A 56,401-nucleotide genomic window follows, 5' to 3' on the forward strand; every position below is an offset into this window, starting at 1 on the left:
CGGTCCCATCCCGAACCCGGAAGCTAAGACCCACAGCGCCGATGGTACTGCACCCGGGAGGGTGTGGGAGAGTAGGTCACCGCCGGACATACATTAGGTCGAGAGCCTCCAACCACCAGGTTGGAGGCTCTCCCCCTTTAACCCCAAAACCACCCACCACGGCACCCGCCCACCGCGGTCGTGCACCGCCGCCGCTGCGTCGTCGGCCGACACCGGCCCGGGTAGCGTCCGCTGACGGCTGAAAAGGTACTCCAGGGCCATCGAAATCCGGAAATTTTCCCAAAAAAGGGCGAAAACACGCGGAATTTGCCACCTCGGCGGCGGCAAGCTGGTAAGTTTTCGAAGAGTGGCTTGCACGCATGCCGCGTGCAGGCTTCAGAAATTAGAACCGTCCAGGAGGACATAAATGGCTAAGAACCGTAGTGAACTTGTTGCAGAGGTAGCTGGCAAGGCCGGCACCAGCCAGGCAGCCGTCAACTCCGTGCTCGATGCACTGTTCGAGGTTTTCGAGACCTCTGTCGCCGCGGGCGAAAAGATCACCATCCCGGGCTGGCTCGCCGTCGAGCGCACCGACCGTGCAGCCCGCACCGGCCGCAACCCGCAGACCGGCGAGACCATCCAGATCGCCGCCGGCCACAGCGTCAAGCTGACCGCCGGTTCCAAGCTGAAGGCTGCAGTCGCCAAGAAGAAGTAGTCTTCTTCAAACGCTTGAAAGGAGCGGCAACCCCTCGGGTTGCCGCTCCTTTGCGTTAACCGCGGCGAGAGGATTCGGCGCGCGGGCAGGGGTAGCGGACAATGGAGTTGTGCCTTCCGCAGCGAAACCCCAGACTTCACCAGCGACCACCCCGACGGGCGGAGCGCGTGGCCGAGGTGCCGGAGCGCCGGGAATCTCCGGGCCCTGGCGGCTCGCCGGCCTGGCCGCGCTGTTCCTGGGCCTGGTGGCGGCACTGCTCTTCTCCGGGGCGGCCGGAGCCCGCGAAGTTTCGGATCCCGGCGCGCTGGTCCGCTGGGGGCTGCCCATCAGCAAGGCCATCCACAACGTCTCCCTCGCCACGGTAATCGGCGGCCTCATCTTCGCCGTCGGCATCCTGCCCAAGGATCTCTCCGGCCGCCAGTCCAAGGACAAAGCCGCCCCCGAGCATCCCGCCTTCACACGCGCCCTGGCCGTCGCCGCCGTCGCCGGCATCGCCTGGACCCTCTCAGCGGTTGCAGTGCTTGTCCTGAGCTACTCGGACATCGCGGGCCAGGCGATCTCAGGGGACCCGGAATTCACGAAGTCCCTCGTCTACTTCATGACCGACATCGAAACCGGCAGGGCCTGGCTGGCCGTCGTCATCATCGCTGCTGTGACCACCACTGCGCTGTTCGGCGTCCGTTCGAGGGGTGCACTGGCGTTCACGCTGATCCTTGCCGTCATAGGGCTGGTGCCGGCGGCGCTGATCGGCCACTCGTCCAGCTCAAGCGACCACGAAGGCGCGATCAACTCCCTGGGCCTTCACCTCTTGGGAGTCTCGGCCTGGGTGGGAGGCATCATTGTGCTGGCCCTCCTCTCCGGCGTTCTTGGTGCCGCTACGGCCGCCGGAGCCCCGGGCCGGGCCGACATCACGGAACCGACCCTCCGCCGCTTCTCGGCCCTGGCCGGCTTCGCCTTCGCACTGGTCTTCGCCTCCGGCGTGGTCAACGCCAGCATCAGGATCTCCAGCTGGGCAGACCTGTTCGGGTCGGCGTACGGACAGCTGATCCTGGCCAAGACGGTGGCCGCGCTCGTCCTGGGCGGCGTGGGATTCATGCACCGCCAATGGGTCATCCCTCAGTTGGGCGTCAAGGGGGCCGGCCTGACCGCCCGCCGTGTGCTCTGGCAGCTGGTGCTCGTGGAGCTGCTGATCATGGGTGCGACGTCGGGAATCGCCGTCGCGCTCGGCCGCTCGGCCCCGCCGCAGCCCAGCACCTTCGCCGCGGACGCGTCGCCGGCCTTCATCCTCTCCGGCTACGAACTGCCTCCCGAGCTGACCCCGCAACGCTGGCTCACGGAGTGGCGGCTCGACTGGCTTTGGGTCGCCGTCGCCGTCTTTGGCCTGGTGTCCTACTTCCTGGGCATCCGCAAAGTCCGCCAGCGCGGCGACGCCTGGTCCTGGTTCCGGACCGTCAACTGGGTCATCGGCCTGGTGGTCCTCACCTACGTGACCTCCGGCCCGCCCTCGGTCTACGGCCGGGTCCTGTTCTCGGCGCACATGGTCGACCACATGGCGCTGACCATGGTGGCCCCCATCTTCCTGGTCCTCGGTGCCCCCGTCACGCTGGCGCTGCGGGCACTGGCCGCGCGGCGGGACAGCTCCCGCGGGCCGAGGGAATGGCTGTTGATCTTCGTGCACTCGAAGTTCTCGCAGCTCGTCACTCACCCGCTCTTCGCCGCGGCGAACTTTGCCGGGTCGATTGTGCTGTTCTACTACTCGGATGCCTTCGGCTACGCCATGCGCGACCACGTGGGCCACGAACTGATGAACCTGCACTTCGCCCTGACCGGTTACATCTTCGTGCTGACCATGATCGGCACAGACCCGTTGCCCCGCCGGGCGGCGTACCCGATGCGGCTGCTCCTCCTGCTGGCCACCATGGGCTTCCACGCCTTCTTCGGCGTCGCCATCATGGGCGGCACCGGGCTGCTGGCCGCCGACTACTTCGGCAACCTGGGCCGCAGCTGGGGCCCCTCGGCCCTGCTGGACCAGCAGATGGGCGGCGCGGTGGCCTGGGGGATCGGCGAAGTGCCCACCCTGCTGGTGGCGATCGGCGTCGCCGTCATGTGGTCCCGCTCCGACGCACGGGAGTCCAAACGGACCGACCGTGCCGCGGACAGGAATAACGACGCCGATCTCACCGCTTACAACGATATGTTTGCCCAGCTCGCCGAACGCGACGCGAAGCTGGCAGAACGCAATTCAAAGCTGGAAGGACGCTGATGAGCGAAACCGTACGCACCCACCTCCGGGTCCGGGCCTCCGAACTCGTAGGCCGAGGCTGGTTGAACACCGGCGGCAAATCCCTGGACCTCGAATCCCTGCGTGGCAAGATCGTGCTGCTCGACTTCTGGACCTTCTGCTGCATCAACTGCCTCCATGTCCTGGACGAGCTCCGGCCGCTCGAGCAGCAGTACTCGGACGTCCTCGTGACCGTCGGCGTGCACTCGCCCAAGTTCGAGCACGAAGCAGATCCGGTGGCCCTGGCGGCCGCCGTGGAGCGCTACGAGATCCGCCACCCGGTCCTGGACGACCCGGAGCTGGACACGTGGAAGGCGTACACCGCCCGTGCGTGGCCCACCCTGGTGGTCATCGACCCCGAGGGCTACATCGTGGCGCACCTTTCCGGTGAGGGCCATGCGGACGGCCTGGCCGTGCTCATCCCCGAACTGATCGCCGAGCACGAAGCGAAGGGCACCCTGCACCGCGGCGACGGCCCGTACGTGGCCCCGGAGCCGACGTCGGGCACGCTGCGGTTCCCGGGCAAGGCCCTTTACCTTCCGGCCGGCCGCGGCGACTCGGCCGCAGCGGCCGACGCCGGCTCCTGGCTGGTGACCGACACCGGCCACCACCGCCTGGTGGAGCTGTCCACCGACTTTGAGACGGTGCTGGGCACCTATGGTTCGGGCGAGAAGGGCCACGCCGACGGCGGTGCCGCCGAGGCCCGCTTCAACGAACCGCAGGGCCTGGTCCTGCTTCCGGAGGACGTGGCCGCGAAGGCCGGCTACGACGTCGTGATTGCCGACACGGTCAACCACCGGCTCCGCGGGCTTTTCCTCGCGGACGGCAGCGCCACCACCCTTGCCGGCAACGGGGTACAGCGGCTGCTCGAGACCGGCCCGGCGCGCGTGGACGAAGAGGGCGCCGCCTACGGTGCCCGGCTTGAAGCGGATCCGCTGCAGGTCTCGCTGAGCTCGCCCTGGGACGTCGTCTGGTCCAGCAAGCTCAACGCCGTCGTGGTGGCGATGGCCGGCGTGCACCAGATCTTCAGCTTCGACCCGGTTACCGGTGCTGTGTCCATCATCGCCGGCAACGGCCTCGAAGGTCTGCTCGACGGCCCGGCCGCGGAGGCCTGGTTCGCCCAGTCCTCCGGCCTCGCCGAAGACGCCGACGGCAACATCTGGGTCGCCGACTCGGAGACCTCGGCACTGCGCAAACTCGTGATCGCCGACGACGGCGCCATCACGGTCGAGTCCGCCGTCGGCAAGGGATTGTTCGATTTCGGCTTCCGCGACGGACCGGCGGCCGAGGCCCGGCTCCAGCACCCGCTGGGTGTGACGGTCCTGCCCGATGGTTCGGTGGCGATCGCGGACACCTACAACGGTGCCGTCCGGCGCTACGACCCCGCTACCGGCACGGTGTCAACGCTCGCGCGGGGGCTGTCCGAGCCCTCCGACGTCATCGTGGACCACAACCAGGCGGCCGGCACCGAACCGCTGCTGGTGGTGGTCGAGGCGAACAAGCACCAGCTGGTCTATGTGCCCATCCCCAAGGAAGCGCAGCAGGTGGACGAAGGGGCGGCGCAGACCCACCGGCCCAAGAGCCCGGTGGCCCCAGGTCTGCTGTCCTTGACCGTGCGGTTCACGGCCCCGACCGGGCAGAAGCTGGATGACCGTTGGGGTGACCCGACGCAGCTGAAGATTTCCTCCACCCCGCCGGAGCTGCTGGTGGCCGGCGGCGGGACCTCCGTGGGCCTGCTCCGCGCCCTGGAGCTCGCCTCCGACGTCCCCGAGGGCGTGCTGCACATTACCGCACGGGCTGCGGCCTGCGACGGTCCGGAGACCGAGGACGGGGAGATCCCGGATCACGCGGCGTGCCACCTGTACCAGCAGGACTGGGGCATCCCGGTGCTGCTGCAGGCCGACGGGGACACCGAGCTGGTCCTGGACCTGCGCGGCATGGACTAAGCGCCCGGCTGGAGTCCTGAGGTACTTGGCGCTGTGAGGCTGCCGTCCGTGGCTTGAGTGTCACGGACGGCAGCCTTTTGCGTGTCCGGGGGAGCCGGCGGCCGCGGCCGGCGCACAGCAGGCTTAGTTGCTTAGCTGCGGGGTGAGCTTGACCGTGTCGCCGTCGATGTCCAGGCGCGTGGTGAAGCTGAAATCGTGGACTGCGTTGAGCTCCGTAACCGCGCCGGTGAACAGGTCCACCTGACGTGCCTTGATCCGTGCCTTGCCGTCCAGCGGCGCGACGACCCAGCGGCCGCCGAAGGGCTCGATGCTGACGGCCGGATAGTCGGCGATGCTCCAGTCGATCGTGCCGTCCACGACCCGGTTGTTGGTGGCGTGGTAGAACGGGCAGTCCGGCTGAAGCCGCTGCTGCTTGTCCGCCTGCTCCGCGCAGCTGTCCAGGAACTCCTTGACCTTCGCGGTGACGGCGTCCTTGAGCCCGTCCGTGGCCTGGGTGAGCAGGTTCAACGGCGCCGAGGGCATATCCCGACTGGTCACGGTTGTCCGGGTCGCGGGGGCGGCGAAGAACTGGCCGTTCAGGGCCGCCTCGTACTCGCCGGGGTAGAACACGGCAAAGGAGTTGCGACCGTTGGGCATGTTGACCGGGACCCCGTTGAGCAGGGCCTGGTTCGAATTCACGACGGTGACGTCGATCACCGGCAGCGCGGCCGGGACGAAGGACCAGTCATGGAAGAAGAGCCACTGGGTGCCGGACCGTTGCAGCAGGAACTCGGTGCGCAGCTGGCTGCCGTCGATGGTGTAATCGATCGGAACCATGACCTGGTTGCCGCCCTGGTCCTGCGCGTTGCCGATCTTCACGTCGGATATCCTCGCGGCGGCGGTCTTCAGCGCCTCTCCGTCCAGCATCGCCGGGTTGCTTTGCGGCACGGAGGCGTGAAGAAGGCCGAGCGCCTTCTCGCCTTCGCCCTTCTGCAGCGCGTCCAGATACTCGCGGACCGGCTGCTGGGGGCTGGCAATGGAATTGTTCACCAGATTGATCGCGACGACCGCGCCGGCTATGGCGAGCATCAGGCCCAACAGCCACACGGCTGCAATCCTGACCAACGCCTGACTCATCTGCACGTACCTTACGTTACCTGCACGCCCGCTGAACGCAGGTGTCACGGGCGCCCGTTGTGACGTGCGCCATGCCCGCCGGGCGGTCCCGGCCGCGGCGGCCCGGTTGCCGAGGACCGTCTAGCGCCTGCGCCGCCGGGATGAGGTGCCGAAGACGCCCCGGAGCAGCTCCCGGCCGATTTGCGTGCCCAGCGATCGTGCCATGCTCTTGAGCCCACCGCCGAGGGCGCCGCCCAGCGCGCCGGCGAGGTCGCCGGCCATTCCGCCGCTGGATTCCTGCGGCTGCGGGGCGCGACGCTGCGGGGTGCGTCCCCGATCGGGCGGCGGCGACTGTGTGGAGCGGCTGCTGGGTCGGCCGAGGATTTCTTCCTCGATCCGCCGGGCGTCGGCATCGACGGCGTTGGGGTCCAGGCCGGTGCCGGAACCCGAACCGGCGTCGGACCCGGCGGCGGGGCCGGTGGACGCTGCCGACTGGCTCGCGAGCTTCTCATAGGCGGAGACGTTGTCCACGGCGGTGCCGTATTTGGCGAGCAGGGCGGACCCGGCCACAGTGCTGGCTATTAGCGCATCATCGCTCGGTCCCATCACGGACTCCGGCGCCCGCAGCCGGGTCAGGGCCACCGGGGTGGGCGCGCCCTTCTCATTCATGACCGTGATCACGGCCTCGCCGATTCCGGCCGAGGTCAGCGTCTCCTCAAGGTCGTAGTCACTGATCGGGAACGTGGAAACCGTTGCCTTGAGTGCCTTGGCGTCCTCGGGGGTGAAGGCGCGCAGGGCATGTTGCACCCGGTTCGCCAGCTGGCCCAGGACGTCCGCGGGGACATCCTTCGGTGTCTGGGTCACGAAGAAGATGCCCACGCCCTTGGACCGGATCAGCCGGACCGTCGTGGTGATCGCGTCGAGGAAAGCCTTGGAGGCGCCGTTGAACAGCAGGTGCGCCTCGTCCAGGAAGAACACGAGTTTCGGTTTGTCCAGGTCGCCCGCCTCGGGCAGGTCCTCGAACAGGTCCGCCAGCAGCCACATCAGAAAGGTGGAGAACAGCATGGGCTTCGTCTGCAGGGTCGGCAGCTCGAGGCAGGTCACGACGCCGCGGCCGTCGGGGGCGGTCCGCAGCAGTTCAGCGGTGTCGAACTCCGGCTCGCCGAAGAACTTCTCCATCCCCTGCGCCTCAAGCGTGATGAGTTCGCGCAGGATGACGCCGGCGGTGGACTTCGAGAGGCCGCCGAGGTTCTCCAGTTCGTCCTTGCCCTCGTCCGAGGTCAGGAACTGGATGACCGCGCGCAGGTCTTTCAGGTCGATCAGTTCGAGGTTGTTCTTGTCCGCGAAGTGGAAGACCAACTGCAGGCTGGACTCCTGGGTTTCGTTGAGCTCCATCACGCGGGACAGCAGGATGGGGCCGAAGGAAGTGATGGTGGACCGGACCGGTATGCCGGCGCCGTCGCCGCCGAGGGCCAGGAATTCCACCGGGAAAGTCTTGCCGGACCAGGCCTGCCCGATGCTGTCGGTGCGCGCCTTGAGTTTCTCTGAACCGGCGGCGGCCGTGGCGAGGCCGGAGAGGTCGCCCTTGATGTCCGCGAGGAACACCGGGACACCGGCGGTGGAGAGCTGCTCAGCCATCATGTGCAGGGTGACGGTTTTGCCGGTCCCGGTCGCACCCGCCACCAGGCCATGGCGGTTCATCATGGCCAGCGGCAACCGGACAGGGGCTTCCTTGTGGAGCTCGCCGTCGACGATCGCGGCCCCCAGCTCAATCGTGGGCCCCTCCAGGGTGTACCCCTTCTGGATGGTGGCGACTTTATCTGCAGTGGATTTGATGGCCATGCCGTTAGCTTAGCCGGGTCCGGAAGACCGGACCCGGCCACGGCCGATGTTTATTTTTCTGCTTCGCCGCCGTCGTTATTCGGCGAGGGCCTTGAGGACTTCCTTCGCCACGTCCTCGCTGGACTGCGGGTTCTGTCCGGAGATGAGGTTGCCGTCGCGGACCACGTGTGAACTCCAGGCGGCCCCGTTTTCCACGACTGAGCCCTTTTCCTTCAGCTCGTCCTCGACGAACCACGGCGTGTTCTCCCCGGTGCCGCCACCCAGTTCCTCTTCATTGGTGAACACGGTGAGACGGCGCCCCGCGAAGGCGAAGTTCCCGGCGTCGTCGACGGCGCTCAGCAGGCCGGCGGGACCGTGGCAGAAGGGCGCGATGACCTTGCCGGCCTTGTTCGCCTCGATCAGCAGCCGGCCGAGGTCCGCATCCTCAAACAGGTCGGCCATGGGGCCGTGGCCGCCAGGCATCACGATCGCGTCGTACCCGGAAAGGTCGACGTCGGCCAGCACCAGCGGGGCGGAGAGCTCGGCGTCGATCTCGGCCAGGTACTTGCGGAAGCCGTCGGCGCGGTCCTGGCCGCCGGCGGATTCTGCGGCCAGGCTGACCTCGTCCACGGTGGGCTTGGCGCCGGCCGGAGTGGCGATGCGGACGGTGTGTCCGGCGCCCAGCAGGGTCTGGTGGGAGACCACGAGTTCCTCGGCCCAGTAACCGGTGGGGTGCTTGCTGCCGTCGCGCATGGTGAGGGAATCTGCTGCGGATACGACCATCAGGATGTTAGCCATGTTCTTGCTCCTGTTCTGCCGGCCAAGGAGCCGGTCAAAGGTGGGGATGGGGGTGGGTTCTTAGCGTGCGGCTTCGAGTTCGGCGAACGTCGCGTCATCGAGGACGACGCCGGCGGCGGCCAGGTTCTCTTCGAGGTGCTTGACCGAGCCGGTGCCCGGGATCGGCATCATGACGGGTGAGCGGCGAAGCAGCCAGGCGAGGGCCACCTGGGAGGTGGTGGCGCCCAGCCGCGTGGCGGCCTCATCCAAGGGGCCGCCCGGACGGGAGAGTTCGCCGGCCGAGATCGGGGCCCACGGGATGAAGCCGATGCCGTGCTCCTCCGCGTAGTCGAGGACATCCTCCGAGCTGCGATCCGTCAGGTTGTAGCGGTTCTGCACGGTGGAGACGGTGAAGTACTGGCTGGCCTGCTCCAGCTCGGCCACGCTGACCTGGGACAGGCCCAGGGCCTTGACCTTGCCTTCTTTCTGCAGGTCGCGGAGGACACTGAACTGCTCTTCCGGATCGACTTTGGGATCAATCCGGTGCAGGTGCAGCAGATCCAGCGCGTCCACCTTGAGCTTGCGCAGGCTCAGCTCGGTCTGCTGGCGCAGGTACTCGGCCCGGCCCAGCGGCACCCATTCGTTCGGACCGGTGCGCGTGAATCCGACCTTGGTCGCGATTTTGAGGCCGTGCTTGTAGGGATGCAGGGCCTCCGCAAGGATCTCCTCGCTGATATTGGGCCCGTAGGAGTCGGCCGTGTCGATGAAGTCGACGCCGAGCTCGACGGCCCGGCGGACGACGGCGATGGCCGTGCCCCGGTCAGCGGGTTCGCCCCAGACACCGTCGCCGACGATGCGCATCGCGCCGAAGCCCAGGCGGTGCACCGTGCCCAGGTCCTTCAACTCGATCGTTGCGGATGATTCCGGATGCTGTGGGTTGTCGTGGCTCATAAGGGCGGCAACCCACTAAGGGTGCTGAGTATTCCTTCCGCGCACTCCTGCCGGTGATTCCGGCCGCGCAGAAATAAGCCCGGCCCCGCCGTCGTTGGCACCAGTATGCGCCTGCCGGAATCCGGCTTGTCGCCAGATTTTCCAGACACCCTGCTCCGCTACGAAAGGCCGGCTTTTCCGTGACTGTTCCGCTTTCCATCCTTGACCTGGCAATCATCGGCAAGGGCCAGACGGCGGCGGAAAGCTTCGCCGGCAGCGTGGCCATGGCGCAGCGCGCCGAGGAACTGGGCTACCGCCGGATCTGGTACGCCGAGCACCACAACATGTCGTCCATCGCCTCCTCCGCGACGAGCGTCCTGATCGCCCACATCGCCGCGCATACCAAGACCATCCGGCTCGGATCCGGCGGTGTAATGCTGCCCAACCACGCGCCGCTGACCATCGCCGAGCAGTTCGGCACGCTCGAGACCCTGCACCCGGGCCGGATCGACCTCGGCCTGGGCCGGGCCCCCGGCAGTGACCAGAACACCATGCGCGCCCTGCGCCGCGACCCGATGAGCGCTGACAGCTTCCCGCAGGATGTCCTGGAACTGCAGGGCTACCTGACCGGTCCTACCCGCATCCCCGGTGTGGAGGCCACCCCCGGCAAGGGCACCAACGTGCCGCTCTACATTCTCGGCTCCTCGCTGTTCGGGGCGAAGCTGGCGGCGCAGCTGGGCCTGCCCTACGCCTTCGCCTCGCACTTCGCCCCCAACGCCCTGCAGGACGCCGTAGCGCTCTACCGCCGTGAATTCCGGCCGTCCGCGCAGCTGGAGGCCCCGCACGTGATCGYCGGCGTCAACGTGATCGCCGCGGACTCCGCCGCCGACGCGCAGGCAATGTTCCAGGCCACCAAACGGGCCCGGGTCTCGCTCTTCTTCGGCAACGGCCGCGTTTTCAGCGACGACGAGGCGGATATGATCCTGGACTCCCCGCAGGGCCAGCACATGGCGCAGATGATGAAGTACTCCGCCGTGGGCACCCCGGGCGCAGTGCTGGAATACCTGGACGAGTTCACGGCGCACGCCGACGCCGACGAATTGATCGTCGCGCACCAGAGCGCCGGAGTGGAGGACAGGCTGCGTTCCGTGGAGCTCCTCGCGGAGGTCGCCGGGCTCGCCCGGGTCTGAGCCGGGATAGCGCCCGCCAGACGCGCCCGCCGGTGCCCTGAAGGGCGCCTCGATCAGCCTTTCAGGCGTGGGCTACTCGCAGCCGACGCCGTCGCCGTCGCGGTCCAATTTGCTGCTGTAACCGGGCTGCCCCAGCCGGATGGGTGCGGCGCCCGCGGCCCTGACGGCAGTGCAGTTTGCGTAGTACACCGCTGCCGGAACGGGCGCAGGCGGGGCGGGCGCAGGCGGGGCGGGGGCCAGGGCGCCCGGGCAGTCCGCCAGGATCCGCGCCATCGCGTCGTGCTCGGCCCGGGTGACCCACAATGCGTAGCTGGCCTTGACCGAGATCTGGCGCGCCACGTAAGCGCAGCGGTAGGACTTGTTCGGCGGCAACCATGTGGCGGCGTCGCCGTCGCTCTTCTGCATGTTCGCCGGGCCGTCCACGGCCAGGAGGTTGAGCGGATCGTTGGCGAAGGCGAGCCGTTGGGCGGGGCTCAGCCGCTGTGCGCCTTTTTGCCAGGCGTCACTGAGGGCCACGACGTGGTCGATCTGGACCGCGCTGCTGGTGTCGGCTCCGCGGCGGAAGTTGATGAGCCTCGCGGTGTAGGGGTCCTTCAGAATCCCGGAAAGCACCACGCAGCCCCGGGTTCCGGGCTTGAGCGCCTCCGCTGTGAGGTCGCGGCGCAGCGTGTCGTTGCGGGTGTCGCAGCCGTTCCGGTCGACGTCGGCCCAGGCCTGTCCGAACTGGCCACGGGAGTACCCGGTCTTGGGCGCCCTCCCCTTGACCGGCAGCGTGGCCAGCACCTCAAGCGCCTTGCTGGCGTAGGCCGGCTGCTTATGCGGGGCCGACGCCCCGGTCAAAGCGGCCGTGGGCGCTGCCACCGGCGTCGGGGCGGAACGGGACGTGGCGGATCCGGGGGGCGCCACACCGGGTGATGCACTTTCGACGGCGGACTTACCGGGGGCAGCCGCGGGTCCGGCGCAGGCGGTGGACGAGACCAGCAGCAGCCCGGCGACGCCGCAGGCGATCCAGTCGACGGCGCCCCTGCGGCGGCCGGTGTCGGATGGAACTCGCCCGTTACCAGCTCCGCGTGCATTAATCCTGCGCAATTCTTCCCCCATTACTTGCCCCGCTGCTTGCCCCACTGCTTGCCCGTCGGCGGGCCGGTGTCCGGCCTTTCACAGCCTACCGGCGGAGTCCCCGACGTCGGGCCGGTGCCACGCCGGGGTCCCGGCGGGCGAGGGACCGCTCGATCCTGCAGCGGGGAAGGGCAAGAAGTCCGTAGCTATTTCCGGCACGTCCGTGCACACTGGGATTTGATCGTCGACAACCAGTACAGCGATGCCCTTTGGGGGCGGGTGGCGCGCGGCATGAGGCCGGGGCTGCCCCAACAAGTTCCCCCGAGCCTTGAACGGACAACACCGGACCCGAGGATGCCATGGCGCCTGACCCCGAGCGTAAGAAGCCGACTCTTCGACCATCTCGGCGTGCAACCATGATCTCCGTGGCGGCCCTCGCTGCGGTGGGTCTCTGGCTTGGTTCGACCGTCGCGATGCGGGGCCCGGGGCCAGAGCCGCTTCCGCACGCCGACGGCATCATTAGCATCGAGATGGACAATCCGGTGAACAAGTTCGATGGCCACCGCGCCATGGGGGTCGGCGTCGACGGCCTCGAAGAAAACGAGATCGACCGGGTGTGGTCGCCACCGAATGTCCAAGCCATGAAGTCAGCCGGATTCGGCCCGGTGAGTTACCGGCTGCGCACCGAACTGGGCGTCAAGGCGTGGCACTGGAACCCGCACGGGACGTGGAGCCAGCCGGACAAGGAGCAGGGGTACTGGACGTCCTCGTCCGAGCCCGCGGAAGATTATGGGGTCTCGTACGGCTACCGCCTTCCCCGGCGCGGCAACACCATCGATCAAGGAAAGAACAGCGGCCACTCCCGCTTGAACGACGGCGACGTTGACACCTTCTGGAAGAGCAACCCCTACCTGGACGCCCACTTCACCGGAGAACCTGACAGCCTCAATCCGCAGTGGATCATGGTTGAGTTCCCGCAGGCCCTGCCGATGGACACCGTCCGCTTCGATTGGGGTACCCCGTACGCCACCCGGTTCAAGGTGCAGTACTGGACCGGCCGCGACGCGCGCTTCCCCGTTGACAAGGGCACCTGGCGTGACTTCCCGCAGGCCGTGCAGCAGGGAACCGGGGGGACCCAGACGGTACGGATCGCTTCCACGCCGATAAACGCCCAATACGTGCGCATCCTGTTCACTGCGGACTCGAACACCGCCCCTGCTGGGTCCCGCGACATCCGCGACCGGCTGGGGGTGGCCGTGCGAGAAATCTATATCGGGCAGCAGCAAGGCGGTGCGTTCCTCGACCACGTTCGGCACCGGACGTCCCAACGGCAAACGGTCATGTGGACCTCCTCGACGGACCCGTGGCACAGCAAGGACGACATCGACAAGGATTATGAGCACGCCAGCTTCGAGCGGCTTTTTGCCAGCGGGATTACCAAGGACGAGCCCATGATGGTCCCGGTTCCGGCCCTGTACGGAACGCCCGACGACGCCGYGGCCCTGGCCCGCTACCTCGGTAAGCGCGGCTATCCGATCAAACGGATTGAGATCGGTGAGGAACCGGACGGTCAGCTCGCCCAGCCGGAGCACTACGGGGCGCTGTACGTCCAGATGGCCGCGGCCATGCGGGCTGTGAACCCGTCCCTGGAGTTCGGCGGCCCGGGCTACCAGACCACACTGCCCGACTGGGTGCACTGGCCGGACGACAGGGGGGTCCGGTCCTGGACCGGTCGCTTTGTTTCCTACCTGCGGCACCGCGACGCAATGTCGGACTTCGACTTCTTTTCCTTCGAGTGGTACCCCTTCGATAATGTGTGTGCCGACCCCGCCGGGACTCTGCCGCAGAACCCGGAGTTGCTGAGGCGGCTGCTCAAACGCGAGGAGGATGCCGGCCTGCCCGCCGAAGTTCCCAAGGTCATCACCGAGTACGGCTATTCCTCGTTTGTCGGACAGGTCGAACTGGAGCTGCCCGGCGCCATAGTCAACGCGGAAACGTCCGCCATGTTCCTGGCGATGGGCGGGGAGAGCAGCTACTTCTACGGCATTGAGCCGAACTGGGTGTTCCAGGACGAAGTCGGCGAGAAATGCGATACGCGGGGCAACCTGATGCTGTTCCAGTTCTACGATGAGTGGGAAATCCGGCCCGTGGCCGCCTACCAAGCTGCCAGGCTGGTGAACCACAGTTGGCTGGAGGCCGGCACCGGCAGCCACACCATGTTCCAGACCACCAGTGACGTGCGCAACGCGAAGGGCCAGGAGCTGGTCACTGCCTATACGGTGCGACGCCCCGACGGCAAGCTCAGCGTGCTCCTGTTCAACAAGGATCCCAAACGGGCCATCACCGTCCGGCTGATGCAGGAAAAAGACGGCAATTCCCAGGTTGTTAAGGGCGGCCTGGAGCTCGACCAGTACTCGGCCGAGCAGTACAAGTGGAACCCGTCACACGGCAGGGGCAACGGAGGGTATCCGGATCCGAATGACCCGCCGGTGAGCACCAGCGTAGGCACGGACAGGCACGCCACCATAACGCTGCCGCCCTACAGCATCTCAGTGGCTACTGCCCCGGGCTAAGGAGCGGCGCATCACGCAGGTGCTGGGCGCCGTCGTCCGCCCGCGCCGGGTGCTTCTCAGGCGAGGAGCAGGGCCACCCCGATCATCGCGGGGACGGCCACCACGGTGGTGATCAGCACGGTGTCTTTGGCGACGGTGAGCCCGGTTCTGTACCGGTTGGCCACCACAAAGACGTTCTGCGCCGTCGGCAACGCGGAGGTCACCACCACGGCGAAGAGTGCCTGGTCCTGCAGGCCAAGGGCGAACCGGGCGAAGAGGAAAGCCAGCAGCGGGTGGACGATGAGCTTGAAACCGCTGGCCAGCAGGGTGTCGGTCCGGCGTTCCGCCGAGGCCTGCAGCGGCCGGGAGCCGTTCAGGCTCATACCGAAGGACAACAACATGGCCGGGATCGCGGCGCCTCCGATCAGGTGGATGGGCTGCAAGATGAGTTGCGGAATCTCCCAGCCCGTCCCGGCCACCAGCAGCCCGAGCCCGGAGCCAACGATCATGGGATTCCGCAGGATCATCAGGGCAAAACTCAGCGGCGTTGTCCGGTGGGCGCTAGTGGTGGCATCCAGGAGCATGAGGAACAGAGGCGTAAAGAAGGCCAGCTGGAAGATCAACAAGGGCGCCACATAGCTGGCGTCACCCAGGACATATACGGCGATCGGAATGCCAAGGTTGGCGGAGTTGGCCAGGGACGCGCTCATGGAGGAGACCAGGGCTTCGGGCAAGGAGCGCTTCAGCAGAAGGCGCACGACGCCGAAGTAGACGGCCGCCGTCGTGACCGCCCCCACCGCCGTCACCAGCAGCGGAGCGGCGAAGACGTCGTTCAGCCTGGCTTTGCTGAGCGTCTCGAACAGCAGGGCCGGGCTCGCCACGAAGAACGTCAGCGCGCTCAGGACGGAGCGGGCGTTATCGCCCAGAATGTTGCGCCGGCCGACGAACATGCCGACCAGGATGATGAACCAGACGACGAAGAAGCCGGCTAGGACGCCTAGCATGCGGCAGTCCGTGACTGCGTGGTCGGGTCAAGGGTGTCAGGCACCGTCCCACAATAATCAGATTTTTCCCGCCAACCCTTCAGGGCTGGCAACGGGGCGACATGAACCTGTCCGCGCGGGAGCGTCCCGGGAACTTTCGGCGGGGTCTGCGGCTGGCGCGTTAGTTCAGCGCGGCGTTGTTCAGTGCGTGCGGCGGGCGCATCAGGCCGGCGGTGTGGCCCTCCGCGGGGTCGCTGCCGATCTGGACCACCTTGTTGTCCTTGTCCACATGGACCACCCTGGGGGTGTAGGCCTTGGCCTCTTCTGTGGTCATCTGGGCATAGGTGATCAGGATGACGATGTCATTTTCGTGCATCAGGTGAGCGGCCGCGCCATTGATGCCAATGACACCGGAGCCGCGCTCGCCGGCGATCGTGTACGTCTCAAGCCGGGCACCGTTGGTGACATCAACGATCGCCACGAGTTCGCCTGGCAGGATGTCGGCGGCCTCCAGCAGGTCCAGGTCCACGGTGACCGAGCCGACATAGTGAAGGTCCGCGTGGGTGACCGTGGCGCGGTGGATTTTGGACTTGAACATTGTGCGATTCATAACGTCACCAGTCTAACGCCGGCGCACGCGGCGCGCTGTGAGCCAGGAAACACCGCCGAGGAGGCCCGTGTCAGGCCGCGGGGGCGATGGAAGCGGCCGTCTCGGCGAGGACCTCGCGCGCCGCCAGGATGGCCGGGCGCGTAGCGCTGGAGCGGCGGACGGAGGTGAAGACGGTGCGGTGCGGGTCCCCCGGGAGGTCGATCAGTTGCGCCGTCGTGCCTCGCCCGGTCCAGACCAGATCCGGCATCAGCGCCACAGCATTGCCCGACTCGATGAGTCGGATCTGGGCCTGCAGGTCGGCGGTTTCAAAGCGCACGTCCGGCTCGAACCCCGCGCTCCGGCAGGCCTGCTCGGCCCAGTGCCGGGACGCCGCACCGCGGGGTTCCATCACCCAGGACATCCCCGCGGTGTCGGCCAGGCACGTGACGGCGGGACGCTCCGGGGAAGCGGGCGGCACCGCCAGCCGGATCGCATCACCGGTCAGGCGGATCCGGTCCAGTTCGGCGTAGCGGGGTGCCGCGTGGCCCGGATACTGCTCGGCGATGACCAGGTCGAAGTCCCGCGCCCAGGTTTCATGCAGGGCCGTTTCGGGTTCGCGCTGGATCATCTCGATCCGGACCTCCGGATAGCTTGCGGACATCCGGGTCAGGGCATCGGGCATCAGGGCCAGGGCCGCGGATTGGAAGACGGCGATCCGCACCGTTCCGGTCACGGTGGTCAGCGAGGCTGCGAGATCGGCTTCCGCCTGCTCCAGGGTTTCCAGCAGCTGGGCGGTATGGGCGACCAGCACTTCGGCCTGCGGGGTGAGTTGCACCCGGCGGCCCGTCTTCCGCAGGAGCTCGACGCCGGCTTCCTTTTCCAGCAACGCCAGCTGCTGCGAGACCGAGGACGGGCTGTACTGCAACGCTTCGGCGACTTCGGCGAGGGTGCCCCGGATCTTGAGTTCGCGCAAGAGGCGCAGCCGCCGGACGTCGAGCATCGCTATTCCTTTGTGAATTCTAATGGTTATTGATTAGGAGAATTCACTTTATCTAATGCAATCGGGCTTGCATACTGTTGTCACTGAGTTACCCCCATCACAGGGTGGATTGATGGGCGCCACTTCCGAGCAGGAGACCCTGATGAGCACCAGAGATTTAACCAAATCAATCATGCGGCGCAAGCCCATCGACGACATCGAAGAAGAGAACAAGCACAGCGGCCTGTTCAAAAGCCTTGGCCTCTGGCAGCTGACGGCCATTGGCGTCGGCGGCATTATCGGCGTCGGCATCTTCTCGCTCGCGGGCCTCGTCGCCCACGGCAGCGAGAGCGAACCCGGCGTCGGCCCCGCCGTGCTGTTCTCTTTCCTGATCGCCGGCCTGGCCTCCGCGGCCGCCGCCCTGTCCTACGCTGAATTCGCGGGCATGATCCCCCGCGCCGGTTCGGCCTACACCTACGGTTACGTGGCCCTGGGCGAGGTGATCGGCTGGTTCATCGGCTGGGACCTGCTGCTGGAATACATTGCCATCGTGGCGGTGGTGGCCATTGGTATCTCCGGCTACTTCGACGCGTTTCTCTCCGGCATCGGCATCCACATGCCGACCTGGATGACCTCCACGTTCGACGAGGGCAAGGGCGGCATCGTCAACCTCCCCGCGATTGCCGTCTGCCTGCTCGTGACCTGGATCCTCTCCCGCGGCACCAAGACCTTCGGGCGCTTCGAGCTCGTGGCCGTCGCCATCAAGGTCGTCCTGATCCTGTTCATCATCGGCCTGGGCATTTTCTACATCAACACCAACAACTACAACCCGTTCATGCCCAGCGGCTTCGGCCCGGTGCTGGCCGGCTCCGCCACCGTGTTCTTTGCCGTGTTCGGCTACGACGCGATGAGTACGGCTGCGGAGGAGGCCACGGACGGCAAGAAGCACATGCCGAAGGCGATCATCCTGTCCCTGATCGTGGCCATGCTCCTCTACGTCGCGGCGACCCTGGTCCTCACCGGCATGCAGAACTACAAGGACATCGATCCCAAGGCCGGCTTCGCGTCCGCCTTCAACGGCGTCGGCCTGCCGGTGATCGCCACGATCATCTCCGTCTTCGCCGTGCTGTCCATCCTGACCGTCATGCTGACCTTCCTGCTCGGCGTCACCCGCGTCTGGTTCTCGATGAGCCGCGACGGGCTGCTGCCGGGTTGGTTCGCCAAGACCGACCGGCACGGCACCCCGCAACGCGTCACCTGGATCGCGGGCGTGGCCTCGGCCGTGCTGGCCGGCGTCTTCCCGATCAAGGCCGTGGCCGACCTGACGAACATCGGCATCCTGGCCGCGTTCGTCGTCGTCTGCCTCTCGGTGATCATCTTCCGCTACAAGCGTCCGGACGCCCCGCGCACCTTCCGGCTGCCCTTCATGCCGGTGGTTCCGCTCTTCGGCATGCTCGCGTCCGCGTTCCTGATGCTTCAGCTGCACTGGGAGACCTGGGTCCGGTTCGGCGTCTGGCTGGTCGTCGGGCTGGCCATCTACTTCGGCTACGGCCGGAAGCACTCGCTGATGAACCCGGACAGCCCGCGGCATGAAGAAGCCGTGGAGATGCACCGCCACGTCGGCTAAACCGCTTACGCTCCCTCACGTTCTGCGGCCCTTATCCGGGTGCTCCGTCAGATCCGGCCCAATTCCGGCGAACCCTCCCTCACCTCGTGGGGAGGGTTCGCCGTTGGTGTGCCCGAGGTGGGGGAGGGGCGCTGGAACGTGCGATTTTCCTAACCAGTATTGCTCGGAAAACATCGCTTTATCTTATGAAAATCCGGTCGCATACTGATTCAAGAACGGTCCACATATTGAGAAAGAACGAGTGCCACCATGACCAACACCTCAACGGAATCCGGCCTGAACGCCGGCGCGCACGCGGGCAAGGGAGCCACGCACGCCGCCGTTTCGGAAGGCTCGCCCGTGCTTGAGGCTGCAGCCCTCGCCGAGGAGGCCATCTCGCTGGTCCGCCGCTGGCTCACGGCGGCAGCCAAGGTCCCCGTCGACGCCTCCGCCGCGCAGCTCGCCGGTGTGTTGAAGGACCCGAACGGCCTGGACTTCACCGTCGGATTCGTCGACGGCGTAGTGCGCCCCGAGGATCTGCAGGTCGCCGCCCGCAACCTCGCCGCCCTCGCCCCCAAAGTCCCGGCGTTCCTGCCGTGGTACATGCGCAGCGCCGTCCGCCTCGGCGGAACGATGGCCCCGGCACTGCCCCGGGTGGTCATCCCGATCGCACGCCGGGTGCTCCGCGAAATGGTCGGCCACCTCATCGTCGACGCCACCGACGCCAAGCTGGGCCCGGCCATCGCGAAGATCCGCAAGGACGGCATCAAGCTGAACGTCAACCTCCTCGGCGAGGCCGTGCTTGGCGAACACGAGGCCTCCCGCCGGCTCGAAGGCACGCACACCCTGCTTGCCCGGCCCGATGTGGACTACGTCTCGATCAAGGTTTCCTCCACCGTGGCCCCGCACTCCGCCTGGGCCTTCGACGAGGCCGTGGAGCACGTGGTCGAAAAGCTCACCCCGCTCTTCACCCGCGCCGCATCCTTTGCCACCGACGGGCAGAAAGCCAAGTTCATCAACCTGGACATGGAGGAATACAAGGACCTGGACATGACCATCGCGGTCTTCACCCGGATCCTGGACAAGCCCGAGTTCAAGAACCTCGAGGCCGGCATCGTGCTCCAGGCGTACCTGCCGGACGCCCTCGCCGCCATGATCCGCCTCCAGGACTGGGCTGCCGCCCGGCGCGCCGACGGCGGTGCCGCCATCAAGGTCCGCGTGGTCAAGGGCGCCAACCTGCCGATGGAACAGGTCGAAGCCTCGCTGCACGACTGGCCGCTCGCCACCTGGAGCACCAAGCAGGACTCGGACACCAACTACAAGCGCGTCATCAACTATGCGCTGCACCCGGACCGGATCCGCAACATCCGGATCGGCGTCGCCGGCCACAACCTCTTCGATATCGCCTTCGCCTGGCTGCTGGCCAAGCAGCGCGGCATCGCGGATACCGCACAGCAGGGTATCGAGTTCGAGATGCTGCTCGGCATGGCCCAGGGCCAGGCCGAAGCGGTCAAGCAGGACGTCGGCTCGCTCCTGCTCTACACGCCGGTGGTCCACCCGGCCGAGTTCGACGTCGCGATCGCCTACCTGATCCGCCGCCTCGAAGAGGGCGCCAGCCAGGACAACTTCATGTCCGCGGTCTTCGAGCTCAGCGAAAACGAATCCCTCTTCGAGCGTGAGAAGCAGCGCTTCCTCGCCTCCCTCGCCAAGCTCGACGACGAGGTCCCGGCCCCCAACCGCCGGCAGAACCGCGCCCTTCCGGCCGCGCCGATGCCGCACGACTCGTTCGAGAACACCCCGGATACCGATCCGTCGCTGCCCGCGAACCGCGACTGGGGCCGTGCCATCCTGGGCCGCGTGGCGACGTCGACCCTGGGCAATGCCGCCGTCGAAGCAGCCACGATCAACGACGAGGCAACGCTCAACGCCGTCATCGATACCGCCCTTGAGAAGGGCAAGGCCTGGGGTGCCCTCTCCGGCGCCGAGCGGGCCGAGATCCTGCACCGCGCCGGTGACGTGCTCGAAGCCCGCCGCGCCGATCTCCTCGAGGTGATGGCCAGCGAAACCGGCAAGACGATCGACCAGGGCGACCCCGAGGTCAGCGAAGCCGTGGACTTCGCGCACTACTACGCCGAGTCGGCCCGCAAGCTCGACGACGTCGACGGCGCTACCTTCGTGCCGGCGAAGCTGACGGTGGTGACGCCGCCGTGGAACTTCCCGGTGGCCATCCCGGCCGGTTCCACCCTCGCGGCACTCGCCGCCGGGTCCGCCGTCGTCATCAAGCCGGCAAAGCAGGCCCGCCGCAGCGGCGCCGTGATGATCGAGGCCCTGTGGGAGGCCGGCGTACCGCGCGACGTGCTCACCATGGTGCAACTGGGCGAGCGTGAGCTCGGGCGGCAGCTGATCTCCCACCCCGCCGTGGACCGCGTCATCCTGACCGGCGGTTACGAGACAGCCGAACTGTTCCGCTCCTTCCGCAAGGACCTGCCGCTGCTGGCCGAAACCAGCGGCAAGAACGCCATCATCGTCACCCCGAGCGCCGACCTGGACCTGGCGGCGAAGGACGTTGCCTACTCCGCCTTCGGCCACGCCGGCCAGAAGTGCTCCGCGGCGTCCCTGGTGATCCTCGTGGGGTCCGTCGCGAAGTCCAAGCGCTTCCACAACCAGCTGATCGACGCCGTGACCTCGCTCAAGGTCGGCTACCCGGAAGACCCGGCCAGCCAGATGGGCCCGATTATCGAACCCGCCAGCGGCAAGCTCCTCAATGCGCTGACCACCCTCGGCGAGGGTGAAGCCTGGGCCGTGGAGCCGAAGCAGCTGGACGACTCCGGCAAGCTCTGGAGCCCGGGTGTGCGCCACGGTGTCCGGCGCGGGTCCTACTTCCACCTCACCGAGTTCTTCGGCCCGGTGCTCGGCGTCATGACCGCCGAGACCCTGGAGGAGGCCATCGCGATCCAGAACCAGATCGAGTACGGCCTGACCTCCGGCCTGCACTCGCTCAACTCGGACGAACTGGCACTCTGGCTGGACACCGTCAAGGCCGGAAACCTCTACGTCAACCGCGGCATCACCGGCGCGATCGTGCAGCGCCAGCCGTTCGGCGGCTGGAAGAAGTCCGCAGTGGGTGCCGGCACCAAGGCCGGCGGCCCCAACTACCTCGCCGGACTCGGCGAATGGGTCAGCAAGCCCAGCACCGCAGCCGAGACCGGGGCGGTGGCCCCCGCTCCGCTGCACTCCGGCGTCCGCCGGATCGAGGACGCGGCCAAGGGTTTCCTGACCGCCGAGGAACTGGCCCCGCTGCAGCGCTCGCTGGCCTCCGATGCCGTGGCCTGGGCCGGGGAGTTCGGCACCGCCAAGGACGTCTCCGGGTTGAGCGCCGAACGCAACGTGTTCCGCTACCGCCCGCTGCCGGTCACGGTGCGCCTCTCCGAAGGGAAACCGCTTGGCGAACTCGTCCGGACCGTTGCCGCCGGCGTCCAGGCGGGATCAAAGCTCGCGGTGACCAGCGCCGTCGAGCTGCCGTCCCAGTTGCGCGCCGTATTCTCCGGCCTGGGCATCGCGATCACGGTGGAGAACGACGCCGACTGGCTGACCTCCGTGGCCCGGCTCGCCGGGGCCGCTAAGCCGTCCGTGACGCGGATCCGCCTGATCGGCGGGGACGCGAAGGCGCTGGCAGAGGCCACCGGCGGCCGTCCCGACCTGGCCGTCTACTCCCACCCGGTGACGGAGGCCGGGCGGGTGGAGCTGCTGCCGTTCCTGCACGAGCAGGCCGTCAGCATCACGGCGCACCGCTTCGGCACCGCCAACCACCTCTCGGACGGGCTGGTCTGACTCTCCGGGCCCGGCCTAGTTCTCCCGGGCTGTGGCGCCGCCGGGGCAGGTAGAGTTTCCCGGCAGACAGCATCGCCGCCGCAACCGCACCAGGGTGCGGGAGCGGCGGCGATGGCCGTTTAAGGGGGCGTGCGGTTCCAGCAGCCCGGGTGCAGTTCTCAGCCTAGGTACCAGCCTGGCGGCACCCAGGACGCCGGGACGGCGTGCGCTGAGAAGTCCTCGCATCCCGAGCAGAAGTAGGTGACCTCGCCCAGTCTGCTGACGGAGCCATCCCGGCGGTGCTTGGCGGGAACGAACGTCTCGAGGTACACAAACTCGTCGGTCCCGCACCGCTCGCAATAGGGGATCCCGACGAAGTCGTCGTCGCTCCGGGCGAGGGGGGCGTGCGGGTCGAGCCGGCCGAGGCCGGGGTGCGGCACGCTCTCGAGGCGTGCCGTTGCCGCCAGGGGCCGGGCGGCATTCAGCGGGCGGCTGGACCGCACTGTGGGGTGGGGGTGGTTTATGGCTGGCGTCATTGCTGGCCTATCCCGAGCGCTTTCCGCCGTTGCCGCTCGGAGCGACAGGGGAGAGCGTTCGTTTTTCGAATAGTAGTGGCGGGCCTCTGCTTGACCTTCAACAAGGTCAGGATAGGGCAAGTACCACCTGTGTTCAATGGGTGCGTACCGACCCGTCCGGCCGAGTAATTTGGGAGTAGGTACCGGGTCCCGGCTGAGTAGGTACCCGGGTAGGCGAGCTAGGTGGAGCGGTTGAGGGCCCGGCCAACAATGGTCTGGGTGAGCGCTTCAATGACCTCCGTGTTGGCCAGCGGGTTGCGAATCAGGGTGAAGTCGACGTCGCCGACGGGCGGCAGGTCGAAACGCCGGGTGATGATTTTCAGGTCCTCCGGAACCAGAGAGGACGGCATCACGGCGACGCCGATGCCTGCCCGGACGGCGGCGAGCACGCCGCTGATCTGCCGGGTGGTGCAGGTGATGCGCCAGGTCCGGCCGGTGGCTTCGAGGGCGTCGATGGCCAGCTTCCTGCTCAGGCTGGGCGCGGGGTAGGCGATCAGCGGCACCGGATTGCCCGGGTCCAGGACAGTTTGCTCCAGCCCCACCCAGGAGAAGGAGTCCTGCTGCACCACGGTGCCGTCCTTGGCCCCGGCCACCCACTTGACGAAGACGAGGTCCAGCTGGCCGGCATTGAGCCGTTTGTAGAGCTGGTCGCTTTGGCCCACCGTGAGTTCGAGGTTGATCTGTGGGTAGATCTGGCGGAACTCGCGCAGGATCCGGGGGAGCCCGGTGATCGCCAGGTCGTCCGCTGTGCCGAAGCGCAGCCGGCCGCGCATGGCCGATCCGGAGAAGTAGCGGGCGGCGGAATCGTGGGCGGCAAGGATGCTGCGCGCGAAGCCGGCCATGGCGTCGCCGTTGTCCGTCAGGCGCACATCGCGGGTATCGCGGGCTATCAGGGTGCGCCTGGCCGCGGCCTCCAGTTTCCTGACGTGCTGGCTGACGGTCGGCTGCGCCAGCCCGAGGCGTTCTGCCGCCCTCGTGAAGCTCAGCGTCTCGGCCACCGCCAGGAAGGAGCGGAGCTGGGCGGGTTCAAACATGCGGCCTCCCGGTCAGTGCGTCTCTTGCTCGGTCCACCATCGCCCCCAGTCCATTGCGTTTCGTGATGCTAGTTATGCGCGGAATAGCCTTCCATTATCGATTGCGGCTAGCTTAGCGTTAAGCCAACCCCCGTAGGCCCCGTTCCCCTGAGGATCTTCCGTGCCACCCCCTCCGCCTCTCCAGGCCGCCGATTCCCAGCATGACCACCCCGCGCAGCTCTCGCTGCCACCTGTCACCCAGCCGGTCGGCGTCGTCAGTGAGCGGCTGCCGTGGCGGCACACCTTCATTTCACTCAAGGTCCGCAACTTCCGGATTTTCGCGATCGGGCACTTCATCGCGGTGGTCGCCCTGTGGATGCAACGGATCGCCCAGGACTGGCTCGTGCTCCAGCTCTCCGGTTCCGTCACCGCCGTCGGCGTCACCGTGGCCCTGCAGTTCCTGCCCTCGCTTCTTCTGGGCCCCTGGGGCGGCATGATGGCCGACCGCTTCGCCAAGCGGAAAATCCTGGTGCTGTGCCAGTGCGCGGCCGCGGTCCTGGCGGCAACCCTCGCAAGCCTGGCCCTGACGCAGCGGATCGAGGTCTGGCACGTCTACACGATCGCGCTGGTCCTGGGTCTGGTCACGGTGCTGGACCAGCCGGCGCGGCAGGTCTTCGTCAACGAACTCGTGGGCCCGGCGTATCTGCGGAACGCCATCAGCGTGAACTCCACCATCTTCCAGCTCGGGGGATTGATCGGCCCGGCCGTTGCGGGGGTCCTGCTCAGCGCGGTGGGGGCCGGCTGGGCGTTCGCCGCCAATGCGGTGGCGTGCTGTTCCACGCTGACGATGCTCCTGGTCCTGCGCAGGGACGAGCTGCACCTCACGCTGCCGGCCGCCAAACGGAAGGGCATGCTCAAAGAGGGGCTGCGCTACGCCCTGGCCAAGCCCACGATCTACTGGCCCTGGCTTATGGCGGCCTTCGTCGCGGTGTTCGCGATGAGCCTGCCCGTGCTGCTGGCGGCCTTCGCCGACCACGTGTACCACGCCGGTGCGGGCGGCTACGGGCTGCTCAACTCTTTGGTGGCACTCGGGGCCCTGGCCGGGGCCATCACATCCGCCCGGCGCCGGCAGCTCCGGCTGCGCTCGGTCATGCTGGGGGCAGGAATGTACGGGCTGATGCTCTGCCTGGCCGCCGCGGCACCCTCGAAGGAGTGGTTCGGCGCGGCCATGGTGCTGGCCGGCTTCTGGTGCCTGATGTTCCTCACCGCGGCCAACCAGCTCGTCCAGGTCAGCGCCAACATGGGAATCCGCGGCCGGGTCATGAGCCTGTACATCATGGTGCTGATCGGCGGGCAGGCGATCGGCGGCCCGCTGATGGGATGGCTGGCAGAGCACCTGGATCCCCGCACGGCGATCCTGGTTTCCGGCGGCGTGCCCGCGCTGGCGGCCGCGGTGGTCGCCGTCGTGCTGGCCCGGCGTGGCGAGCTGACGCTCAAGGTGGACCTGAAGGACCGGCGGCGCCTGCTCCGGATCGTCCCGGCCTAAGCTTTCCGCGCCGGCTACGACTTTTCGCGCCGAAAACGGACAGCCGCTACGCGGATCGGCGTAGCGGCTGTCCGGAAACGGAGCAGAAAACCGGGTGCGGCGCGAAGCTGCTAGCCGGCCACGGGCAGGTGCGGGTACCCCGACTGCCGCTGCTGGAACTCCAGCACATCCGGGTTGAGCACCACGCCGTCGCGGATTTCAATCGCGCGGCGGATGGTTTCGTTGCTGTCCCAGGCTGCGGGCCCGGCGAGCACAGTCTCCAGGAACGGCAGCAGCGCCTCGCTGATCTCGGAACTGGCCGAGTTCCAGAGGTAGGACGGGCTGTGGTCCACCGCGTAGTAGTCGATGTGGTCGCCTACCGTAAACATGGGCTCGGTGAAGGTGGTGGTTTTCGCCCAACTGAAGCCCATGCCTTCGTCGCAGGACACGTCCACGATCAGGCTGCCCGGCCGGAAAGCGTCCAGGTCTTCGGTGCGCAGGTAGGTCAGCGGAGCGTTCGGGTCCTGCAGGGTGCAGTTGACCACGATGTCGCTCTCCGCGAGGAAGGGCGCCAGCGGCACCCGGCCCCGTTCGGTGATGACTTCGCTCAGGAACGGCGCCTCATTGTCGTGGTCGAACTGCGCGATCCGCACCGAGTGGATGGGTGAACCCACCGCGGCGACTCCGCGGTTGGTCAGCACCTGCACGTCGTGGACGCCGTGGGCGTTGAGGGCCGTCACGGCGCCGCGGGCGGTGGCGCCGAAACCGATTACGACGGCGCTCAGCCGGCGGCCGTAGTCCCCCGTGGTGCCGGTCAGGGCCAGGGCATGCAGCACCGAGCAGTAGCCAGCCAACTCGTTGTTCTTATGGAAGACGTGCAGGCCGAAGCCGCCGTCGCTGGCCCAGTGGTTCATCGCCTCAAACGCGATGAGCGTGAGCTTCTTGTCGATCGCCAGCTGGGTGATCGCCGCATCCTGGACGCAGTGCGGCCAGCCCCAGAGGACCTGCCCGTCGCGCAATTCGGCGAGGTCCTCCGGCTGCGGCTTGGGCAGCAGTACGACGTCGGCCTCGGCCAACAGCTGCGCCCGCGGCATGATGCCGCCCACGAGACCGGCCAAGTGGGCGTCCGAAACGCCAAAGCGCTCGCCGTAGCCTTCTTCCAGGATCAGTTGCTGCCTGAGCTCCGGGGCAATGCGTTCAAAGTGCCGGGGATGGATGGGAAGGCGGCGTTCGTCCGGCTTGCGTGTGGTGGCCAGGACACCGAGGGTGAGGTGGTTCGGGGAACCGGTCACTTCTTTTTGGGGCTCGCCGTCTTGGCGGCGGTCACTTTGTCGAGGGAGCTGGGCGGCGCCGCGGCGGCCCTCTTGTCAGCGCGCTTTTCCTTGATGGACTTGCCGGACTTCTTGGATGCTGCTTGACGGGGGGACTTGTCAGCCATGATTGCTCCTGTAGCGGAACCGAAGAGGTTCCTGACTCCTGACGATACAGGTAGCTACCTAACCGACTCCGGTGCAGTGGTGCGGGCGCGGAGCGGTGGACGAACTGGAGCGGCTGACGGGAATCGAACCCGCGTATCAAGCTTGGGAAGCTAGCGCTCTACCATTGAGCTACAGCCGCAGTGGGACTGGCCAATAATCTGGCCAATAATCCCGGCGAAAACAACGAGATTTACACTACCGCAGTCTGAAGCCCACTTGGAACAGCCACACCGGGGCCATTCTGCGAGGAGCCGAGGGCTTCTCCCCTGGAAGACCGGATCTCCGGCCTCCCCTTCGCGTCCGGCGGACACCTCGCTTTGCCAATTCAGGACGGACTCGAATTTCAACGGGTAGACCCATCTCAGATGCGCGTATACCTGCCTCCACTGTCGCGTGGTCAGAAGGCAAAAAGAGGTAGCCCACACTCGTGTGCCCCCAAAGACCATCCACTTGACTAGGGGAGATCGCAGCCAACCCCTAGTCGCTAGAAGGTCTCATCATGGTTCGTGGAGCGCTTATCCCTGTTCCTGTTGTCCGACTATTGGATATAGGCAAATGGCGGGGCTCTGGCTTTGACAATGTCCAGCCCCCCGCTCAAAGGGCTGAAGAGGCTTCCGGCTCCGCGCGGCGGCGGTCATGAGCGAACTCAAACACCGCCGGCCTTTGCACGCAGCGGCCCGGTTGGCCGCCCCAGCGAGCATCCCGCAGCGCAAGTTGGCTTCGGCGAGGCCGCAGCACTCGGTGTGGGACGACGAATCCCGGATTGACATGGCGGCCTCCAGGAGGGCGGTCTCACTTCGGTGGAGGAACTTCGCCAACCGCCTTCGAATCACCGACGGGGCAGCCATTGCCGTCGCGGTGGCGTCGGCCTACGTGTTCAGGTTCGGCTCCGAGGCAACAACCTCGGCCGGGGCGGAATTTGAAGCGAAATATCTGGTGGTCTCCACACTGCTCCTTGTTGCCTGGATCGCTTCGCTCGAGATTTACCACACCCGCGATTGCCGGACGTTTGGCGTCGGCGGAGCCGAATACAAGAGAGTTGCACAGGCCACGCTCAAGCTGTTCGGCGCCCTGGCCATTGCGATGGTTTTCTTCCGCTTTGAAGTGGTTCGCGGCTACTTCGCTGTGGCGTTGCCCCTGGGGCTCCTGCTGCTTACCGGCAACCGCTGGCTCTGGCGCCGGTGGTTGAACCGCAAGAGGGCGGAAGGCAAGTACCTGTCGCGGGTGATAGTGATCGGAGACCGGAGCGACGTCGAGTACGTCATCAACCAGATCGAAAAGAACCCTACCGCCGGCTACGAAATTTCCGGCGTGGGGTTGCCGACCCTGGAGAAGTCCACCGAGCTCCGGTCGCCTTGGTACCGGATCCCGGTGGTGTCCACCCTGGCGGACGTGTCGAGGATGGTAGAAGTCGCGGGCGCGGACGCGGTCATCGTCGCGGGACGGGTACCCGGTGGCAGCAAGTACATCCGGGAGCTGGGATGGAAGCTGGAGGCGACGGCGACGGAACTCGTCCTGGCTTCCACCCTCACCAACGTTGCCGGTCCGCGAATCCACTGGCGTCCGGTTGATGGATTGCCGCTCGTGCACGTCGAGCTTCCCCAATATGCGGGCGGCAAGCACGTTCTCAAGCGCGTCATCGACATCGCCGTCGCGTCGCTGGCATTGCTGGTGCTGTCGCCGCTCATGCTGGTTCTCGCCATCATCGTCAAGCGGGACAGCGCCGGCCCCATCTTCTTCCGCCAGTTGAGGGCAGGCAGAAACGGCGAGCCTTTCTACATGCTGAAGTTCCGATCGATGGTCCAAACCGCCGAAAAGGACCTGGAGTCCGTGCGGGAACTCAACGAAGGATCCGGACTGCTGTTCAAAATCCGGAACGATCCGCGGGTCACCAGGTGCGGACGCTGGATGCGCAAGTACTCCTTGGATGAGCTCCCGCAGTTCTGGAACGTACTGACCGGTGAGATGAGCTTGGTCGGCCCTCGGCCGCCGCTGCCATCGGAAGTTGAACGGTATGAGAAGTTCACCAACCGCCGGCTGCTCATCAAGCCTGGAATCACCGGACTGTGGCAGGTTAATGGCCGTTCCACTCTTCCGTGGGAGGAGAGCGTCCGGTTGGATCTGTACTACGTGGAGAACTGGTCCCTCACCGGCGACCTCATCATCATGTGGAGGACTTTCAGGGCCATGCGCAGCCCCGTCGGCGCGTACTGAGGGGCGATGACTTTTCGCATCGGCTACGCAGCCGGGACCGGCCCCACCGTGATGCCCGGACACCAACTCCGTCGGTAACTCTTCGGTAAAGGCCTGCCGCGCAGGGGTGGTGTGCCGGGCCCTGCTGGGTACCCTGAAGGGGTTAGCTGCAGTCTCCGGGGAACGGGCTACGTCCATTAGCCGTCCGCCGAACGAGGATTTCCGTGGCCTTTGCCGAGTACGAAGTCGTGATCCAACGCGACGCGATGAGCGTTTACAACTTCCTGCTGGATCCCCGGAACCTGGCGTCCTGGCGGGACGGGATCAGCGGTGTTGAACTCATTTCCGGCGCAGCGGGATCGATGGGGGCGGTCTACCGCCCGGTCTTTGCCGGCACGGGGCGGCCGGCGGTTGCCGACTTCGAACTCACCGCGACCCGGCCCGGAGCCGAGATCCAGTTCCAGGTCATTGCCGGACCGGCGCGTCCGCACGGCGGCTACTACCTGAGCACAGAGGGCGGCAGCACCCGCGTCCGCTTCGCCCTCCGGTACCGGCCGCCCGGCGCCGGGGTACTGATGTATCCAAGGGTGCGCCGGGCCATGAAGGCGCAGGTCGCGCAGCTCGAGCGGCTCAAGGCCGTGCTGGAGCACCAGCGGGCCGCCGCATAGGGCCTCACGGGAGTAACACTTGCCCCACGCGGACCAGCCGGCAATTACTGGGGTATTTTTGATCCTGTGCTGATCTCTGACCGCGACATTCGTACCGAAATCGACTCCCAGCGGATTGTGCTGGAGCCGTTCGACCCTGACATGGTTCAACCGTCGTCGGTGGACGTGCGGATTGACCGCTTTTTCCGGCTTTTCGATAACCACAAGTACGCGCATATTGACCCTGCCGAGGACCAGCCCGAGCTGACCCGCCTGGTGGAGGTTGACGCGGGCGAGCCGTTCATCCTGCACCCGGGCGAGTTCGTGCTGGGCTCCACCTACGAGACCGTCACGCTGCCGGACGATATTGCGGCGCGGCTCGAGGGTAAGTCCTCGCTGGGCCGCCTTGGCCTGCTGACGCATTCGACGGCGGGGTTCATCGACCCCGGATTTTCCGGACACGTCACACTGGAGCTCTCCAACATGGCCACCCTGCCGATCAAGCTCTGGCCGGGCATGAAAATCGGGCAGCTCTGCTTCTTCCGGCTGTCCTCGGCCGCCGAACACCCGTATGGTTCCGGCGAGTATGGCAACCGCTATCAGGGCCAGCGCGGCCCGACGGCAAGCCGCAGCCACCTGAACTTCCACCGCACCGAGATCTAGGCGGCCCGGAAGGGTCCTAGCCGGCGGGCCGGACCGGGAGGGCAGTGCGCCTGGCCGGGCGGCGCAGCGTCCGCACGATCGGCTCCACGAAGCGGGCAGCCAGCGGACCCATCACGGCCATGATCAACACATAGGCGGTGGCCAGGGCAGCGAGCTCCCTGGGCACCACGCCGGAAGCCACCGCGAGCCCGGCGATCACGATGGAGAATTCTCCGCGGGCGATCAGGGCCGCCCCGGCACGGAAGCGGCCCGGCAGGGCGATGCCGGCCCGCTTGGCTGCCCAGATTCCGGTGATCATCTTGGTGGCCGCCGTCAGGACGGCCAGGACCAGGGCCCAGCCAAGCACGGGCGGGATGGACGTCGGGTCCGTGTTGAGGCCAAAGACCACGAAGAAGATCGCGGCGAATAGGTCGCGCAGGGGTTCAAGGATCCGTGTGGCGCTGTGCGCGGTGGCTCCGGAGATCGCGATCCCGAGCATGAAGGCGCCGACGGCGGCGGAGACCTGCATGGCGGCGGCCAGTCCCGCGACCAACAGCGCGGCCCCTAGCAGGTTGAGCAGGAACACCTCGGAGTTTTCGCTGTGGACGGCCTTGGACACGTGGTGGCCGTGCCGCAAGGCGACCACCAGCACCAGGGTGACGACGGCGAGGGAGATCCCCACCGTCTGCAGCCCCACCAGGAAACTGACTCCGGCGAGCGTGGCCGTCAGGATTGGCAGGTAGACGGCCATGGCCAGGTCCTCGAAGACCAGGATGGACAGGATCACGGGTGTCTCGCGGTTACCGATCCGGCCGAGGTCCGTGATGACTTTCGCGGCGATCCCGGACGAGGAAATGTAAGTGACACCGCCCATCACCATCGCCCCCACCAGCCCCCAGCCCAGGAGCAGTGCCAGGCCCGCCCCCGGCAGGAAGTTCAGCACCAGGTCCAGGACGCCGGCCTGCCAGGACCGCCGCAGGCCTGTCACCAGCTCGGCCGCCGTATATTCCAACCCGAGCATAAGCAGAAGGAGGATGACGCCGATCTCACTGGAGAGATGGGCGAACTCGTGCATCCCTTCCAGCTTGACCAGACCGCCTGCCCCGAAGAACAGGCCGCCGACGAGGTAAAGCGGAATGGGGGACATGCCGATCCGCCCGGCCAGTCTGGCCAGCAGGCCAAGACAGAACACGACGGCCCCCAGTTCGATGAGGGTCAGGGCGAGCGGATCCATGCCGCTTATCCGTTGCGCAGGATGCTGGCTGCCGTGTCCAGGCCTTCTTGCGTGCCGACGGCGACGAGGAGGTCGCCGGGGTGCAGGACGACGTCGGGGCCCGGCGAGGGGAGGACTTCGCCCTCGCGCATGATGGCCACGATCGAGGCGCCGCTGCGGGTCCGGATGCAGGCTTTGCCCATGGGCTGGTTCTGGAAGGGGGAATCCGCGGCGATGGAGAACTGCCGGGTGACGATCCCGGGGACCTCCCGGTGCGCTTCGGACAGCTGCATGGCAAGGCGCTGTCCGCCCAGAAGGTTGCCGAGGGCGGCGGCCTCGTCGGCGGTCAGCGGGATGGAGGCCTGGCAGGTGTCCGGGTCGTCCCAGGTCGAGACGATCAGCTCGGTCTGGCCTTCGCGGTACTCGACGACGCCGATCCGGCGTCCCGAGGCGGTCATGAAGTCCTTGCGCCGGCCCAGGCCGGGAAGGTCTGTCTCATCCACGTTCATGCCTCCAGCCTAGTGTCCCGGCGGAGTTTTGGGGCGGGTTCAGGCCCCCGGCACGACGGCGATTTCCGTCCTGCCCGGCGGCTTGACGGGCAGCATCACCAGCAGCCCGGCCAGCAGGACCACCATGATGCCGAGGATGCCCCACCGCTGCGCTTCGCCGGGCGCAACCAGGGGCGTCGCGACCGCGATGCACAGGGTGAAGAGCGCCGGCGCCAGGAAGCTGACGGCCCGGCCGGTGGTGGCGTAGAGGCCGAAGAGTTCGCCCGATTCACCGTGCGGCGCGAGCCGGGCCAGGTAGGCGCGGGACGAGGACTGGGCCGGACCCACGAAGAGGCACAGGAACAGGCCGAACACCCAGAACGTCGTGCTTCCGGCCCAGTCCATGCCGAAGAAGGAATAGTTCCCGTTCCCCAGCGCCAGGAGCACGCTGCCCGCGATCAGCAGGCCGATCAGCGAACCGATGATGACCGCCTTGGGCCCTACCCGGTCGTCCAGCAAACCGCCCAGCAGCGCGCCAACCGCGGCCACAACGTTGCCGAAGATGGCGAAGAAGATGACCTGCTTGAGTTCGAAGCCGAAAGTGCCGGCGGCGATGATCCCGCCAAAGGTGAACACCGCGGCCAGCCCGTCGCGGAAGATGGCGCTGGCCAGCAGGAAGTAAATGGTGTGCGGGCTTGTCCGGTAGATGGCGCGGATGCGGCGCACGAGCAGGCTGTAGGAGGCGAAGAACCCCAGACCGGACTGCCGGGCCTTGGGCACTTCCGGGACTGCGAGCATCACCGGAATCGCGAAGACCAGGAACCAGAGCGCGGAGAACACCGCCACAAGACGGATGTTCAGGCTCTCCTCGGTGGATGCCCCGAACCACTCGAAGCTGGGCTGGACGAAGAGCTGGAGCACGATCAGCAACGCGACAATGCCGCCGAGGTAGCCAGAGGCCCAGCCGAAGCCGCTGATCTTGCCGATGTTCGCGGGCGTGGAGATCTGGGCGAGCATGGCGTTGTAATTGACGCCGGCGAATTCGAAGAACACGTTGCCAAGCGCGATCAGGGTCACCCCGAGAAGCAGGAATTCGGGACGCGGGAAGACAAAGAAGCAGAGCCCCGTCAGGAGCGCGACGGCGGCCGTGTTGACCCCCAGCCACAGCTTGCGGCGGCCTCCGCTGTCCGAACGCTGGCCGGTGACCGGGGCCAGCAGGGCGATGGCCGCCCCGGCGATGGCCAGGGCGGAGCCGAGGACCGCCGAGGCTTCGTCTTCGCCGCCGAAGGCCTTGGAGGTCAGGTAGACGGTGAAGACGAAGGTGGTCATGACCGCATTGAAGGCCGCGGAGCCCCAGTCCCAGGCGGCCCAGGCCACGACCTGGCCCTTGCCGGTGGCATGGCTGCCGGACTCGAGTTCCGAGGCCGGACGCATGGCCTCGGAGGCGGTGGCGGAGTTCATAGCCTGAATGTTAGCCGTCCGCGGCGGACCGCCGGCGGAGAAACGGCTAGGCAACGCCGGGTCTTCGTTGCCGGGTCGGTGGAACCGCGGCCCCAATGGCTGGCGTCCTCCGCGCACGTCACCGTAAAAACAATTTGTGCACGCTTGGTAAACTAGCCGCACCGAACCTAACCAATTGCCCCGCCTGCTCCAACTTTTTGACAATCGAATTCCTGACGTTGCGGAGATACCAGTGATCACAGTCCTTGCCGTGCACTTCGCGGTGGCTGCTGTGGCGCCGTTCCTCTTCCGCAGGCTGGGCAGGAACGCGTTCTTCGCGCTGGCCGCGGTGCCCGCAGGCTCGTTCGTCTGGCTGCTCCTCCAGCACGGCGCGGTGTATTCATACGCCGGGTCCACCGCGGTGACCCTCCCGTGGATTCCGGACCTCCGGCTGGAGCTGGCGTTCCGGATGGATGCCCTGGCCTGGGTCATGTCCCTGCTGGTCCTGGGTGTCGGTGCGCTGGTCCTGGTCTACTGTGCCCGGTACTTCAAGGACAAGGACAGCCATCTCGGCGGCTTCGGAGCCCAACTGCTGGCGTTTGCCGGGGCCATGTTCGGCCTGGTCACCGCCGACGACCTGCTCCTGATGTTTATTTTCTGGGAACTCACCACGGTCCTGTCCTACCTGCTGATCGGCTACGCCCGCACGAGGTTGTCGGCCCGTCGCTCGGCGCTGCAGGCGTTGGTGGTGACCACTGCAGGCGGCCTGGCCATGCTGGTGGGCCTGATCATGCTGGGCTCAACCGCGGGTACCTACCGGATCTCGACCATCCTGCAGATGGCGCCCGAGCTGGTGACGGGACCGGCCGCGGCCGCCGTGGCGGCCGCCGTCGTGCTGGTCCTTGTGGGCGCGATCACCAAGTCCGCGCTGGTCCCGTTCCACTTCTGGCTCCCCGGGGCGATGGCCGCGCCGACGCCGGTGAGCGCGTACCTGCACGCCGCCGCCATGGTGAAGGCGGGCATCTACCTCGTGGCGCGGCTTGCCCCCGGGTTCGCCGAGACGGCGTACTGGCTCCCGCTGGTGCTGGGCCTCGGCCTGGCCACCATGCTGGTGGGCGGTTACCGGGCCCTGCGCCAGACGGACATCAAGCTCATCCTCGCCTACGGCACGGTCAGCCAGCTCGGCTTCCTGACCATGGTGGTGGGGCTCGGCAAGCCCGATGCGGCGCTCGCCGGCCTCGCCCTGCTGCTGGCCCACGGCCTCTTCAAGGCCACGCTGTTCCTCGTGGTCGGCATCATCGACCACCAGGCGGGGACCCGCGACATCCGCAAGCTCTCCGGGGTTTACCGGTCCTCCCGCGCCCTGGCCGTGGTGGCTGCGATCGGTGCCGCGTCGATGGCCGGAGTGCCGCCGCTGGCAGGTTTCGTGGCGAAGGAATCCGTCTTCGAGGCCTTCGTGCATCACGCGGGGACCGGGCCGTGGGGTTTGGTTATCCTGGTCGGCCTGGTGCTGGGCTCCATCCTGACCTTCGCCTACAGCGCACGTTTCATGTGGGGCGCCTTCGCGGTCAAATCCGGCGTGCCGGCCACCCGTTTCAAGGCCGTCAAGCCGGCATTCCTTGCCGCCCCCGCCGTGCTGAGCCTGCTGACCCTCCTCTACGGCGTGTGGCCTGCGCCGGTGGACGCCTGGATCCAGCCGTACGCGGCGCTCTTCGCCGGCCACGCCGAAGCCGGTGGTGTGGATCCCGACGCCGCCGGGCACCTCGCGCTGTGGCACGGGTTCACCCCGGCGCTGGGCCTGACCGCGATCACGTTCGCCCTTGGACTGGCGATGTTCTACGGACGCAACGCCGTTTCCCGCGCGCAGGCGCTGGTGCCCGGCTGGATCGACGGCGACCGCAGCTACCAGCGCACCATCGGCGCCCTCGACGACGTCGCCGTCTGGGTCACCGGCCGCACCCAGCGAGGCTCGCTCTTCTTCTACCTGGCCGTCATCCTGACGGTGGCCTTCGTCCTGCCGCTCACGGCGATGCTGCTGGCCAACAAGCCGCTACCCGGCGGCCTGTACTTCATCGACCCCGGTTCGCCGCTGCAGCTCGTCGCGGGCGCCGGCATCGTGATCGGCGCACTCGCCGCGGTGCGGGCCAACAAGCGCTTCCTGGCCGTGCTGATGGTGTCGGTCACCGGCTACGGCATCGCCTTGATGTTCGCGCTCCAGGGCGCCCCGGACCTGGCCCTGACCCAGATGCTGGTGGAAACCATCATCCTGGTGGCCTTCGTCCTCGCCATGCGGAGCCTGCCGGCGGAGCTGCGGGACCGCACCGGCGGTAAGTACCGGGTGACCCGGGTGATCATCGGCGCGGCGTTCGGCCTCACCATGGTCTTCGTAGCGATCTACGCCCTGAGCTCCCGGGTCGCCACTCCGGTCTCGCTGGAGTTCCCGCGCCTGGCCTACGAGGGCGGCGGGGGACTGAACGTCGTCAACGTCACCCTCGTGGACATCCGGGCCTGGGACACCTTCGGCGAGATCTCCGTGCTGGCGCTCGCCGCCACCGGGGTCGCCAGCCTGATCTTCGTCCGCGGCCGCGGCGACCGCATCGGGCCCTCGTCGTCCGTGGCGGAAGGAACCGTCGGCCGCCGGACGCATCAGCCCGCCCACACCAGGGACAACGCGGCGCTGGCCTTGAGCCGGCGGTTTGCCGCGTCGACTCGCGACGCGTGGCTAGTGGCGGGACGGACCATGGCCCCGGAGCGGCGGTCGATCATTTTTGAAGTCGTCACCCGGCTGATCTTCCATTCGATGATCGTCTTCTCCATCTACCTGCTGCTCGCCGGACACAACCTTCCCGGCGGCGGTTTCGCCGGCGGGCTCACGGCCGGGCTCGCCCTCACCATCCGCTACCTCGCCGGGGGCCGCTTCGAGCTGCGCGAGGCCACCCCGGTCAGCGCCGGCGCCCTGCTGGGGATCGGGCTCGCGACGGCCGCGGCGTCCGGCGTCGCGCCGCTGCTGCTTGGCGGCCAGGTCTTCCAAAGTGCCGTGATCGAACTCTGGCTGCCGGTCTTCGGCGACATCAAGTTCGTCACCTCCACCATCTTCGACATCGGCGTCTACATCGTCGTTGTCGGCCTGGCGCTGGACGTGCTCCGCAGCCTCGGCGCGGAAATCGACGAACATTTCGAGGAACAGCCCGCGGAAGAACCCGCGGAGCCGTCCGACGACCGGGAAGCCGACGGCGTCCCGGCCGAAACCACCGCCAAGGGGAGCGCATGAGCGTCAATCTGACCCTGCTGACGGTCATGGGAGCCCTCTACGCCTGCGGCATCTATTTGATCCTGGAACGCAGCCTCACCCGGGTCCTGCTGGGCCTGATGCTGCTGGCCAACGCCACCAACCTGCTGATCCTGGCCACTGGCGGCTATGCGGGCCTCGCACCGCTGTTCAACAAAGACTCGGCCGCCGGCGACTACAGCGACCCGCTCCCGCAGGCGCTGATCCTGACCTCGATCGTGATCTCCTTCGCCGTCACGGCCTTCATGCTGGGCATCATCTACCGCACCTGGGTGCTGGCCCGGCAGGACGAAATCCAGGACGACGCCGAGGACCGCCGGGTGGCCGAGACCCCCAGCTTCGACGCCGAGGACGACGCCGTCATCCCGGCGGAGACCTCCGAGTTCCCTCTCGTGGCGGCCGATCCGACGGACGCTGCGGGGGGACCCGACCCGACGGAGACCGTGCAGGCGGGCGCCCGCCGGATGCCGGCCATGGACGCCGCCGCCGAGGAACAACCCGGATCCCGCAACATCACGCCCGGCCCGGAAGGAGGGACCAAGTGAACATCGCAAGCTTTGCCCCGCTCGCCGTCGTCCTCCCCATCCTGGGGGCCGCCCTGACCTTCCTGCTGATCCGGCAACCACGGGCGCAACGGACCGTCAGCATTGCCCTCCTCTCGCTGACGCTACTGCTCGAATGCCTGCTGCTGGCCTCCGTCTGGCAGGGCGGCACGGCGGCGGTCAACATCGGCGGCTGGCTGCCGCCCTGGGGCATCGTGATGGTGGTGGACCAGTTCTCCTCGCTCATGCTGGTGGTGTCCTCGACCGTCAGCCTTGCCGTGCTGGTCTACGCCACCGGGCAGGGCATGGCCGACGGCGACCGCGACGCGCCCGTCTCGATCTTCCACCCCACCTACCTGATCCTGGTGGCGGGCGTGTCCAACGCGTTTCTCTCCGGTGATCTCTTCAACCTCTACGTGGGCTTCGAGATCCTGCTGACCGCCAGCTACGTGCTGATGACCCTGGGCGGGACGGGTCCGCGGATCCGCGCGGGTGTGACGTACGTGGTGGTCTCGGTGGTCTCCTCGGTGCTGTTCCTGATCGCGATCGCCATGATCTACGGCGCCACCGGAACCATCAACATGGCGGACCTTGCCATCAAGCTGATGGATCTGGACCAGGGCACCCGGAACCTGCTGCACGTGCTGCTGCTCGTGGCGTTCGGCATCAAGGCCGCCGTGTTCCCGCTGAGTTTCTGGCTCCCGGACTCGTATCCGACGGCCCCCGCCCCGGTCACCGCAGTGTTTGCCGGCCTGCTCACCAAGGTGGGGGTCTACGCCATGGTCCGGACCGAGACCCTGCTCTTCCCGGGGGACACGTTCAACACCCCGCTGATGGTCGCTGCCCTGCTGACCATGGTGGTGGGGATCCTGGGCGCCCTAGCGCAGAGCGACATCAAGCGACTGCTCTCCTTCACCCTGGTCAGCCACATCGGTTACATGGTGTTCGGCCTGGCGATGTCGTCCGTGGCGGGGCTGGGGGCCGCGGTGTTCTACGTGGCGCACCACATCACCATCCAGACGAGCCTGTTCCTCGTGACCGGCCTGATCGAGCGCCGCGCCGGGAGTTCCTCGGTGGACCGGATCGCCGGGCTGGCCAAGCTCTCGCCGCTGCTGGCGGTGCTGTTCTTCGTGCCGGCCATGAACCTGGCCGGGATCCCGCCGTTCTCCGGATTCCTCGGCAAACTGGGCCTCCTGCAGGCCGGCGTCGCCCTCGGCACCCCGCTGGCCTACGCACTCGTGGCCGGCGGCGTGCTGACCAGCCTGCTGACCCTGCTGGCCATCGCACGCGTCTGGAACCGCGCCTTCTGGCGCAAGCCCGAGGACGCCGAACACCCCGATCCCGTGCTGCTCGCCCCCCCCGCCGACGCGGCCACCGGCCACCGCGCGGGCCAGCAGAACGTGACCCTGCTGCCGCGGACCATGGTGGGCTCCACTCTGGGCCTGGTGCTGTTCGGGGTGGCGCTGACGGTGTTTGCCGGGCCGCTCTTCCGGGTGGCGGACCAGTCCGCCGGGGAGATGCTGAACCGGTCCGCCTATATCCAGGCCGTGCTTGGGGACGAGGCGCCGGTTCCGGTAATCGCCCAGCCGATGCGGCAGGAGGGCGGCAAATGACACGGAAGAGGGTCTCGCTGCGCCAGGAGCTGCCGCTGCTGGTCTGGCTCGTTATTGTCTGGGGTGCCCTGTGGCAGGACTTCAGCGCCGGAAACCTGCTCTTCGGCGCCCTGATCGCGGTGGTGGTGGCCCGGCTGTTCTACCTGCCGCCGGTGGAACTGGGGGGCCGCTTCAACGTGCTGCGCGCCGTGCCGTTCGCGCTGGTCTTCCTGGCCAAGGTCGTGGCGGCCAGCTTCCAGGTCCTGTACCTGGCCGTGGTCCGTGGTCCGCGGGTGATCAGCGCCGTCATAGCCGTCCCGCTCCGCAGCCATTCAGACCTGCTGGTGACCGCCACGGGACACGTCATCTCCCTGATCCCGGGGTCCGTGGTGGTGGAGGTGGACAGGTCCACGTCCACGCTCTACATCCACGGCATCAACGTCCGAGACGCCGAGGACGCGGCCAAGCTCCGCAAGGAGGTCCGCGACACCGAGGCCGGGCTGATCCGGATCATGGGCACCAGGGCCGAACTGTCCGCACTGAAGCAGGAGGCCGGGGCATGATGCCGCTGGTTTTGACCATTACCGCGGTCGTGCTGTCGCTCGCCGCGGCCGGCGCGATCATCCGCATTGCGCGGGGGCCCTCGCTGCTGGACCGGGTGCTGGCCGCCGACGTGCTGCTGGCCATCCTAGGCGCGGCGCTGTGCATCGACATGGCCGTGAACCGGCACCTGAACAACCTGATGCTGCTGGTGTCCATCTCGATCATCGGCTTTGTCGGTTCGGTGACGGTGGCCCGATTCGTTGCCGACCGGAGGAAGCAGCCCAATGAGTCCTGACACGATTTCCGCCGACGCCGTAATCGACACCGTCTCGGCCGTGTTCATGGTGGTCGGGGCGCTGATGTCCCTCGGCGCGGCCATCGGCCTGCTGCGGTTCCCCGACCTCATGAGCCGGATGCACGCCGCGACTAAGCCGCAGGTGCTGGGGCTTTTCCTGCTGCTCTGCGCCGTGGGGCTGCAGCTGCGCACCTGGTGGGTGTGGCCGGTGCTGGTGGTCGCGTGGATCTTCCAGCTGCTCACAGTGCCGGTCTCCGCCCACATGGTTGGCCGCGCCGGCTACCGCACCAAGCACCTGCACCCCGAGCTGCTGAGCGCCGACGAGCTGGAAGCCGTGGTGCAGCAGGCGGCCGGCAAGCGCGGATTCACGGACGACGACGACGAGTAACGCCGCCGGCGGCGATATGGCTTAGACCAGGTCCTGGGTCTTGGCGAAGCGGGTGATTGCCCGCTGCGTGCCGCGGTTGGCGAGGACCTGGATGATGGCGCTGACCGAGGCCGAAATGAGGGCGAATGTCAGGGCCTGGCGCAGGGTGGTGGGGACGTCGTCGTCGTGGCCCTTGGGCGGCTTGTTGCCGGTGGTCTTTTCCCAGACGGTGTCGACTACCTTGGTGCCGACGAAGCCGGCGAGGAGGCTGACGCCGGTGCCAAGCAGTTTGATGAAGATGTTCATACTTCGTACTCCTTGCGGGAGGAAACAGGGCTTCCCCTAGCCTAGCGTCCCCGGGCGGCCGAGGATTTCGGTCAGTGCCTCGACCACCAGCTCGTGGTCGTCCTTCTGCGGCAGCCCCGACACCGTGACGGTGCCTACCACCCCGGTTCCGCGCAGGTAGATGGGGAACGAGCCGCCGTGGGCTGCAAACTCCCGCTGGTCGAACCAGGCGTTGTCCTCGATCCTCTGACCGGCAGCGCGCGCCCGCAGGCCCACCAGCAGCGACGGGACTTCATACCGCACCGCGGTGCGCTGTTTGGCCTTGATCCAGCGCTCATTGTCCGGGGTGGCRCCCTCCAGTGCGGCGTGGAAGAGGACCTGATCGCCCTTGCTGATGTCGATGGCGATCGGGTAGGAGCGCTGGCGGCCGAGTTGGACCAGGAGGAGGCCCAGGTCCAGCGCGTCGTCCTTGCTGAAGGACCGGAACTGCAGTTCGTCGATTTCGGCCAGGATGCGGCCGATGAGCGCGGCCAGGGATCCCGGCGGCTGTGGTTCCGCGGAGTCCGGGTCGTACTCGGGGGAAGGCACTGGTGCGTCGGTCATGGGACTCAGCTTCCGTTAGGTGGCCGCCGCTGCGCAAGCCCAACTGACTCGCAGTTGTTGCCGTTATGAGCCCTCAAAACGACAACGACTGCGAGTCACTTGGGAGTGCCGCCGGGTGTAAACTAAGCCAGCCCACAAGGGCGATTTAGATACGACAGGGGAGCGCCGCCGTCGGGCATCACTGGAGAAATCCAAGGTAACCGTAGGTGGGCGCTGAGAGTGCGGACAGCCGCAGACCCTCGAACCTGATCCGGTTAGTACCGGCGCAAGGGAGTCGAGTTCTCAGGGTGCCCGGCACCCGTGGCTAAGGCCGCGGTGCCGCCGGAGCACCCTCCCCTCCTGTACCTCAGGAGGACGATATGACTGACATTTCTGCGAAGCAGACACTGACCACCGGCAAATACAGCTGGCGCGTGGTCGACATTGTGGTGGCCGCGTTGATCGCTGTTGCCGGCGGTGTGATTTTCTGGGCCTGGTCCCAGGGTTCCAACCTTGTTTCCGTCCCGCTCAACGCGGTCTACCCGCCGCTGACCGGGCTCTACGCCGGCGGCTGGATGATCCCGGCGGTGCTAGGCATGCTCGTTATCCGCAAGCCCGGGGCGGCGCTGTTCTGCGAAGCGGTGGCCGCCACCGGCGAGCTGATCATGGGCTCGCAGTACGGCACCACCGTGCTGATCTCCGGCATCCTGCAGGGCCTGGGCGCCGAACTCATCTTTGCCGCGTTCCTGTACAAGAAGTTCAACCTTCCGCTGTCCCTGCTGGCCGGTGCCGGTGCGGGCCTGTTCTGCGGCCTGAACGACTCCTTCCTGCCCTGGGGCTGGAACATCGCGTACGAAACCGGTGACAAGCTCGCCTACATCGTCTTCTGCGCCATCTCCGGAGCGGTGATTGCCGGGGGACTGTCCTGGCTCGCCACCCGCGGCCTGGCCAAGACCGGGGTGCTGGCCTCGTTCGGGTCCCGCAAGGCGGCATCGGAACCCGTCTTCTCCTGATGCCCGCACACGCATGAGATCTGTCGACGACGTACGCCCGGCCGCGGTCAGCGCCCGCGGCTGGGGCTGGCGGCACGCCGGCCGGGCCCGGCCCGCCGTGAGCGGCCTGGACCTGGACATCCGCCCGGGCGAGCGCGTGCTGTTGCTGGGCCCGTCCGGCGCCGGCAAGTCCACGCTGTTGCACGCCCTGGCCGGTGTGCTGGGGGACAGCACTGCGGCAGCCGCGTCCGCTGGTGCTTCCGCTGATGCCGAGGACTCCGATGAGACCGGCAGCCTGCTGATCGACGGAGCCCCGCCCAGGGCCCGGCGCGGGCGGGCCGGGCTGATGCAGCAGGACCCGGAGACCCAGGTGGTGCTGTCGCGGCTCGGCGACGACGTGGCCTTCGGGGCCGAAAACCTCTCGGTCCCCCCGGCGGACATTTGGCGGCGGGTGGGGGAGGCGCTCGACGACGTCGGGCTGGGCGGCCTGCCGCTGCAACACCCGACGTCGTCGCTCTCCGGCGGCCAGAAGCAGCGGCTGGCGCTCGCCGGGATCCTCGCGATGCGGCCCGGGCTGCTGCTCCTCGATGAGCCCACCGCCAACCTTGACCCGGCCGGTGTCCTGGAGGTCCGCGACGCCGTGGGACGGTGCCTGGACAAGACCGGGGCCACCCTGGTGGTGGTGGAGCACCGGGTTGCTGTCTGGAAAGACCTTGTGGACCGGATCGTCGTGCTGCAGCCCGGATCCGCCACGGACTCCGCCGTGCTGCTGGACGGGCCCCCGGACCTGGTCCTGGAGCAGGCGCGGGACATGCTCATCTCCGCCGGCGTCTGGGTGCCGGGCCATGTGCCCGCCACCCGGGCCCGCCGCGGCCGAACAGGACCGGAAGGGGACGCCGGGGCCGGCCAGCTGCTGCTGGCCGCAGAGGAACTGGCCGTGTCCCGCGAACGGCCCCGCCGCACCGGTTTGCTGCGGGGCTTCAGCACGGTACCGCCCGTCCCGGTGCAGTCCGGCCTCACGGCCCGGGTCCGGTCCGGCCAGGCGCTGACCGTCACCGGCCCCAATGGCTCCGGGAAGTCGACCTTCGCCCTGACCCTGGCAGGCCTGCTGGCCCCGGTCACCGGCGCGGTGTCCGCCACCACCGAGCTGAGCGCCGGCGCGGGCATCGATCCGTACAAATGGAGGGCCCAGCAGTTGATCGCCAGGATCGGCACGGTGTTCCAGGAACCCGAGCACCAGTTCGTCACCGGCAGGGTGCTGGACGAACTGATGTTCGGTCCCCGCCAGCTGGGCCGCGGCGAAGAACGGGTCGACGAGCTGCTGGAACGGCTCCGGCTCCGCGAACTCGTGGACGCCAACCCCTACACGCTCTCCGGCGGGGAAAAACGGCGGCTCTCCGTGGCCACCGTGCTGGCTGCCCACCCGCAGGTGCTGGTGCTGGACGAACCCACCTTCGGCCAGGACGCCAACACCTGGGCGGAACTGGCCTCCTTCCTCTCCGAGCTTCTCGACGCCGGGACCGCGGTGGTCTCGGTGACCCACGACGCGGAGTTCAGCGAGGTCCTGGGCGGCACCGAGCTGAAGCTCGGCGCACCGCAGTCGGGCGCGCCGGGACTACCCGGCAGGACGAATCCGGGGGTGGCGGCGCCATGAGGGACGCCCTGACCCTGCGCGGAAACCACGCTCTGCTGACCCGCGCCAACCCGCTGGCGAAATTCTCCGGCGTCGTGCTCATCACGGTCGCGCTGGCGCTGTCCATCGACTGGGTGTCCGCGTCCGTGGCGCTCGCCTTCGAACTGCTGCTGTTCCCGCTGGCGGGCCTGACCCTGGCCCTGCTCTGGCAGCGCGGCTGGCCGCTGATCCTCGCGGCCGCCGTGGGCGGCTGGAGCACCGCGATCCTGGCCCCGGACCATGGCAGGATACTGCTCGACGTCGGCATCTGGTCCATCAGCGAGGGCTCGCTGCAGCTCGGGCTGGGCTTCCTGCTGCGCGGCCTCGCGATCGCGCTGCCGGCGGTGCTGCTGATGAGCTGCACGGACCCGACGGACCTGGCCGACGCCCTGGCGCAGCAGGCGAAGCTGCCGCACCGCTTCGTGCTGGGCACCCTGGCCGCGATGCGGCTGGTGGGGCTCATGGCCGAGGAATGGCAGACCATCGGCATGGCCCGGCGAGCCCGCGGTGTCGGCTCACACGGAAACCCGGCGCAGCGGCTCAAGGCCACGCTGGGGCAGAGCTTCGGGTTGATGGTCCAGGCCGTCCGCCGTGCCTCCCGGCTCGCGGTGACCATGGAAGCGCGGGGCTTTGGCGGCGCGCAGCGGACCTGGGCGCGGAAGGCGACGTTCAGCCGGCTGGACGCGTGGGTGGTCCTCGGTGGCCTGCTGATCTCGGGTGCCGCCGTGGCCGCGGCCGTCGCTGCCGGGACGTGGAACATGGTGTTCCTCGGCCAGCAGTAGCGTCCGCATATCGCACGAGACGGATATTCTGTGAGCTATATTGCAGTTCCGGGGTTTTGGCCCGTCAAAATAGCTCATCCGTGATATTTATTGCATATGACTCAACAGACTGCTGAATATGTCGGCGCCGTACTCCGGGACGCCCGCGGCGAGAAGGGCTGGACCCAGGGACAGCTCGCGGCCGAGCTGGGAACCAGCCAGAGCGCCATCGCCCGGATGGAGCAGGGCAAGCAGAACCTGAGCCTGAAAATGATTGAGCGGCTCGAATCCATTTTCGGCCGCGCCATCGTCAAAGTCGGCCGGCCGCAGATGACCCACCTGCGGGTGGAGGGCGGCCGCACGCTCTCCGGCGCCGTGGATGTCAACAGCAGCAAGAACGCCGGCGTCGCGCTGCTGTGCGCGAGCCTCATCAACCGCGGCACCACCGTCCTGCGGCGGCTGGCCCGGATCGAAGAGGTCAACCGGATCGTGGAGGTCCTGACCAGCATCGGCGTCGAGTGCACCTGGCTCGACGCGAACGACCTGCAGATCCGCCGACCGGCCGTGCTGGACCTCGACTCGATGGACGTCGAGGCCGCCCGCCGCACCCGCAGCGTCATCATGCTCCTGGGCCCGTTGCTCGATGAGTCCAGCGAATACCGGCTGCCCTACGCCGGTGGCTGCGACCTTGGCACCCGCACCGTGGAGCCGCACATGCAGGCCCTGCGCCAGTTCGGCCTCAGCGTCGAGGCGAAGTCCGGCTTCTACAGCGTGCAGGCACCGCCCGCAGACGGCCACGACCGTTCCTTCGTCCTGAGCGAGCGCGGCGACACCGTGACCGAAAACGCCATCATGGCCGCCGCCCACCGCCGCGGCACCACCATCATTCGCAACGCCAGCCCAAACTACATGGTCCAGGACCTCTGCTTCTACCTGCAGATGCTGGGCGTGGAGATCGACGGCGTGGGAACCACGACGCTGAAGATCGTCGGCCGCCCGTCGATCGACGCCGACATCGAGTATTTCCCGTCCGAGGACCCGATCGAGGCGATGAGCCTGATCACCGCCGGCATCGTGACCAACTCCGAAGTCACGATCCGCCGCGTCCCGATCGAGTTCATGGAGATCGAACTGGCGACCCTCGAGCAGATGGGCCAGCGGCTGGAGGTATCCGCGGAGTACCTTGCCCGCAACGGCCGCACCCGGTTGGTGGACGTCACCACCAAACCCTCCGAGCTGCGGGCGCCAACGGACAAGATCCACCCGATGCCATTCCCCGGCCTGAACATCGACAACCTGCCGTTCTTCGCCGTCATCGCCGCCAACGCCCACGGCCAGACGATGATCCATGACTGGGTCTACGAGAACCGGGCCATCTACCTGACCGAGCTGAACAAGCTGGGCGCCCAGGTCCAGCTGCTGGATCCGCACCGGATCTACGTCAACGGGCCCACCAAGTGGCGGGCCGCGGAAGTCGGCTGCCCGCCGGCCCTGCGCCCGGCTGCCTGCCTGCTGCTGGCCATGCTCGCCGCGCGTGGTGTGTCAGAGCTGCGCAACATTTACGTGATCGAACGCGGCTACGAGGACCTGGCCGAGCGGCTTAACACCATCGGCGCCAAGATCGAGTATTTCCAGGACTGAATCGTCTGAGCGGCGATTTTGGGGTAGCGCGCCGGGGCGGGTGCTGACGCACAATGGTTGCATGCGCACCTTTGGCGTAGAGGAGGAACTGCTGATCGTGGATCCCGTTACCGGGGTCCCGCTGGCACTGGCCGACGCACTGTTGCGCGGACTGAAACCCGCCACCGCGGCAGCGGCCGCGGCGTCTGCCGACGCCACGGCGGCGTCTGCCGCGGATCCGAACCACGATGACTCGGGCTTCAGTTTCGAGCTCAAGCTGGAGCAGATCGAGACCCAGACCGTGCCCTGCCTTGACCACAGCGCGCTGCTCCAGCAAATCAGGCAGTCCCGGGCTTTCGCGGGCCGCGTAGCCCGGATGCACGGAGCCCGGGTGGCAGCCCTGGCCACATCGCCGCTGGCAGCTGCCACCCACACGACGCCCAACCCGCGGTACGCCACCATGCAGAAGCGCTTCGGCCTTACGGTGCAGGAGCAGCTGACGTGCGGCTTCCACGTCCATACCTTCATCGAGTCCCCCGAGGAGGGCGTCGCCGTCCTCGACCGGATCCGGGACAAACTGGCGGTGCTGATCGCGCTCAGCGCCAACTCACCCTTTTGGAACGGGACGGAGACCGGCTTCGAAAGCTACCGCACCCAGGCCTGGAACCGCTGGCCGGCGGCGGGGCCCTCCATGATATTTGGGAGCCTTCCGGTCTACCGGCGGGTGGTCACGAGGCTGCTGGAAAGCGGGGTGCTGTTCGACGAAGGGATGATCTATTTTGATGCCCGGCTGGCCCGCCACCACCCCACTGTGGAGGTCCGGGTCGCGGATGTCTGCCTGCGGGCGGAGGACGCGGCGCTGATCGCGGTGCTGGTGCGCGCCCTCGTGGAGTCCGCCAGCCGGGAGTGGCGCGACGGCGTGGATCCGGCCCCGGTGCCGACGGTCCTGCTAAAAATGGCCGCGTGGCAGGCCAGCAACTGCGGGCTGCGCGGCGAGCTGCTGGACTTCGGCAGCTTCCGTCCCGCTCCCGCCGGCGAGGTGGCGCACGCCCTGGTCGACTTCGTGGCCCCCGTCCTGGCGGAGCAAGGGGAGCTGGACCTGGTGCGCCGCGGCGTGGACCGCGTCCTGGCGCACGGCACGGGCTCGCAGTTGCAGCGCCAGGCGCTCTGCGCTCCGGGGCTGGACACCCCCTCCGACGACGCCGGCCTGGCCGCCGTCGTCGCCCATGCCGTGCGGGTCACGATGCACGGTGCGGACGCCGAGGGAATGTCAGAACCGGCCCCCGTGCTTTCGCGGGTGCGCCGGGGCTAGACCTGCTTGAGCGCCTGCCCGAGGTCGCGGATCAGGTCCTCGACGTCTTCCAGCCCCACCGAGAGCCGCACGACGCCGTCGCTCAGCCCGATAGCCGCGCGCCCCTCCGGGCCCATGGCGCGGTGCGTGGTGGTGGCCGGATGGGTGATCAGGGACTTTGAATCACCGAGGTTGTTGGAAATATCGATGATCCGCAACGCGTCCAGCAGCGCGAACGCGGCTTCCTTGGCGGAGCGGCCGGGCGAGGGCGAAAGCTCCAGAGTCAACACCGTGCCGCCGGCTTTCATCTGCCTGGCGGCCAGCTCGTACTGCGGGTGGGACGGCAGCAGCGGGTACTTAACCCAGCTGACCGCGGGCTGGGCCTCCAGCCATTCGGCCAGCCGAAGCGCCGAGGCGGACGAGTGGTTCACCCGCAGGGCCATCGTCTCCAGTCCCTTGCTCAGCACCCAGGCGTTGAAGGCGGACAATGCCGGGCCGGTGTGGCGCATGAGCTGCTTGACCGGGCCCTCGATGAATTCCCGGGTGCCCAGGATCGCGCCGCCGAGCACCCGGCCCTGGCCATCGATGTGCTTGGTGCCGGAGTACACGACCACGTCCGCGCCCAGCTCCCCGCACCGCTGCAGCAGGGGAGTGGCGAAGACGTTGTCCACCACCACGGTCGCACCGGCGGCGTGCGCCAGTTCGCTTACGGCGGCGATGTCCACAATTTCCTGCATGGGGTTCGAGGGAGATTCGAAGAACACGGCCGTCGTCGGCACGGCCAGCGCCGACCGCCACTGCTCTAGGTCCGGGCCGTCCACGAAGACTGTCTCCACGCCCCAGCGCGGCAGGATCTCATTGAGGATGACGAAGCAGGATCCGAAGAGCGAGCGGGCGGCGACCACGCGGTCGCCGGCCCCCAGCAATGCCCCGAGCGCGGTGAACACCGCTGACATGCCCGACGCCGTCGCAAAGCACGCCTCGGTTCCCTCCAACAGCCGGAGGCGTTCCTGGAAGGTGGCCACCGAGGGGTTGCCGTAGCGGGAATAGACAAACCGTTCGTCCTCGCCGGTGAAGGCGCGCTCAGCCGCGGCGGCGGATTCGTAGACGAAGCCCGAGTTCAGGAAGATCGGTTCGGTGGTTTCCTGGAACCCGGTGCGGTCGAGTCCGCCGCGGACGGCCTGGGTGTCCGGGCTCCAGCCCTGGGCATTGGGATTGAAGCTCACTTAGTGCTTTCCAGGTTGGTCGGCAGGCCGTGGTTCTTCCAGCCGTTCACGGTCCGGGCGCCGGTCGGGCCCGGTTCGCCTTCGAAGCCCTCGAGGACGTTGTAGGCGGTGAAGCCGGCCGCCGTGGCGGCGTTCGCGGCGGCGACCGAGCGGGCGCCGGAACGGCACAGGAAGATGAGCTCGGCCGCCGTGGCGCCAGGCGCGTGCTGCCGCAGTTGCCGCTGGAGTTGCTGCTGCAGTTGCTCCAGGAAACGCGGGTTGGGGGCTCCGCCGGCCAGGGTCCACTGGACGAAGAGCGGAGCCTGCCGGTCTTCGGTGCCGGCCCCGGTGACCGGGACGCCGATCTGCGACCATTCCGCCTCGGTGCGGACGTCCACCAGGATGGCGCCCGCCCCGACCTTGGCCCAGGCTTCCTGCGGGCTCAGGTCTCCGGCGTAACTCATGCGTGGCCCTCGCCGGTGAACTCGGCGCCGTCGAGCTCATCCACCGCGTTGGCGACGGCGGCGTCGGCGCTCGCGATCGCGGCCGGCAGCACGACGGCCTGGGCCACGATCACGGTGCTGCCGTTGAAGGTGGCGGAGGGGCTGCCGTGCAGGACGTAGCCCTCGGCCAGGGCGGCCGAAACGCGCTCGCAGAAGCTGCGGTCATCGGGCCCGGTGAACAGCCGGTACGCCAGTCTTTCCTCGGCGGGTCCGGGTGCGGCGGGGGATTGGGCGGGGGCTGTGGCGGGCACAGCGGGTGCGGATGCGTCGGGCACGACGGATCTCCTTACTTTCACGCTTGCAGCTCGAATGGTCGATATGCCGAGTATTCACCTGAGGCACCCCGCCGCGAAAGGGAGGGTTGCCGACCGGCCAGTCAGGGCTTGGCGCCGGGTCTCATTACTCCCCAAAAACGTAGCACTTACGACGCCGGCGGCACCGGCGGCGTCGTCATGTTAAGTCACGCGGACGCTGGCATGGCACCTTTCCGGGGGCGGAGCAGCATCACCCGGGACCGGCCGGCTCCTACTCGATCGTGGCGAACAGTGCGTTGAGCTCGGCCGTGAGCTGCCGCCGCAGTTCGGGGGTGCCGATCTCCTTGCCGTCGATGTGGTTCACCGGGGCGAGGAGCCGGATGCTTGAGATGAGCCAGACGGCGTCGGCGTCGTACAGATCGGCAGGTACCGCCGGGCCGTAGCCTAGCTCCCACCCGGCGGCCTTGGCCGCGGTGAACAGGGCGCCCTGCGAGGTGCCCGGGAGGATTCCGCTGTCCAGCTGCGGAGTGATCAGCCGGCGCACGGTGCGGACGCCGCCGGCGCCGTCGTCGCTGGTCTCCAGGTGCGCCAGCAGCACGGTCGACGTCGGGCCCTCCAGGACCCGGCCGTCGGCGGAGGTGAAGATGACGTCGTCCGCGCCCTGGTGGTGGGCGTACCGGAGCGCCGCCATGTTGACCGCGTAGGACAGGGTCTTGGCGCCCAGCAGCAGCCACGGGGCGCGTTCGCCCACCTCGCTGTCGTAGCCGCGGTCCAGCAGGATGACGTCGATGCCGGTCTCGCGCTGCCGGCGGCCGGCTTCCGGCGGCGGGGAGGCCTGCACCCAGCACGTCGGCGTGGCCGCGCCCTCCACGCCGCGGCTGGCGAGCAGCTTCACCACGACCTCGTCCGCGCCGCCGGCCCCGTCGCCGGCGGCTCCGACCGCCGTGGCGGCCCGGCCGCGGTATTCGCTGACCGCGGTCTCGATCGCGCGCCGCCAGGCGTCCTCCGCCGGGATGTCCAACTCCAGCGCGCGCGCCGAGCCGGCCAGCCGGGTCAGGTGGGCCTGCAGCTTGCGCGGGCGTCCCCCCACCACCAGCAGCGACTCGAAAACGCCGTCGCCGCGGGTGGCACCCTGGTCGGTGGCCATCAGCTGCGGCTTGGACGAGTCGGCGACGCGGCCCTTCTCAAACGCGGGATCGAGGAACACCAGCACCGTCGCGCGGGCTGGAACAGAGGCGGGGGTAGTCATGCCTTCAGCTTAGTGCGGCCCGGGTCGGGATAAGCTGTGCGGGTTGCCCGTTCCGGAACTGTTCCGCGGGTCTGGAGCTTGAGGGGTTTGCCTGTGCTGTGGCCATTTTCGCTGGCGGGGTCACTTCCGTCCTGGGTGATCCTGATCCTGACCGTCATCGACCTCGGTATCCGGGTCGTTGCCCTCGGCATCATCCCGGGCAACCGCCGCCCCACCACGGCCATGGCCTGGCTCCTGATCATCTTTTTCGTTCCGGCCGTAGGCGTGGTCCTCTTCCTGCTCTTCGGCAACTTCCGGCTCTCCCGCAAGCGCCGGGCGCAGCAGGACGCGGTGAACACCCGGGTGCGGGCCGGGACGTCGGAACTGGCCATGGTGGAAAGCAAGTACGAGGGCCCGGAATGGGTGTCCTCCGCAGCGGAGCTGAACAAGACGCTCGGTTCCCTGCCCATGGTGGACGGCAACCACGTGGAGCTCCTGCCCGGCTACCCGGATTCGATCAAGGCGATGGCGGCGGCCGTGCGCGAAGCCGAGTCCTTTATCAACGCCGAGTTCTACATCCTCAGCTCGGACCACATCACGGATGACCTGCTGACGGCGATGGAAGAGGCCGCCGAGCGCGGCGTCGAAGTCCGCCTCCTGTTCGACCACTTGGGCACCCTGCGGATCAAGGGGTACAGCAAGCTCATCGCCCGGCTCAAGGCCAGCAAGATCCGCTGGCGGCCCATGCTGCCGCTGCGGCCCGTGCACGGCCAGTGGCGCCGCCCGGACCTGCGCAACCACCGCAAGATCATGGTGATCGACGGCGAGGTCGCCTTCACCGGGTCGCAGAACCTGATCGAACCGTCCTACAACAACCCGCGGCACCGCAAGATCGGCCGGGAATGGGTCGAGCTGATGGCCTGCCTGCGCGGGCCGATCGTCACCACCCTCAACGTGGTCTTCGCCACCGACTGGCTCAGTGAGACCGACGAATCCCTGGAGCACCAGCTCGCCCACCGGCCCGAACTGCACGCCGGCAACATCACCGCCCAGGTGGTGCCCAGCGGTCCCGGCTTCATCACCGAAAACAACCTGCGCCTGTTCAACACGCTGATCTACTCGGCGCAGCGCACGATCTCCATTTGCAGCCCGTACTTCGTCCCGGACGACTCGCTGCTCTACGCGGTGACGACGGCGGCGCAGCGCGGCGTCGACGTCGAACTCTTCGTCTCGGAAAAGGGCGACCAGTTCCTGGTCCACCACGCCCAGCAGTCCTACTACGAGGCGCTGCTGGAGGCCGGGGTGCGGATTTACCTCTACAAGGCCCCGTTCGTGCTGCACGCCAAGCACTTCACGATCGACAACGAGGTTGCCGTGCTGGGTTCGAGCAACATGGATATGCGCTCCTTCTCGCTGAACCTCGAGGTCTCGGTGATGCTCCTGGGCGAGGACATCGTGCAGCGGATCAGCGCCGTCGAGGACACGTACCGCGGCATTTCGAGGGAACTGACGCTCGAGGACTGGATGAAGCGGCCCATGGGGGTCAAGTACGTGGACAACGTCGCCCGGCTCACGTCGACCCTGCAGTAGCCAGGCCGGCTCACGCGTGGACTAGCCCGCCGGGAACTCCGCGCCGAGCGCCGAGAGCACGCCGAAGGCCTTGGTCCGGATCTCCTCGTACTCCTCCTGGGGTGAGGAATCCGCGGTGATGGCGCCGCCGACGCCGAGGCTGAGTGTGGTTCCCCGGTCCGCGCCCGCAGCCACCACCAGGGTCCGGATCGCCACCGCGAGGTCGGTGGCCCCGCTGAGCGAGAAGTAGCCGATCGCCCCGGAATAGACGCCCCGCGGTGCGGTCTCAAGCCGGTCCAGGATGGCCATGGTGCTGACCTTGGGGGCACCGGTCATGGAGCCAGCGGGGAAGCAGGCCGCCACGGCCTCGGCCCGCGGCATGCCCGGCCGGAGACGCGCATCGATGGTGCTGACCATCTGGTGGACGGTGGCGTAGCTTTCGATCGCGCACAGCCTGCTGACCGATACGGAGCCGGGCACCGCGAAGTGGCTCAGGTCGTTGCGGAGCAGGTCCACGATCATGATGTTCTCGGCCCGGTCCTTGGGTGAAGTTTCCAGCTCGCGGCGCAGCAGCTCGTCGCGGGCGGGGTCGGAAGCCCGGCGCCGGGTGCCCTTGATCGGCTCGGCGCGCATCGCGCCGTCGGCGGCGATCCGCAGGAAGCGCTCCGGGGAGGTGCTGGCGACGGTGAGGCCGGCCAGGCGCAGGTAGCTCGCGAACGGTGCCGGGTTGCGACGGCGCAGCGCCAGGTATGCCTGCCACGGATCGAGCTCCCCGGCGGCCGCGGTGGCCGTCAGCGCCGTCGTCAGGCAGACCTCGTAGCTGTTGCCCTCGGTAATTTCGTGCTGCGCCGCGGCGATCTTGGCCTTGTACGCGGCTTCGGTGTCCCGGGCGCTGAACTCTGCGGCCCGGGTGTTCCCGGCGGCGCCGCCGGGCGTGCCGCCGGGAGGCTCCAGGTCCATGGCCGCCGCCGCGACGGCCGCGCGTGCCGCGGCCAGCCAGTCGCCGGCGTCCGGGGCGTCGAGGGCGAGCAGCCACGCCGTGCGTTCCCGGTGGTCCAGCACCACGGCGCGGCCGGCGAAGATCAGGCTGGCATCCGGGGTGTCGGCTTCGACGTCGCTGCCGCCCGTCTCGCGCTTGAGTTCATAACCGAGGTAGCCGAGCCAGCCGAGGGTGAACTCGCACGGGTAGCCCTCCGGGGCGCGCAGGGCCCGGCGCCCCCAGACCCCGTCTAGCCAGCGGAAGAACCCTCCCTCGGTCTGCACGGTGGCGTTGCCGACACGCACCCGGGTCCGGCCGGAGCGGTGCCGGACCGACTGGCCGTAGCTGCCGCCGTCGTCCGCCAGGATGCTGAAGCGGCTGCGTTCGGCGGCCTCCCGGGCCCAGGCCCGGCCGTCCGGGCCGTCCTCGCCGTCCCGGCCGTCCGGGCCGTCCGGGGGCAGGGAGGAGTCGAGCCAGACCGCGTTCGGCGAAAGGCCGTAGAGCGTTTCGAAGAGCCGGGCGGGGTCCGGCGCGGCATCGATCCGCTCGGCGGTCAGCTGGAGTCCGCGGCGGGCCGACAGCTCGGGAAGCAGCGCCGGGGCCAGGGCTGGGAGGTACTGGAGGGCCTGCAGCACCTCGCTCGGCGCAGCACCGTCGGCGCGGTTGAGTACCCGCACGTCGGCGCGGGAGGGCACATCGTCGGCGGCCAGCCATTCGTCTTCCTGCCCGGCCCATTGCTCCCAGTAGGGTTCATAGCTCGCGCCGTCGCGGCCAAGGGCCCGGGTGCGGCGCTCCTGCTCGGGGGAATCGGCCCAGACGACGGCGTCGAGGAACGGCATGGCGGCCGCGGCGGCAGCGCCCACACCCTCGACCAGGACGATTTCGGCCGGCTGGGTGAGGCGGGTCGCGCCGTCGTAGTGCTGTTCCCAGTCCCAGCTGACCCAACGGGCCGGTTCGCCGCGGCGCAGCGGGGCAAGCACGGTGGCGGCATAGCGTTCGATGCCGGCGGCCAGGCCGTTCCAGCCCGGGTAGATGTCCTCCAAGTGGAAGAGCGAGACCTTATGGTGCTCCCGGAGCCGGGCCGCGAGTTCGATCGCGAGGGTGGTCTTTCCTGCGCCGGAGCGCCCGTCGATGGCGATGATGACGGGTGCGCGGCTCATGAACTAGAGCGTACCCGGTGCCCCGCGTCGTCCCGGTGCGGCTGGTCTTGTTGCTGCTTCGGCTGCCCTGCCCGGGCCTGCAGCTGGGCGGCGCGGACGTGCTTGAGGATGCCGGGGACGGCGGCGTGGATCAGCTCCCAGGTGTTGTCGAAGTCGGTGTGCCCGCCAAACCAGGGGTCTTCGATGCCTTGATCCAGCGGATCCCTGTCGGCGACCGCGGGGTCGAAGCTGCGCAACATTCGGATCTTCGCCAGCGAGGCCTGATCCGGCGCGGCCTGGCGCAGCCAGCCGTAATGGTCCACATCAAGGGCCAGGATCAGCTCGCGCGAGTGGAACCACTCGCTGCGCCACTCGCGCGCGACATGCAGCTCGGAAGGGATGTTGTGGGCTGCCAGTTTGCGGGCGGCCCGCGGATCGATCGGGCGGCCCGCCTCGTAGGAGGTGATGCCGGCAGAATCGACGTCGACGCCGGTAAGCCCGGCAGCGGCCGCGGCCTCCGCCAGCATCAGTTCGGCCATCGGGGACCGGCAGATGTTTCCGGTGCAGACCGTGATGATCCGGTACTGGCTCGACATTGAGGTCATGACTAAGCATGGCGGATGCCGAGGCCTCTTGGCTAGCCGGAACCCGAGCAATATTACAAGTCCTGTCATACGGCTTTCCGTTCGCGTCAAGTGTGCCGGGCCGCCGCTGTTGGCGGGGCCGCCGCCCTTGGCGGTCCCGGCGGGCCCTAATGCTCTGGACCGCCGTCGGTGCCGCTCCCAGACTGTGTCCCATGACGGATCAGGATTCCCCGGTCCAAACGCCTGGGTTCGGAGCCGCGGACGGGGACGCGCCGTACGGGGCTGCGCCGGAGGCCGCCTCGGACGGGAGGGACGGGTCGGACGGGACGGGCGGTACGGCCGGGCCAGCCAGGCCTGCGCCATCTGCAGAGGCGGCCGCCGCGCGGACAGGGACAAAAGCATCCGGCGGCCGGGCCAACCGGTTCTCGCTGGGCCTCTTGCAGCTGCTGGGCATCCTCCTGGTCGCCGCGCTCGCCGGAGCCGGTTCGGCCCTGCTTGTTGCCCGCGCCAGTGGCTGGGGAGCCGAAACCGTGGTCAAGCAGTACGTCACCGGCGGCGGGGTGTCCGACCATCCCGCCGATATCAAGGCACTGCTCGCGGCAGCCCTGCCCGCGGTGGTCGCCGTGAAGGCCACCACCACGCAGTCCAACCCGTTCCTGGATCAAGGCGGCCGGGCGACGGCCGAGGGGACGGGGATAGTAATCGGCAGCTCGGGGGAAATCCTGACCAACGCCCATGTGGTCAGGGGCGTGGCCGGCGGAGCCTCAGGCGTGACCGTGACCTTCCACGACTCGAGCACGCGCGCCGCCCGCATAGTCGCCGCGGATAGCGATCACGACCTGGCGCTGTTGAGGGTTGAGGGCGTGAAGAACCTGCCGGTGCTGGAGCTGGGTGACTCGGGGTCTGCGGCGCCCGGGGACGCCGTCGTTGCCATCGGCTACGCCTTGGGGTTGGACGGGGGACCCAGCGTCACCACCGGCATCATCTCGGCCACCGGGCGGACCACCGCGGCCGAGGCCGGCTTCGGCAGGAAGTCCCGGCTGGTGAATCTGCTGCAGACGGATGCGTCGATCAGCTCGGGCGACTCCGGCGGCCCCTTGCTTGACGCCGGGGGCCGCGTGGTCGGCATCAACACCATGGTGGCCACGTCGACCTCGCGGACCGCTGCGAACGGGATCAGCTTCGCGATCGCGGCGGACACGGTCAGGGCGCTGCTGCCGGGCCTTCGCGCGGGCGGCTAATCCCGCCCGCGGGTACCGGGGCGGCTCGCCCCTGCGGGCGGGTGGGGCGCGGACTCAGAGTTATTCGTTCCAGAGCGCCTTCCGGAGCAGGCCCTTCAGCTCGACGACCTCGGCGTGGCTGAGACCGGCCAGGGCCTCGAATTCGGCCGCCCGTGCGGCTGCCTCGGCCTGCCGGAAGACGGCGGATCCCTCCGCCGTGGCGGAAACAATTTTGGCCCGGCGGTCCTGTCTTCCGGGTGCGCGGAGCACCAGGCCGCGCTTCTCGAGTTCATCTATGAGGGCCACGATCTGGCTGGGATCGAGGCTCAGGAATTCCGCCATTTCGCGCTGCGTGGGCTCCAG

General features: G+C 67.9%; 48 protein-coding genes, 1 tRNA gene, 1 rRNA gene and 2 riboswitches (1 of these 52 cut by a window edge). Of the genes, 25 read left to right on the forward strand and 25 right to left on the reverse strand.

Features of this window, described 5'->3' with window-relative positions; genetic code table 11:
* The 4 genes from rrf to AC1DGE_RS03250 form a co-directional block, all read left to right on the forward strand.
* Positions 1 to 88, forward strand: a 5S ribosomal RNA gene (rrf, locus tag AC1DGE_RS03235); the annotation flags it as partial.
* 318 nt (positions 89 to 406) lie between these two features.
* Entirely contained in the window at positions 407 to 694 is a 288-nt protein-coding gene (locus tag AC1DGE_RS03240) for an HU family DNA-binding protein (protein WP_011776355.1), read from the forward strand.
* A 109-nt stretch (positions 695 to 803) separates the two neighbouring features.
* Positions 804 to 2,957: a bifunctional copper resistance protein CopD/cytochrome c oxidase assembly protein gene (locus AC1DGE_RS03245; RefSeq protein WP_476916895.1), complete on the forward strand. Its 2,154-nt coding sequence runs from the start codon at positions 804 to 806 to the stop codon at positions 2,955 to 2,957.
* The gene (locus AC1DGE_RS03250) at positions 2,957 to 4,921 is read left to right on the forward strand and encodes an NHL domain-containing thioredoxin family protein (RefSeq protein WP_476916896.1); all 1,965 of its coding nucleotides are present in this window, start codon (positions 2,957 to 2,959) and stop codon (positions 4,919 to 4,921) included. The genes AC1DGE_RS03245 and AC1DGE_RS03250 overlap by 1 nt, the downstream gene beginning before the upstream one ends.
* A 123-nt stretch (positions 4,922 to 5,044) precedes the next feature.
* On the opposite strand, the gene AC1DGE_RS03255 is transcribed toward AC1DGE_RS03250, so the two are convergent.
* The 4 genes from AC1DGE_RS03255 to AC1DGE_RS03270 all read right to left on the reverse strand — a co-directional run bounded on the left by AC1DGE_RS03255 (position 5,045) and on the right by AC1DGE_RS03270 (position 9,565).
* Complete coding sequence (locus AC1DGE_RS03255; RefSeq protein WP_441416549.1) at positions 5,045 to 6,037, reverse strand: hypothetical protein; 993 nt, start codon at positions 6,035 to 6,037, stop codon at positions 5,045 to 5,047.
* A 120-nt stretch (positions 6,038 to 6,157) separates the two neighbouring features.
* Positions 6,158 to 7,858: a helicase HerA-like domain-containing protein gene (locus AC1DGE_RS03260; RefSeq protein WP_476916897.1), complete on the reverse strand. Its 1,701-nt coding sequence runs from the start codon at positions 7,856 to 7,858 to the stop codon at positions 6,158 to 6,160.
* Positions 7,859 to 7,933: 75 nt separating this feature from the next.
* A complete protein-coding gene (locus tag AC1DGE_RS03265; RefSeq protein ID WP_441416551.1) occupies positions 7,934 to 8,635 on the reverse strand; it encodes a type 1 glutamine amidotransferase domain-containing protein in 702 nt (233 codons plus the stop codon).
* 60 nt (positions 8,636 to 8,695) lie between these two features.
* Positions 8,696 to 9,565 (reverse strand): aldo/keto reductase, encoded by an 870-nt coding sequence (locus AC1DGE_RS03270; protein WP_476916898.1) that lies wholly within the window; start codon positions 9,563 to 9,565, stop codon positions 8,696 to 8,698.
* Positions 9,566 to 9,744: 179 nt separating this feature from the next.
* On the opposite strand from AC1DGE_RS03270, the gene AC1DGE_RS03275 reads away from it, so the two are divergent.
* Entirely contained in the window at positions 9,745 to 10,734 is a 990-nt protein-coding gene (locus AC1DGE_RS03275; RefSeq protein ID WP_476916899.1) for an LLM class flavin-dependent oxidoreductase, read from the forward strand.
* A 72-nt stretch (positions 10,735 to 10,806) separates the two neighbouring features.
* Here AC1DGE_RS03275 and AC1DGE_RS03280 read toward each other — a convergent pair whose 3' ends face one another.
* Complete coding sequence (locus AC1DGE_RS03280; protein ID WP_476916900.1) at positions 10,807 to 11,835, reverse strand: GmrSD restriction endonuclease domain-containing protein; 1,029 nt, start codon at positions 11,833 to 11,835, stop codon at positions 10,807 to 10,809.
* 374 nt (positions 11,836 to 12,209) lie between these two features.
* On the opposite strand from AC1DGE_RS03280, the gene AC1DGE_RS03285 reads away from it, so the two are divergent.
* Entirely contained in the window at positions 12,210 to 14,366 is a 2,157-nt protein-coding gene (locus AC1DGE_RS03285) for a discoidin domain-containing protein (protein ID WP_476916901.1), read from the forward strand.
* Between the two features lie 56 nt (positions 14,367 to 14,422).
* On the opposite strand, the gene AC1DGE_RS03290 is transcribed toward AC1DGE_RS03285, so the two are convergent.
* The 3 genes from AC1DGE_RS03290 to AC1DGE_RS03300 all read right to left on the reverse strand — a co-directional run bounded on the left by AC1DGE_RS03290 (position 14,423) and on the right by AC1DGE_RS03300 (position 16,917).
* Positions 14,423 to 15,349 carry an AEC family transporter gene (locus tag AC1DGE_RS03290; protein WP_476916902.1) on the reverse strand — a complete coding sequence of 309 codons (927 nt, stop codon included), beginning with the start codon at positions 15,347 to 15,349 and terminating at the stop codon, positions 14,423 to 14,425.
* A gap of 160 nt (positions 15,350 to 15,509) precedes the next feature.
* On the reverse strand, positions 15,510 to 15,938 hold the full coding sequence (gene panD, locus AC1DGE_RS03295; protein WP_476916903.1) for an aspartate 1-decarboxylase: 429 nt from the start codon (positions 15,936 to 15,938) through the stop codon (positions 15,510 to 15,512).
* Positions 15,939 to 16,008: 70 nt separating this feature from the next.
* Complete coding sequence (locus tag AC1DGE_RS03300; RefSeq protein WP_441416558.1) at positions 16,009 to 16,917, reverse strand: LysR substrate-binding domain-containing protein; 909 nt, start codon at positions 16,915 to 16,917, stop codon at positions 16,009 to 16,011.
* A 142-nt stretch (positions 16,918 to 17,059) separates the two neighbouring features.
* Here AC1DGE_RS03300 and AC1DGE_RS03305 point away from each other — a divergent pair, with 142 nt between their 5' ends.
* Entirely contained in the window at positions 17,060 to 18,523 is a 1,464-nt protein-coding gene (locus AC1DGE_RS03305) for an amino acid permease (protein WP_441417821.1), read from the forward strand.
* A 249-nt stretch (positions 18,524 to 18,772) separates the two neighbouring features.
* On the forward strand, positions 18,773 to 22,333 hold the full coding sequence (locus tag AC1DGE_RS03310) for a bifunctional proline dehydrogenase/L-glutamate gamma-semialdehyde dehydrogenase (RefSeq protein WP_476916904.1): 3,561 nt from the start codon (positions 18,773 to 18,775) through the stop codon (positions 22,331 to 22,333).
* Between the two features lie 158 nt (positions 22,334 to 22,491).
* Here the strand turns inward: AC1DGE_RS03310 and AC1DGE_RS03315 are convergent, their stop codons facing one another.
* Entirely contained in the window at positions 22,492 to 22,848 is a 357-nt protein-coding gene (locus AC1DGE_RS03315; protein WP_441416560.1) for a hypothetical protein, read from the reverse strand.
* A gap of 218 nt (positions 22,849 to 23,066) precedes the next feature.
* The gene (locus tag AC1DGE_RS03320; protein ID WP_441416561.1) at positions 23,067 to 23,921 is read right to left on the reverse strand and encodes a LysR substrate-binding domain-containing protein; all 855 of its coding nucleotides are present in this window, start codon (positions 23,919 to 23,921) and stop codon (positions 23,067 to 23,069) included.
* 160 nt (positions 23,922 to 24,081) lie between these two features.
* Between AC1DGE_RS03320 and AC1DGE_RS03325 the strand changes: the two genes are divergently transcribed.
* On the forward strand, positions 24,082 to 25,446 hold the full coding sequence (locus AC1DGE_RS03325) for an MFS transporter (RefSeq protein WP_476916905.1): 1,365 nt from the start codon (positions 24,082 to 24,084) through the stop codon (positions 25,444 to 25,446).
* Between the two features lie 110 nt (positions 25,447 to 25,556).
* Here the strand turns inward: AC1DGE_RS03325 and AC1DGE_RS03330 are convergent, their stop codons facing one another.
* From AC1DGE_RS03330 to AC1DGE_RS03340, 3 genes are all read right to left on the reverse strand, one after another.
* The gene (locus AC1DGE_RS03330; protein WP_476916906.1) at positions 25,557 to 26,717 is read right to left on the reverse strand and encodes a N(5)-(carboxyethyl)ornithine synthase; all 1,161 of its coding nucleotides are present in this window, start codon (positions 26,715 to 26,717) and stop codon (positions 25,557 to 25,559) included.
* On the reverse strand, positions 26,714 to 26,863 hold the full coding sequence (locus AC1DGE_RS03335) for a hypothetical protein (protein WP_441416564.1): 150 nt from the start codon (positions 26,861 to 26,863) through the stop codon (positions 26,714 to 26,716). Before AC1DGE_RS03335 ends, AC1DGE_RS03330 begins: the two co-directional genes overlap by 4 nt.
* Before the next feature lie 105 nt (positions 26,864 to 26,968).
* Positions 26,969 to 27,042: transfer RNA gene (locus tag AC1DGE_RS03340), tRNA-Gly, on the reverse strand.
* Positions 27,043 to 27,539: 497 nt separating this feature from the next.
* Between AC1DGE_RS03340 and AC1DGE_RS03345 the strand changes: the two genes are divergently transcribed.
* From AC1DGE_RS03345 to dcd, 3 genes are all read left to right on the forward strand, one after another.
* Positions 27,540 to 29,117: a sugar transferase gene (locus AC1DGE_RS03345; protein WP_476909207.1), complete on the forward strand. Its 1,578-nt coding sequence runs from the start codon at positions 27,540 to 27,542 to the stop codon at positions 29,115 to 29,117.
* Between the two features lie 203 nt (positions 29,118 to 29,320).
* Positions 29,321 to 29,764 carry an SRPBCC family protein gene (locus tag AC1DGE_RS03350; RefSeq protein ID WP_441416566.1) on the forward strand — a complete coding sequence of 148 codons (444 nt, stop codon included), beginning with the start codon at positions 29,321 to 29,323 and terminating at the stop codon, positions 29,762 to 29,764.
* A 66-nt stretch (positions 29,765 to 29,830) separates the two neighbouring features.
* Positions 29,831 to 30,406, forward strand: coding sequence for a dCTP deaminase (gene dcd / locus AC1DGE_RS03355; RefSeq protein WP_441416567.1), 576 nt, complete (start codon positions 29,831 to 29,833; stop codon positions 30,404 to 30,406).
* 16 nt (positions 30,407 to 30,422) lie between these two features.
* On the opposite strand, the gene AC1DGE_RS03360 is transcribed toward dcd, so the two are convergent.
* Genes AC1DGE_RS03360 through AC1DGE_RS03370 form a run of 3 tightly spaced genes read right to left on the reverse strand, consistent with a single transcriptional unit; the run spans position 30,423 to position 33,547 of the window.
* Positions 30,423 to 31,619, reverse strand: a complete 1,197-nt coding sequence (locus tag AC1DGE_RS03360; RefSeq protein WP_476909208.1) for a cation:proton antiporter — start codon at positions 31,617 to 31,619, stop codon at positions 30,423 to 30,425.
* A gap of 5 nt (positions 31,620 to 31,624) precedes the next feature.
* Positions 31,625 to 32,107 carry a cation:proton antiporter regulatory subunit gene (locus AC1DGE_RS03365; protein WP_175322308.1) on the reverse strand — a complete coding sequence of 161 codons (483 nt, stop codon included), beginning with the start codon at positions 32,105 to 32,107 and terminating at the stop codon, positions 31,625 to 31,627.
* 39 nt (positions 32,108 to 32,146) lie between these two features.
* A complete protein-coding gene (locus tag AC1DGE_RS03370; RefSeq protein ID WP_476916907.1) occupies positions 32,147 to 33,547 on the reverse strand; it encodes an MFS transporter in 1,401 nt (466 codons plus the stop codon).
* A 232-nt stretch (positions 33,548 to 33,779) separates the two neighbouring features.
* On the opposite strand from AC1DGE_RS03370, the gene AC1DGE_RS03375 reads away from it, so the two are divergent.
* The 6 genes from AC1DGE_RS03375 to mnhG are packed head-to-tail and all read left to right on the forward strand — an operon-like array spanning position 33,780 to position 40,175.
* Complete coding sequence (locus tag AC1DGE_RS03375; protein WP_476916908.1) at positions 33,780 to 36,797, forward strand: Na+/H+ antiporter subunit A; 3,018 nt, start codon at positions 33,780 to 33,782, stop codon at positions 36,795 to 36,797.
* Positions 36,794 to 37,360: a Na(+)/H(+) antiporter subunit C gene (locus tag AC1DGE_RS03380; RefSeq protein WP_476916909.1), complete on the forward strand. Its 567-nt coding sequence runs from the start codon at positions 36,794 to 36,796 to the stop codon at positions 37,358 to 37,360. Before AC1DGE_RS03375 ends, AC1DGE_RS03380 begins: the two co-directional genes overlap by 4 nt.
* Entirely contained in the window at positions 37,357 to 38,970 is a 1,614-nt protein-coding gene (locus tag AC1DGE_RS03385) for a Na+/H+ antiporter subunit D (RefSeq protein WP_476916910.1), read from the forward strand. The genes AC1DGE_RS03380 and AC1DGE_RS03385 overlap by 4 nt, the downstream gene beginning before the upstream one ends.
* A complete protein-coding gene (locus AC1DGE_RS03390; RefSeq protein WP_441416574.1) occupies positions 38,967 to 39,512 on the forward strand; it encodes a Na+/H+ antiporter subunit E in 546 nt (181 codons plus the stop codon). The genes AC1DGE_RS03385 and AC1DGE_RS03390 overlap by 4 nt, the downstream gene beginning before the upstream one ends.
* Positions 39,509 to 39,787 carry an MrpF/PhaF family protein gene (locus AC1DGE_RS03395; protein WP_175322314.1) on the forward strand — a complete coding sequence of 93 codons (279 nt, stop codon included), beginning with the start codon at positions 39,509 to 39,511 and terminating at the stop codon, positions 39,785 to 39,787. Before AC1DGE_RS03390 ends, AC1DGE_RS03395 begins: the two co-directional genes overlap by 4 nt.
* Positions 39,777 to 40,175 carry a monovalent cation/H(+) antiporter subunit G gene (mnhG, locus tag AC1DGE_RS03400; RefSeq protein WP_441416575.1) on the forward strand — a complete coding sequence of 133 codons (399 nt, stop codon included), beginning with the start codon at positions 39,777 to 39,779 and terminating at the stop codon, positions 40,173 to 40,175. The genes AC1DGE_RS03395 and mnhG overlap by 11 nt, the downstream gene beginning before the upstream one ends.
* Positions 40,176 to 40,196: 21 nt before the next feature.
* Here mnhG and AC1DGE_RS03405 read toward each other — a convergent pair whose 3' ends face one another.
* Together AC1DGE_RS03405 and AC1DGE_RS03410 are read right to left on the reverse strand one after the other, a co-directional pair.
* The gene (locus AC1DGE_RS03405) at positions 40,197 to 40,460 is read right to left on the reverse strand and encodes a DUF4235 domain-containing protein (RefSeq protein WP_441416576.1); all 264 of its coding nucleotides are present in this window, start codon (positions 40,458 to 40,460) and stop codon (positions 40,197 to 40,199) included.
* A 36-nt stretch (positions 40,461 to 40,496) separates the two neighbouring features.
* Positions 40,497 to 41,042 (reverse strand): heme-degrading domain-containing protein, encoded by a 546-nt coding sequence (locus tag AC1DGE_RS03410; protein WP_441416577.1) that lies wholly within the window; start codon positions 41,040 to 41,042, stop codon positions 40,497 to 40,499.
* 146 nt (positions 41,043 to 41,188) lie between these two features.
* Positions 41,189 to 41,332: riboswitch (TPP riboswitch) on the forward strand.
* Between the two features lie 69 nt (positions 41,333 to 41,401).
* On the opposite strand from AC1DGE_RS03410, the gene AC1DGE_RS03415 reads away from it, so the two are divergent.
* From AC1DGE_RS03415 to AC1DGE_RS03435, 5 genes are all read left to right on the forward strand, one after another.
* Entirely contained in the window at positions 41,402 to 42,034 is a 633-nt protein-coding gene (locus AC1DGE_RS03415; protein ID WP_476916911.1) for an ECF transporter S component, read from the forward strand.
* 13 nt (positions 42,035 to 42,047) lie between these two features.
* Positions 42,048 to 43,667: an ABC transporter ATP-binding protein gene (locus AC1DGE_RS03420; protein WP_476916912.1), complete on the forward strand. Its 1,620-nt coding sequence runs from the start codon at positions 42,048 to 42,050 to the stop codon at positions 43,665 to 43,667.
* Positions 43,664 to 44,467, forward strand: a complete 804-nt coding sequence (locus tag AC1DGE_RS03425; RefSeq protein WP_441416580.1) for an energy-coupling factor transporter transmembrane component T family protein — start codon at positions 43,664 to 43,666, stop codon at positions 44,465 to 44,467. The genes AC1DGE_RS03420 and AC1DGE_RS03425 overlap by 4 nt, the downstream gene beginning before the upstream one ends.
* A gap of 96 nt (positions 44,468 to 44,563) precedes the next feature.
* Positions 44,564 to 46,087: a UDP-N-acetylglucosamine 1-carboxyvinyltransferase gene (locus AC1DGE_RS03430; RefSeq protein ID WP_441416581.1), complete on the forward strand. Its 1,524-nt coding sequence runs from the start codon at positions 44,564 to 44,566 to the stop codon at positions 46,085 to 46,087.
* 61 nt (positions 46,088 to 46,148) lie between these two features.
* Entirely contained in the window at positions 46,149 to 47,378 is a 1,230-nt protein-coding gene (locus AC1DGE_RS03435; RefSeq protein ID WP_441416582.1) for a glutamate--cysteine ligase 2, read from the forward strand.
* On the opposite strand, the gene AC1DGE_RS03440 is transcribed toward AC1DGE_RS03435, so the two are convergent.
* The 4 genes from AC1DGE_RS03440 to AC1DGE_RS03455 all read right to left on the reverse strand — a co-directional run bounded on the left by AC1DGE_RS03440 (position 47,375) and on the right by AC1DGE_RS03455 (position 50,568).
* A complete protein-coding gene (locus AC1DGE_RS03440; RefSeq protein WP_476909214.1) occupies positions 47,375 to 48,583 on the reverse strand; it encodes an O-succinylhomoserine sulfhydrylase in 1,209 nt (402 codons plus the stop codon). The two genes, AC1DGE_RS03435 and AC1DGE_RS03440, sit on opposite strands and share 4 nt — an antisense overlap.
* Positions 48,580 to 49,026: a rhodanese-like domain-containing protein gene (locus AC1DGE_RS03445; RefSeq protein WP_441416584.1), complete on the reverse strand. Its 447-nt coding sequence runs from the start codon at positions 49,024 to 49,026 to the stop codon at positions 48,580 to 48,582. Before AC1DGE_RS03445 ends, AC1DGE_RS03440 begins: the two co-directional genes overlap by 4 nt.
* Complete coding sequence (locus AC1DGE_RS03450; protein ID WP_441416585.1) at positions 49,023 to 49,340, reverse strand: DUF1737 domain-containing protein; 318 nt, start codon at positions 49,338 to 49,340, stop codon at positions 49,023 to 49,025. Before AC1DGE_RS03450 ends, AC1DGE_RS03445 begins: the two co-directional genes overlap by 4 nt.
* Before the next feature lie 14 nt (positions 49,341 to 49,354).
* Positions 49,355 to 49,469: riboswitch (SAM riboswitch) on the reverse strand.
* Positions 49,470 to 49,590: 121 nt separating this feature from the next.
* Positions 49,591 to 50,568, reverse strand: a complete 978-nt coding sequence (locus AC1DGE_RS03455; RefSeq protein ID WP_476916913.1) for an aminodeoxychorismate lyase — start codon at positions 50,566 to 50,568, stop codon at positions 49,591 to 49,593.
* 93 nt (positions 50,569 to 50,661) lie between these two features.
* Between AC1DGE_RS03455 and cls the strand changes: the two genes are divergently transcribed.
* On the forward strand, positions 50,662 to 52,137 hold the full coding sequence (gene cls, locus AC1DGE_RS03460; RefSeq protein WP_441416587.1) for a cardiolipin synthase: 1,476 nt from the start codon (positions 50,662 to 50,664) through the stop codon (positions 52,135 to 52,137).
* 21 nt (positions 52,138 to 52,158) lie between these two features.
* Here the strand turns inward: cls and pabB are convergent, their stop codons facing one another.
* Both pabB and AC1DGE_RS03470 read right to left on the reverse strand, forming a co-directional pair.
* Complete coding sequence (pabB, locus tag AC1DGE_RS03465) at positions 52,159 to 54,255, reverse strand: aminodeoxychorismate synthase component I (protein ID WP_476916914.1); 2,097 nt, start codon at positions 54,253 to 54,255, stop codon at positions 52,159 to 52,161.
* Positions 54,252 to 54,839 carry a low molecular weight protein-tyrosine-phosphatase gene (locus AC1DGE_RS03470; protein WP_441416589.1) on the reverse strand — a complete coding sequence of 196 codons (588 nt, stop codon included), beginning with the start codon at positions 54,837 to 54,839 and terminating at the stop codon, positions 54,252 to 54,254. The genes pabB and AC1DGE_RS03470 overlap by 4 nt, the downstream gene beginning before the upstream one ends.
* Positions 54,840 to 55,030: 191 nt before the next feature.
* On the opposite strand from AC1DGE_RS03470, the gene AC1DGE_RS03475 reads away from it, so the two are divergent.
* Complete coding sequence (locus AC1DGE_RS03475; RefSeq protein WP_441416590.1) at positions 55,031 to 56,059, forward strand: S1C family serine protease; 1,029 nt, start codon at positions 55,031 to 55,033, stop codon at positions 56,057 to 56,059.
* A gap of 60 nt (positions 56,060 to 56,119) precedes the next feature.
* Here AC1DGE_RS03475 and AC1DGE_RS03480 read toward each other — a convergent pair whose 3' ends face one another.
* A protein-coding gene (locus AC1DGE_RS03480) for a MarR family winged helix-turn-helix transcriptional regulator (RefSeq protein WP_476916915.1) crosses the window boundary here: on the reverse strand, positions 56,120 to 56,401 show its 3' portion. 192 nt of this gene lie beyond the right edge of the window; 282 of the gene's 474 nt are visible here — the last part of the coding sequence; its start codon lies off the right edge, out of view — the gene reads right to left on this strand; it ends in the stop codon at positions 56,120 to 56,122.

This window comes from Arthrobacter sp. 05N425 (genome assembly GCF_056397125.1).

Excerpts from the sequence above, each read along its gene's own strand:
- AC1DGE_RS03240 (WP_011776355.1), top strand. The coding sequence starts at position 407 with ATGGCTAAGAACCGTAGTGAACTTGTTGCAGAGGTAGCTGGCAAGGCC.
- AC1DGE_RS03250 (WP_476916896.1), top strand. The coding sequence starts at position 2,957 with ATGAGCGAAACCGTACGCACCCACCTCCGGGTCCGGGCCTCCGAACTC.
- AC1DGE_RS03255 (WP_441416549.1), bottom strand. The coding sequence starts at position 6,037 with ATGAGTCAGGCGTTGGTCAGGATTGCAGCCGTGTGGCTGTTGGGCCTG.
- AC1DGE_RS03260 (WP_476916897.1), bottom strand. The coding sequence starts at position 7,858 with ATGGCCATCAAATCCACTGCAGATAAAGTCGCCACCATCCAGAAGGGG.
- AC1DGE_RS03265 (WP_441416551.1), bottom strand. The coding sequence starts at position 8,635 with ATGGCTAACATCCTGATGGTCGTATCCGCAGCAGATTCCCTCACCATG.
- AC1DGE_RS03270 (WP_476916898.1), bottom strand. The coding sequence starts at position 9,565 with ATGAGCCACGACAACCCACAGCATCCGGAATCATCCGCAACGATCGAG.
- AC1DGE_RS03280 (WP_476916900.1), bottom strand. The coding sequence starts at position 11,835 with ATGGGGGAAGAATTGCGCAGGATTAATGCACGCGGAGCTGGTAACGGG.
- AC1DGE_RS03290 (WP_476916902.1), bottom strand. The coding sequence starts at position 15,349 with ATGCTAGGCGTCCTAGCCGGCTTCTTCGTCGTCTGGTTCATCATCCTG.
- panD (WP_476916903.1), bottom strand. The coding sequence starts at position 15,938 with ATGAATCGCACAATGTTCAAGTCCAAAATCCACCGCGCCACGGTCACC.
- AC1DGE_RS03300 (WP_441416558.1), bottom strand. The coding sequence starts at position 16,917 with ATGCTCGACGTCCGGCGGCTGCGCCTCTTGCGCGAACTCAAGATCCGG.
- AC1DGE_RS03305 (WP_441417821.1), top strand. The coding sequence starts at position 17,060 with ATGAGCACCAGAGATTTAACCAAATCAATCATGCGGCGCAAGCCCATC.
- AC1DGE_RS03310 (WP_476916904.1), top strand. The coding sequence starts at position 18,773 with ATGACCAACACCTCAACGGAATCCGGCCTGAACGCCGGCGCGCACGCG.
- AC1DGE_RS03315 (WP_441416560.1), bottom strand. The coding sequence starts at position 22,848 with ATGACGCCAGCCATAAACCACCCCCACCCCACAGTGCGGTCCAGCCGC.
- AC1DGE_RS03320 (WP_441416561.1), bottom strand. The coding sequence starts at position 23,921 with ATGTTTGAACCCGCCCAGCTCCGCTCCTTCCTGGCGGTGGCCGAGACG.
- AC1DGE_RS03335 (WP_441416564.1), bottom strand. The coding sequence starts at position 26,863 with ATGGCTGACAAGTCCCCCCGTCAAGCAGCATCCAAGAAGTCCGGCAAG.
- AC1DGE_RS03345 (WP_476909207.1), top strand. The coding sequence starts at position 27,540 with ATGAGCGAACTCAAACACCGCCGGCCTTTGCACGCAGCGGCCCGGTTG.
- AC1DGE_RS03360 (WP_476909208.1), bottom strand. The coding sequence starts at position 31,619 with ATGGATCCGCTCGCCCTGACCCTCATCGAACTGGGGGCCGTCGTGTTC.
- AC1DGE_RS03365 (WP_175322308.1), bottom strand. The coding sequence starts at position 32,107 with ATGAACGTGGATGAGACAGACCTTCCCGGCCTGGGCCGGCGCAAGGAC.
- AC1DGE_RS03370 (WP_476916907.1), bottom strand. The coding sequence starts at position 33,547 with ATGAACTCCGCCACCGCCTCCGAGGCCATGCGTCCGGCCTCGGAACTC.
- AC1DGE_RS03380 (WP_476916909.1), top strand. The coding sequence starts at position 36,794 with ATGAGCGTCAATCTGACCCTGCTGACGGTCATGGGAGCCCTCTACGCC.
- AC1DGE_RS03390 (WP_441416574.1), top strand. The coding sequence starts at position 38,967 with ATGACACGGAAGAGGGTCTCGCTGCGCCAGGAGCTGCCGCTGCTGGTC.
- AC1DGE_RS03395 (WP_175322314.1), top strand. The coding sequence starts at position 39,509 with ATGATGCCGCTGGTTTTGACCATTACCGCGGTCGTGCTGTCGCTCGCC.
- mnhG (WP_441416575.1), top strand. The coding sequence starts at position 39,777 with ATGAGTCCTGACACGATTTCCGCCGACGCCGTAATCGACACCGTCTCG.
- AC1DGE_RS03405 (WP_441416576.1), bottom strand. The coding sequence starts at position 40,460 with ATGAACATCTTCATCAAACTGCTTGGCACCGGCGTCAGCCTCCTCGCC.
- AC1DGE_RS03415 (WP_476916911.1), top strand. The coding sequence starts at position 41,402 with ATGACTGACATTTCTGCGAAGCAGACACTGACCACCGGCAAATACAGC.
- AC1DGE_RS03420 (WP_476916912.1), top strand. The coding sequence starts at position 42,048 with ATGAGATCTGTCGACGACGTACGCCCGGCCGCGGTCAGCGCCCGCGGC.
- AC1DGE_RS03425 (WP_441416580.1), top strand. The coding sequence starts at position 43,664 with ATGAGGGACGCCCTGACCCTGCGCGGAAACCACGCTCTGCTGACCCGC.
- AC1DGE_RS03430 (WP_441416581.1), top strand. The coding sequence starts at position 44,564 with ATGACTCAACAGACTGCTGAATATGTCGGCGCCGTACTCCGGGACGCC.
- AC1DGE_RS03435 (WP_441416582.1), top strand. The coding sequence starts at position 46,149 with ATGCGCACCTTTGGCGTAGAGGAGGAACTGCTGATCGTGGATCCCGTT.
- AC1DGE_RS03445 (WP_441416584.1), bottom strand. The coding sequence starts at position 49,026 with ATGAGTTACGCCGGAGACCTGAGCCCGCAGGAAGCCTGGGCCAAGGTC.
- AC1DGE_RS03455 (WP_476916913.1), bottom strand. The coding sequence starts at position 50,568 with ATGACTACCCCCGCCTCTGTTCCAGCCCGCGCGACGGTGCTGGTGTTC.
- pabB (WP_476916914.1), bottom strand. The coding sequence starts at position 54,255 with ATGAGCCGCGCACCCGTCATCATCGCCATCGACGGGCGCTCCGGCGCA.
- AC1DGE_RS03470 (WP_441416589.1), bottom strand. The coding sequence starts at position 54,839 with ATGACCTCAATGTCGAGCCAGTACCGGATCATCACGGTCTGCACCGGA.
- AC1DGE_RS03475 (WP_441416590.1), top strand. The coding sequence starts at position 55,031 with ATGACGGATCAGGATTCCCCGGTCCAAACGCCTGGGTTCGGAGCCGCG.